The following is a 44,290-nucleotide window of genomic DNA, read 5'->3' as shown; positions in this document are numbered from 1 at the left end:
CCCGTGAGGCTTGACCATATAACACCCAAGCAATTTGCGTCGAAAGGCCAGATTGCGGTGTGTGAAGACGCAATGAACCGAAAGTTCGAGATCTCACAAAACACCGACAGCTGTCACATACCCAATTTGCTGAAGCGAGGCCCGCTGGCCACGACTCAGTACCCGAATTTCTTGACGACCATAGAGCATTGGAACCACCTGATCCCATCCCGAACTCAGCAGTGAAACGATGCATCGCCGATGGTAGTGTGGGGTTTCCCCATGTGAGAGTAGGTCATCGTCAAGATTAAATTCCGAAACCCCATTTGCGAGAGCAGATGGGGTTTTGTTTTGCGCGCTGGAAAAGTGGGTACGCCTAGGCGGATGAGCTGTTGACTATCTTCAAGGGCAGCTGCCGTATCACCGAACCCGTCGAGAGGGAACTCACTTCAGAGTGCCGTTGGGGAATTCAATGCAAAGTGTTTCTGCATTTTTGGTATGGTGCAGCTCATTTCCCAAGGACTGATCTTTCATCGCAGGATGCGGCGTCGACCTTCTTCAACGAGATGCTGTAGAAATGCCTGAACCGATACCGATTAAAGATCACGAAAAAGAAAACCGCCTGGTCAACAAGCGCCTGCTCGCTTGTGCATTGTTGGTGATAGGCATTACGTGTGCCCTGGTGGGGCGTATGTATTTCCTTCAAGTCGTACAGTTCGACTACCACTCCACGATTTCTGAAAACAACCGCGTCCATGTGCTGCCCATCACTCCGACGCGCGGCCTTATCTATGACCGTAATGGCGTGGTGCTGGCTGACAATCGACCCAGCTACAACCTGACCATCACCCGCGAGCGCACTACTGACCTCAAGGGCGAACTCGACGCCATCGTCAACTTGCTGCACCTACCTGTCGAAGACCGTGCGTTGTTCGACAAGGCCCTGAAGCAGGCACGCCACCCATTCGTTCCGGTGACATTATTTTACGAGTTGACCGAAGAGCAAATCGCATTGCTGGCGGTGAATGAGTTCCGCTTGCCAGGAGTAGATGTAGAGCCGCAATTCGTCCGTCACTACCCGCTGGGTGCGCATTTTGCCCACTCCATCGGTTATGTGGGGCGGATCAATGAGAAAGAATCCAAAGCCCTCGACTCGGTGGAGTACCGTGGCACGCAGTCCATCGGCAAAACCGGTATCGAGCGTTTCTACGAGTCCGAACTGCATGGTCATGTCGGCTACGAAGAGGTTGAGACCAATGCCCAGGGCCGCGTACTCCGTGTGCTCAAGCACACCGACCCGATTCCTGGCAAAAATATCGTCCTGAGCCTCGACGTGAAGCTCCAGGAAGCTGCGGAAGAAGCCCTGGGTGATCGCCGTGGCTCAGTGGTTGCCCTCGATCCGCAAACCGGCGAAGTACTGGCCATGGTCAGCAAGCCGAGTTTTGACCCGAACCTGTTTGTCACCGGCATCAGTTTCAAGGAATATGCCGCGCTGCACGACTCTATTGACCGGCCGCTCTTCAACCGTGTGCTCCGGGGGCTCTATGCGCCTGGCTCGACCATCAAGCCGGAAGTGGCCATCGCTGGTCTCGACAGCGGTGTCGTCACCCCACAGACCCGTGTATTCGACCCCGGTTACTACCAGCTCCCCGACTTTGACCACAAATACCGCAATTGGAACCACAGCGGCGACGGCTGGGTAGACATGGACGCTGCCATCATGCGTTCCAACGACACTTACTTTTACGACCTTGCTCACAAGCTCGGCATCGACCGCCTGCACGACTACCTGGCGGAGTTTGGCCTTGGCCAGAAAGTCTCCCTGGACATGTTCGAAGAGTCCGCTGGCTTGATGCCATCCCAGGCTTGGAAGCGCGCCACGCGGCGCCAACCCTGGTTCCCGGGCGAAACCGTGATCCTCGGCATTGGCCAGGGGTATATGCAAGTCACTCCTCTGCAATTGGCCCAGGCCACGGCGTTGATCGCCAACAAGGGTGTGTGGAATCGCCCGCACCTGGCCAAGACGATCAATGGTGAGCCGCCGGTGGACCAGAACCCCATGCCCAACGTCGTCCTCAAGGATCCGCGTGATTGGGAGCAGGTCAACCACGGTATGCAGTTGGTGATGCATGACCCGCGAGGTATCGCCCGGGCCGCCGCACAAGGCGCGCAATACCGCATTGCCGGCAAGAGCGGTACTGCGCAAGTGGTTGCGATCAAGCAAGGTGAGCGTTACAACCGCGAAAAAACCCTGGAGCGCCATCGCGACAACGCGTTGTTCGTTGGCTTCGCTCCGGCCGAACATCCGAAGATAGTGATTTCGGTGATGATCGAAAACGGTGAGGCCGGTGGTCGCGTCGCGGGTCCGGTGGTGCGGCAAATCATGGATGCGTGGCTACTCGACCAGGACGGTCACCTGAAGCCGCAATATGCGACGCCGGCAAAAGCGCCAGGTGACCCCCACGTCTAAATCATGCCTTCCACTCGTCCCATTGCTCTATGCCTTCATGGGCAAGCCAGGGCACATCATGGGCCATCCAGATGTGCGAGGTGGGCCTGACGCCCGGATCATCGTCCAGCGTCGCCACCCGCACGATCACATGGGGCTGATGCCCACGTTCTGCTATCAGATGTGAGCCACAGCGCGAGCAGAAATGCCTGAGCTTGCCCGGCGAAGATTCAAAGGACGCCAACAGTTCCTCCCCCAGTGTCCAGCGAAAATGTTCGCGCGTTACGCCTGCAGTGGCGACAAACGGCGCCGCATGTATTTTGCGGCAGCTTGCGCAGTGGCAGTGGCTGATAGGCATGTCCAACTGGTCCACCTGATAGCGGACACCTTTGCAGAAGCAACTTCCATTCAATGGGTCAGTCATAAACGTATTGCCGGTTCAAGGACGGGGTCATCATGATTGCTTACAACCTGAGGTTGCGCATTATTTGGTGTCGCCTACTGTCAATGGAGGAGGTGACTTATGCACGTATTAGATCGCATTGAGCGAAAAGTTCTGCTGAACGCTTCACGTAAACAGGTCTGGGAAGCGCTCGCCAATGCCGAGCAATTCGGCGATTGGTTTGGTATCGCCCTCAAGGGCAAAGCCTTTGTCGCAGGGGAAACCATAGAGGCGCCGATTACCTACCCAGGTTACGAACACGTGATCTGGAAAGCCAAAATCGAACGCATCCTGCCGCAAACGTTGTTCTCTTTCTGGTGGCACCCCTTCGCGGTAGAAAAGGGCGTCGACTACGACAAGGAAACCCCGACACTGGTGGAATTCACCATTGAGGATCGGGCGCCGGGCATTTTGCTGCGGGTGGTTGAATCCGGTTTCAAGGCGGTGCCGGAGGCTCGTCGGCAAAAGGCCTTCAAGATGAACTCCCGTGGCTGGGACGAGCAGATGGGCAATATCGAAAACTATTTGAGCAAAGCACGTAGGGCGTGAGCCGCATAACGGGCATCATTAACGGATGCCCGTCCTTGTCGTTTCCAGTGTCCACGGGGGGAGTGACCTGGCCTTACGGTTAGAAATCCACCGTCGCGGACAACTTGGCTACGCGAGGATCGCCCTGGCTCAGGAACCCGCCCTGAGCCGATTCCCAGTATTTTTCGTTAGCGACGTTTTCCACAGTAACCCCGAGAGTTACATCACGCTGGTCCAGCGTGAACGTATAGCGCGCGCCTATATCGAAGCGGTTCCAGGCCGGCAGGCTCAAGTTGTTGGCTGCATCCGCGTACTGGCCACCGGTGCGCAGCATGCGCCCGTTGAGGGTCACGCCTTGCAGGGTGGGTACATCCCAGTCCACGCCCGCGTTGAGCTGGAAGGACGGTACACCAATGGCGCGGTTGCCATCGTTGGCACCGTTCTGTGTGTCCTTGAGTTCGGTCTTCATCATGGTCACACCACCCAGCAAACGCAGGCCGCTGACCGGTTCGCCGAAGACATTCAATTCGACGCCTTTATTGATCTGCTGGCCTTCACGAACGTAGCGTGCGGTGGTTGCATCGACGACCTCCGAGTAACCTGCTCCAGGCTGCTCGATACGATAAACCCCTAAGGTAGCGCCATAGGTACCCATGTCCACTTTGACGCCCGCTTCGATCTGCTTGGAGCGAGCGGGCGCGTAGGCCTGCCCGCCGCCAATCACAGTGCGGGTGCCTGCCACGAGCGGGGAAACCGGTCCTTGGGCCAAGCCTTCGATGCGGTTGGCGTACACCGACACGTGTTCCCATGGCTTGAACACAATGCCGTAGACCGGCGTGGTGATCGATTCGTCATAGTTGGCGGTGCGTGTACCGCTCATGTAGTTGTAACCCTGAACCACCATCTGCTGGCGACGTGCGCCGACGGTCACCAATAGGCGGTCATCGAAGAAGCCCAGGGTGTCGGAGACGGCTACGCTGCGCACGAATGTCTTGGCGGTAATGGTCGGGTCGCTGAAATCGGTGCCTGGGGTATTGCGCGGGTTGTTGAGGGTCGGTGGTGCGCCAGTCACAGGCGCGTAGATATTGGTCGCACTCGGTGAGCCGTTGAACACATAGGCGTTACGTGCCTGGGTCCAAATGCCCGCGAGGCCGAAGTTGAGTCGATGGCTGACGGCGCCGGTCTGGAATTTTCCGTTCAGGCCGCTCATTAGACTGGAGTTGTCTTCTTCGTGCGCGATGGTCGAGCGGCTGGATGTGGCATTGCCGAGGTTATCGGTCAGGGTCACCGATGAATATTGGCCCATTTCACGGCTGTGTTTGGCACCGGCTGCCGCATAAGCCGTCCAGTTTTCGTTCAGGTCATACTCGGCGCGCAGCATCCCCAAGGTGTCTTCAAGGTTGGTACTGCTCCAGCTCGGCGCATAGTTCGTGTCTGCTGAAGGCGCATCCGGTACATGGGTGGCGGTACCCAGGAATACCGAATTGCGCCCGCCGTTGATGCGCTGCTTTTGATAGACAAAATCACTCGATACGCGCAAAGCATCGCCGCGGTAATCCAGGCCGAGGGCAAACAGTTTGGAACGCTGGCTTTCATCGTCAATACCGGTATCCCCTTCGCGTTGGGACAGGTTTACCCGTGCACCAAAACGATTGTCTTCGCCGAACCGCTGGCCGATATCCACGTGTTCGCCTACACGGCCATCGCTGCTGATATCCGTGCTGAAGCGACGCAGCGGTACATCATCGGCGCGCTTGGGTTGCAGGTTCACGCCGCCGCCGATCCCCGAGCCGCCCGGTGTCACGCCGTTGATAAACGCGTTGGGCCCCTTGAACACTTCCACACGCTCCAGCGCGTCGGTAGAGATGATCTGACGTGGCAGGATGCCGTACAAGCCATTGTAGGAAATGTCATCGCCGTTCAACGGCAGGCCACGGATCATGAAGGTCTGCGCCTGGTTCGCATACCCCGACGCCTGGCGCACCGACGAGTCATTGAGCAGCACATCGCCGACGGTCTCGGCCTGCTGATCACGAATCAATTTTTCGGTATAGGAGGCCATGCTGAAGGGGACGTCCATGATGTCCTGGTTGCCCAGCACTCCCAATTGACCACCGCGTGCCACCTGACCGCCGCTGTACACGGGGGGAAGGGCACCTGGTCCGGGCCCGTCGGCGTTGATAGTGGTGGCACCCAATTCCAGTGTGCTGCCGTCCTAACGGTTGTTCGCATCCTGCGGGTTGACCGGGGTTGCAGCATGGGCGGCAAGGCTCAGGGAACAGCAAAGGGCGAGCAAGGTCGGACAAAACGGCACAGCGAATGGGCTACGGGTGGGCATGGTCGATCCTGACGGCGAACCGTCAATGTGAGAAGAGGGGGCAACAGGCGTTGCGCTTCCTCACTGCGCGAATACGACTCCGGCGCAGATGATAGTAATTATTATTAACGGCGTGCAACAAATTTGTCAGATTGCAGTCTGCGTGCGCGTTTACCTGCCGCGTTTGCGCAGATGCCGCGTAGAATCAACGCCTGAAAGCTATTCCAGAGGTGCGGTACGGTGGATTTACAGCAGGGTTTTGTCCTGACCCGGCATTGGCGCGACACCCCGGCGGGCACGGAGGTCAGTTTCTGGCTGGCCACAGACCAAGGACCACGGTTTATCCGCCTACCCGTGCAGACCTCGGTGATGTTTATTCCCGAGGTCCATCGCAAGCCGCTGGATTGGTTGCTCAAGGGCGAACGCGATATCGAATTGCGCTCGCTGCAACTCTGCGATTTCCATCACCGCCCGGTCCTGGGCCTTTACACGCGCCAGCACCGCCAGTTGATGGACGTGGAAAAGCGCCTGCGCGCCGCCGGTGTCGATGTCTACGAAGCCGATGTACGCCCGCCCGAGCGCTACATGATGGAGCGTTTCATCACCGCTCCGGTCTGGTTCGGGGGTACAGCGGATGCCGGTGGCGCCCTGTGCGACGCGCAGATGAAGCCCGCGCCCGACTACCGGCCGCCGCTCAAGCTGGTGTCCCTGGACATCGAGACCACCGCCCAGGGCGACCTCTACTCCATCGCCCTCGAAGGCTGCGGCGAACGCCAGGTGTACATGCTCGGCCCGCCGAACAAGACTGACGCGGTGGATTTCAAGCTCGACTACTGCGACACCCGCGTCCAACTGCTCGAGTGCCTCAACCAATGGCTCGCCACCCATGACCCCGATGCAATCATCGGTTGGAATGTGGTGCAGTTCGACCTGCGCGTACTCCACGAACATGCCCAGCGCCTCAACGTGCCGTTGATGCTCGGTCGCGGCGATGAGCCCATGGCCTGGCGCGAACACGGCAGCCGCAACCATTACTTCGCCGCGGCCGCGGGGCGCCTGATTATCGACGGTATCGAAGCCTTGCGTTCGGCCACCTGGAGCTTCGAATCCTTCAGCCTGGAAAACGTCGCGCAAACCCTGCTCGGCGAGGGCAAGGACATCTCCACACCGTATCAACGCATGGACGAAATCAACCGCATGTTCGCCGAGGACAAGCCCGCCCTGGCGCGTTACAACCTCAAGGACTGCGAGCTGGTCACGCGGATTTTCGAGAAGACCGAGCTGCTCAAGTTCCTGCTCGAGCGCGCCAGCGTCACCGGGTTGCCGGCCGACCGCAACGGCGGCTCGGTAGCGGCATTTACCCACCTGTACATGCCGCTGATGCACCGCCAGGGCTTCGTCGCGCCGAACCTGGGCGACAAACCGCCCCAGGCCAGCCCCGGCGGGTTTGTCATGGACTCGCGCCCCGGCCTCTACGAATCGGTGCTGGTGCTCGATTACAAAAGCCTCTACCCGTCGATCATCCGCAGCTTCCTGATCGACCCGGTGGGCCTGATCGAAGGCCTCAAGCACCCCGACGACAGCGACTCCGTCGAAGGCTTTCGCGGTGCACGCTTTTCTCGCACCCGGCACTGCCTGCCGGCCATCGTTGCGCGTGTCTCCGAAGGTCGCGAAGAGGCCAAGCGTGAGCACAACGCGCCGCTGTCCCAGGCGCTGAAAATCATCATGAATGCGTTCTACGGCGTACTCGGTTCCAGCGGTTGCCGCTTTTTCGATACACGCCTGGCTTCGTCGATCACGATGCGCGGCCACCAGATCATGCGCCAGACCCGCGAACTGGTTGAAGCCCAGGGGTATGAGGTGATCTACGGCGACACCGACTCCACCTTCGTGTGGCTCGGCAGCGCGCATTCCCAGGACGACGCCAGCCGTATCGGCCAGGCGCTGGTCAAGCACGTCAACGCCTGGTGGCGTGAGCACCTGCACAGCGCGTTCGGCCTGCAAAGTGCCCTGGAGCTGCAATACGAAACCCACTTCAGCCGCTTCCTGATGCCGACCATTCGCGGCGCGGAGGAGGGCAGCAAGAAGCGCTACGCCGGCCTGGTGGTACATGCCGACGGCAGCGAAGAGATGATCTACAAAGGCCTGGAGACCGTACGCAGCGACTGGTCGCCCCTGGCCCGCCGGTTCCAGCAGGAACTCTACCAGCGCATCTTCCACCGCCAGCCCCATCAGGACTACATACGCGACTACGTGCGCCGCACCTTGAGCGGCGAGTTCGATGAACTGCTGATCTACCGCAAGCGTCTGCGCCGCCAATTGGACGACTACGAGCGCAACGTGCCGCCCCATGTACGCGCGGCGCGCCTGGCCGATGAATACAACGACCGCCTGGGGCGACCGCGCCAGTACCAGCGCGGCGGCTGGATCCGCTACGTGATCAGCGTCAACGGCCCCGAACCGCTGGAAGTACGCCAGGCGCCGATTGATTACGACCACTACGTCACCCGGCAATTGCAACCGGTCGCGGATGCGATACTGCCGTTCGTGAGTGACGATTTCAGCACCCTGGTCGGCGGGCAAATGGGCCTGTTCTAAAATCCTTGATTCACCCTGGTGAGAGCCTGCACTCTTGGCCTCTGATGATCACCAGACGGCGTAGCTCTCCATGACCCTGCTCACCCTGACCGGCACCACGGTCGAACTCCAACCCCTGCAACGCGAACATGCGGCCGCCTTGCTTGCTGCTGCGGCCGATGGCGAGTTGTGGAACCTCAAGGTCACCCACGTACCGGGCCCGGATACCGTCGATAATTACATCGCCACCGCCTTGGCCGGGCGCGAGGCGGGCAGCATGATTCCTTTCACCCTCGTGCGCCGGGACACCGGCCAGGTGGTCGGCAGCACGCGGTTCTGGAAGGTCGACCGGGTCAATCGCAAGCTGGAGATCGGCCATACCTGGCTGGCGCAATCCACGCAAAAAAGCGCCATTAACACCGAAGCCAAGCTTCTGCTGCTGACCTACGCGTTCGAAGTGCTGAACTGCGTGCGCGTGCAATTTACCACCGACGAACTCAATGAAAAGTCCCGTGCTGCGATTCTGCGCCTGGGCGCCGTGCAGGAAGGCATCGTGCGTCACGAACGCATCATGCCCGACGGGCGCAAGCGCAACTCGGTGCGTTTCAGCATCATCGATTCGGAATGGCCGCAGGTGAAGGTCAACTTGCAGGCGAAACTGCAACGATAGGAGGAAAGACTCATGTACACACTCTATGGCATCGACGAATCCGGCTCCTGCATGATCGAAATCGCCCTGCAGCGGTGCGCGGTACCATGGCGACGAGTAGACGCCGCCTCCTGGGCCGACGGCGAGGGCCGCGACGAGCTTGCCCGTATCAACCCGCTCAAACAGGTGCCCACCCTGGTCACCCCCGATGGGCAGGTGCTGACGGAAAGTGCCGCGATCCTGATCCACCTGGGCCTGGCGTTTCCCGATGCGCATCTGCTGGGCGGCGACCGTGACCAGATCATCCGCGGCCTGGTGTACATCGCGGCCAATTGTTATTCGGCGATCGGCATCATCGACTACCCGCAACGCTGGCTGGGCAACGCCGATGAAGCGGTGCAGACGCAATTGACCACCGGCACCCGCCGCTATCTGCACCAGGCCTGGGTGGTGTTTGCCGAACAGTTTGCCGGCCAACTGTTCGCGCCCGACGGCGCACCGAATGCGCTGGGCATCATGGCGGCGGCGGTGTCGCGCTGGGATGAGGCGCGTGAGGCCTTGACTGCCCTGGCGCCAGGTTTTGCCCAGACCCTGGCGCAGGTGGATGCCGACCCGATCGTGGCGCCTGTCTTTGCCCGCCATTGGCCGGGCTGGAAGGTCTCGTAATGTTTGTGCAATCAAAGGAAACAATGCCGCATGTCGCCGCCAAGTCCTTGCGGAGCGGGCGTCCTGGCCTACGCTTTCTGAACGCGGTGTAGGAATCATCCTTGAATTTGACTGTCGCAGACATGAAACTCAAGAACCCTGCATGGAATTCAAAGGAGGTGCGCATGCTCATCCGGTCGCTGACCCTGGCTACCTTGATGGCTTTTACGGGGCCGCTGTTGGCTGCTGATGATATCAACCCGCTTAAGCAGGACCTGGGCAAAGCCCGGCCACTGGTGGTGGTGGAGCTTGATTCCGGCAACGACACACTGGCGACCCTCAAGAAACAACTGGACGAGCCTGCCACCAAGCAGTCCTTTGAAGAGCGCAGCATGGTGTTCTACACCGTGAAGTTCGGCAGCATCGGTGCCGAAGGGGAGAAGTTCGCCAAGGACCCCAAGGACAACAAGAAGCTCACGCCGCCCGAGACCAATGCGCTGATCCGCGCCCTCAAACTGGGCGCCGGCAGCGGCACCAAAGTGATCCTGGTGGGCAAGGATGGCGAGAAGAAAGTCGAGAAGACCGTGCCACCGGATACCCTCGACTTGAAAGAGTTTTTCAGCGCCATCGACCAGATGCCGATGGCCGAGAAAGAAACCGCCGCCGCCCCGGAGCCCGAGCCCGTTGCACCGGCTCCGGCCAAGGGCGCCAAGCCGGCGAAACACGCCGGCAAGCCCGCCGCGCAACAGCTGGATGACTGAACCCCATACTCGGTAGGAGCATGCTCGCTCCTACCGTTATCCGGCAGCCTTGCGCAGCGGAAATGGAAAGTAGAAAAACCGCAGGAACGCCACCCGCTTGATCACTTCCCCGATCAACAACGGCACCACCACCGCCACCACAAAGCCGATGCAGGCCGCGACAAACGCGTGCAGCCCCAGACGCTCCATCAAATCGAATGTCTTGTGCTGGATCTCCCCATGGAAGATCAGCAGGATCAGGGTCGACTGGCCGATGTAGGTCATGACCCGGGTGATCAGGGCCGACGCCATCAGCACCCGCGCCAACGCCCAGCACAGGTACACCCCAATCACCGCCAGCAGGCTGGTCCACAGCCAGTGGTCGTAGCGACGCTGCGCCAGGTCCATGGTGTCGCCCCGGTAGAGGAACACCGCCGCGAACAGCACCCCCGACACCAGCAGGGTCAGCAGGGAGCCCGCATGGGTACGCAGCCAGTCGCGCAGCAGGTAGCCGTAGACGAAACACGCGCTGCTGATCAGGGTGATATCCAGGCTGAAGGGCAAGCCGGGCAGCACCCAGGTTTGCCCGCCGAGAGTCACCGGCAGTTGCCAGAACCACGGCAGCATCCAGATGCCGATCAGCAGCGGCACCAGCATCACTGCACAGCTCACCGCCAGCGGCAGGCGCTGGATCAGCCGCAGTACCGCCCAACTGAACAGGATCGCCACCCAGAAGTGCGGCAAAAACCACAGCGCCTGCCACGGGATGGTGTCCACCGAGGCGTACAGCACGCCGCCGATATCCGGCAGCAGCGGTTGGCCGCGCAGCACATCGCGCACGATCACATACACCAGCATGGTGAAGAAAAACGGCTTGAGCAGGCCGTCGGCCTTACGCACCGCCATCTCGACAAACGGCTGTTCAGGTTTGAAAAACACCCCCGACAGAAAGAAGAACAACGGCAGTACGAACGACGCCAGGATCGGGTACATCAAGTCCGGCGACGTGGCGACAAACCAACTGTGGGCGTACACGATCACCAGGATGCCGATGCCCTTGGCGATATCCATTTGAATCCAGCGATTTTTCACCTGAGTGCTCCCGATCGATCATTCATGCCTTGCGCCACGGTTTGAGCCACAGCCCCATGCCGAGCAGCACCACGGCGCCCGCCAGGGTGCTCAGCCCCAGTTGCAGCCACACGCCCTCAATACCAAACAGCATCAGCGCCGCCAGCCCCATCAGCAGTGCACTGAGCAGCCAGTGCCGGGCCCAGGGCAGGGCGTCGAGCAAGGCCTGGCGCTGCATCAGCAACAGTGCGGTGCAGAGCACGCCGGCCAGTGCGGCCAAGGGGATGCCGGCCAGGCCGAACACAAGGGGCAGGGCAGCCAACAGCAACACGTTGACCAGGCTGCCGAGCAGCTCGCAGCGCAGTGGCTGGCGCGTATCGCCGGCGGCGTAGGCATAGCGCGCGAGCAAGGCGTTCCAGGCGCCGAACACCAACGGCACCGCAAACCAGGCCAGCAGCAGCGGCAATGGCGAATCCGTCGATTGCCTGGGCAGCAGCAATGCCACCAGGCTCGGGGCTGCCGCCACCAGGCCGACGCCGGCGGGCAGGGTCAGCACGCTGGCGGTTTCCAGGCCGCGCTTGAGCAGGGCCAGACGCTCATCGCCCTGGCGGCGGCTCATCATGCCCAACAGCACCTGGTTGAGACTCATCAGCGCAATCAGCGGCAGGTTCATCAGCTTGCGCGCCAGGTTGACCCAGGTCACCGCGCCTTCGCCCAGCAGCGACGCCACCAGCCGCTCGATCAGCGCCAACCCCTGGCTGGCGCCATTGCTCAGCAACAGCGGGCCGATGCGTTGGCCCAGCTCCCGCAGGGGCGCGAAGGACAGTTGCCAGCGCCACGGCCGCCAGCCTTGGCGCCACACCGAGGGCAACAGCGCCAGCGGCATCAACAGGCTGCCGGCCAGGCAGGCCAGGGCCAGCGCGTGCGGTTGGCTGGTAGTGCCCGCGAGGGCGAGGTACGTCACCGGTGGCAGGTTGAACAGCAACGAGCCCAGCCCCGCGAGGACAAAACGTTCGCCGGCCTGCAAGGGAATGCTGAACAGCCCATGCAACATCAAGCCCGGCACACACCACGCGACGATCTGCAGGTTGCTGCTGGCCAAGACTGTGGCGGTGTCGGCCAACCCCGGGCCGAGCATTTGCACCAGCCACGGCGCCAACAGCGTCAGCAGCAGGCTGATGACCAGCGCGATCAGCAGCAACGCCGGGAACAGCACCGCCAGCCACTCCAGGCGTTCGCCATGCTTGCGTTGCAGGTACAAGGGCAGCGCGGCGGCGCTCAGCACACCGCCGGCCAACGACATGCGCAGCGCTTCCGGCAAAAACAGCGCGATCAGGAAGGCATCGCTGCGCTCTCCGGCGCCCCAGGCCGCCACCAGCAACCATTCACGGGCGAATCCCAGGCACAGGCCCACCAGGGTCGCCAGGGTCAGCCAGGCGGCGGAGCCGAGCATCAGGGCCGTGCCCCATCAGGCAGGTGTTTGCGGTAAGCCACGGTCTTCACCTGCGGCAGCCGCGCCGGAAACAACCGCCGCGCCTCCAGCACATTGATGCCCACCATCAGCCAGAACAACGCCACCATCACCACCGCAAAACTGAAGTAGTGGTCGAACAGGCCGCTGACCAGCGCCGACAGAATCCCGCCGGTGGTGCCCAGCCACAGGGCATTGTCCTTGGTCAGGCGGATCGGGCCTTTTTGCGGACGCGCCTCACGCCACCAGCGCACGGTCACCGCCACAAAGAACAGCATGCCGACGATGCCGGTCTTGTAGATGAAGTTCAGCCACAGGTTGGAGATCCCCAACAGGTGGGTGCCCGGTACCGGCGGGTCAACCTTGAAGCCGATCCCGAACGGATAGGACACCACCGCCTGCGGGAACATGCGGTACTCGTCGAACCGCACTTCGGTACTGGCGTTGTCCGAGGAGAAAATCGTCGCCAGGCGTTCCTGCAACGGTGGGTAGGCCATTACCAGTGCCACGGTCAGCGCCGCGCCGATCATCAGCAGGCGCCCGGTGTAAGGCACGCGGCGCGTAGCCATCCACACCAGCACCAACGCCAGGCTGACCATCGCGCCGCGGCTGCTGGCCAGCAGCAACGCGGCCGCGCCCAGGCAGGCGACGCCCAGGCCCAGCGCACGTTTCCAGCCCTGTTCGGTCACGCCGAAGCAGAAGGCCAGGGGCAGCAGCAATGCCATGATTCCGCCGATGGCATTCGGGTGCATCCACGGCGAACCCATGCGCGAAGACATGGCCTCCAGGCCGAATTTCAACATGTCGAAGTTGCCGTAGTTGAACAACGCCAGAATCGGCGCAATGCCGGCCCCGGAGCGCGTGCGCACGAACACCGCAATCGACAGCACCAGCATCGCCAGGCTGCCCAGCAACAGGGCGATCACCAAGGATTCACGCTGCTTGCGGTCCACCAGCAATCTGGCGCAGAGGAACACCGCCGACAGGCTCAGCAACCAGCGCAGCCAGTTGGCCACGCCGCTGCTGTCGGCGTGGACGGTGACTTGGCCGACGATGAACGGGAACACGCTGAACAGCATCAGCCACAGCAGCATCTGGTCGGTGGGGCGGCGGGTCAGGCTGGGCGTATCGGGCAGGCGTGCCAGGAAGTTGTGCCACAGCACCGCGCCCCAGGTCAGGGCCAGGATCGCTTCGCTGACGGTGCTGCGGATCCCCAGGTTGAGGGTCGAGTACGGCATGAACGTGGCGATCAGGGCAAACAGCAACAGGCCCCAGAACGGAAAGCGCAGGATGGTCACCGCCCCGGCCAGGCCGACTACGGCGAGAAACGCCTTGGCCGGCGACAGCAACAGGGCGAGGGCGCCAAACAGCAGGCCGAAGAGGATCGCGACGAGGCTTGCCAGGTTCACTCTCACTGAAGTTCCTCGATCAGTTCGGCCAGGCGCTGGCGATAAGCATGATGGTTGAAACGTTGCGCCCACAGGCGCCGTTGCTCGGCGCAGTCTTCCTCCGGCCGCGCGCCCAGGCTGAGCATCAATTGCACCAGCGCCGGGCCATCGGTGGGCGAAAACCGCGGGGCCGACGGCGGGGTGATTTCATCCAGCGAAGTGCCGCTCGCCACCGCCACCGGCGTCCCGACGCTCAGGGCCTCGATCACCGGCAGGCCAAAGCCTTCGGCATAGGACGGCTGCCACAGGCGTGACGCCTGGCGGTACAGCCCCTGCAACTCGGCGTCCGACACGCCGCTCAGCGCGCGAATCCCCGGCAATGTGCGCTGGGCTTCGGGCAAGTGTTCCAAACTGCCCACCAGCACCAACTCCGGCAGCGAAGGGGATTGGCGCCGCGCCTGCTGCCAGGCGTCCACCAAAAACGGCACGTTCTTGCGCAACTCGCGGGTGCCCACCAGCAGCCAGTAGCGCTCGGGCAATTGATGCCGGCTCAGGTCCGCCACCAGCCCGGCAAAGCCATCGACCTGATTGGGCAGCACACGAATCTTGCCCACCGCCTTGGGAAACAGCCGCGCGGTTTCATCGGCGCTGTATTGCGACGGCGTCCACACGCGGTCGGCGCTGTGCACCGCGTAGGTAATCGACAGGCGATCGCTGGTCTTGTAGATCAGCGCCTTCAAGCGGTTGGCATGGTAGTTGTCCAGGGTGATCTGGAACAGGTCATGCAGCAGTACCACCGTGCGCAAACCCTTCGGCTTGGGCGGTAACGGCAGGCCCATGTTGAAGGTGCTGATGTACAGGTCGATACGCTCCTCGCGCAAGGCGCGCGGCAGAAAACCGGCCTCAAAGCGCAGACGATTCTGCGGCTGGTGCATGGCGGTCTTGGCACAGCCCCACGCCGGGCAGTGGGCCTGCAGGCGCGTTTCATCGCCCAGTGGCGCCACGGTAAACCGTTCAAGCTCAATGCCCGGCAAGGTGTGCAGGGCGCTTTCCAGTGCATACACCTGGCGGCTGATGCCCGATTGCGGCGAGGTGCCGACGGTGCGGTAATCCAGGCCTATACGCATGCGGGCTCCCTCTGGCTCAACGGTACGAGGCTGGCGTACACCTGCTCCAATTGGCTGGCGGCGACGCTCCAGTCATGGGCGCGGCGCACATAGGCGCGGCCGGCCTCACCCATCGGGGCGGCGGCTTCAGGACATTGCAGCAGGCGCACCACGGCATCGGCCAGGTCGTCGGGGCTTTGCCCACCGAGGTAGTCCAGGCCTTCCACCAGGTCCAGCCCCGACACGCCTTGTTCGGTGCTGGCCAGCGGCAGGCCGGCGGCCAGGGCTTCGAGCACCTTGAGCTTGGAGCCGCCGCCGTGGCGCAACGGCGCCAGGAACACCGAACAGCTCGATTGCAGGTCGAGCAGGTTGGGTACGAAGCCTTGCCATTCGATACGCGGGTCTTTCCAGCGCTCGCGCCAGCTGCCGGGCATGCCGAAGCCGCACACGCTCATGCGCGCATCCGCACAGCGAGCCCAGACCTTGGGCAGGATTTCATCCAGGGCCCATTCGATGGCGTCCACGTTCGGCGCGTATTCATAGTTGCCGAGGAACAGCACGCGGCGTGTCGACGGGTCGGGATGGGCGGCGGCGAAGTGATCGCAGTCCACGCCATTGACCACCACCGGTACGGGTTTGCCGGCGATTTTTTCCAGGGTGTGCGCATCGTTTTGAGTGACCGCCACCACCTGCGCGGCCTGGCGCATCACCCGGCGTTCCCAGCGGGCATAGCGCCATTGATCGTAGCGAATGAACGGCAGCGACCAACGCGGCAAGCGGTCGTAGGTAGCCGCGCCCAGGGCCGATTCCACATTGTGTTCGGTCAGCACAAAGGGCTGTGATTTACGCGCCAGCGCATCTTCGTAAGGCTGGAAACTGTAGCTGTGCTCGATCTGCACCACGTCCCACTGCTCACCCAGCAACCAGTTGAAGGTGTCCTGCAACTCGCCCGCCAGCCCATTCACGCTGGCCAGCAGCGGGTAGGGGGCAAACAGCCCCGCCACCAGGGTCTTGAGGCTGCGCAACGGGCGGCGCGGCAGGATGATCAACTGTTCGACAAACGCTTCCAGCACCTGGCGGTCGGCAGGGGACACCGGATGCTTGTCATGCAGCAGCAAGGTGATCCGATGCCCCCGCGCCGCCAGGCTGCGCAGCAGGTGGAACTGGCGGGTCTTGCCGCCGCTGGTGGCGGGCCAGGGCGAGTAGGGCAGGATCCATAAAATGCGCATGGCGGGCCTCACTCCCATAACAGAATTTGCAGGTTCGGCTTGACCCTGACGGTCAGCCCGTGGGTGCCGCTCACTGGGGTTTGCGTACCGCGCAGCGGGTCATACAGGGTGGCGCTGGCCAGGTTGGGCAGGTGTGCGTTGCCGCCCCCGGCCGCCCAGAAGAACCATAGCTTGCGCCCGTCGGCGCGGGTCCAGCCGATGCTGAACAGGCCGTCGGGCAACTGATCGGCGCTGGGCGGATCGCCGGGGGTGAGCGTCGGACCGCTGACGTCGAGGAAATTTTTCAGCGCGGTGTAGACCGGCTTGGGGTTGGCGTCGATGTCGAGCAAGCCGTAAGACTGGTCCCGCACACTGGCGCGCTGGTCCAGATCACTGAGGGTAAACAGGAAGATCCGGTCGTAATCCAGCGCACTCATCAGCGCCAGGCGGCGCACCACGTAATCGGCCTGGGCCTGTGGGGTGATGATGTCCTGGGCGTCTTTGGGACCGGTGTAGGTCGACCAGCCCCATTCGGTGCTCCACAGGGTCTGCACGCCGCCGCTGCGCAGGGCCTGGTTGAGCGTGGTGGTTTTGGCGATAAAGTCCAGGTTGGCCGGGTCGTTGCCTTCGGGCAATTGGGTATAAGGGTGGTACGAGACGACGGTATTGAGGCTGGCCACGCCCAGGGCGCCGAGGGCATCGAACATGCTCTGGCCGTTGGGCATTTCGCTGAAGAATGCCATGCCGGCGGCCACCACCGGTTTGCTCGGGTTCATTGCGCGCAACGCGGCGGCGGTGGTGGTCAGCAGCGCGGCGTAGCCGGCCGGGTCGGCTGCCGGGCGCCAGAAGCCCAGCAGGTTCGGTTCGTTCCACACCTGCCAGGCGTCGACACTGGGATAGCGCTGGGCCAACAGCGCCATGCGGTTGGCGAAAACGTTAGGATCTTTTGGCGGGTACTGGTCCTGATACGGCGCACCCACCGGCGCAGTGGTGGCGAACGGCGCCGACCCGACCAGGTAGAACACTGACTTGAGCTGGTTGTCCTGCAGTTTGCCCACCAACTGATCCAGCGTCGCAACCTGGTACTGCCCTTCGACCGGCTCCAGCTGGTCCCAGTGCAAATCCAGGCGTACCCACTCCAGGCCCAGCGCCTTGAGACGGTCGATCTGCTTCTGATAGCGCTCAGGGGCGAACCACAGGAACTGCGCGTTCACCCCGAGGAAATCCTTCCACACCACGGTTTTGTTGCCCTTGAGCACATGGCTCTCGGCATCGGCCTGGCGCCCCCACAAAAACGCGGTCAGGCCCAGGGCAGCGACTACGACCAGGGTGGCGACGTAGGTGCGTTTACGCGCCATGGTGGCTGCCCTCGATGGCTTGCTCAAACAGTGCCTTGAACTTTTGCGCGGTCAACGGCCATAAGCGCTCGCGGCCGATTTCGCCGGCGCGTTCGGCCCACTCCCGGGCCAGCAGCGGCGTGCGCGCCAGGCGCAGCAGTTGCTCGCTGAGGGCATCCACATCGCCTTCGGGGTAGATGGCACCGTTGCCGCTGGCGACTTCCTCGGCAAACGCGCGAGCGTCGGAGGTAATCGCCCCACGCCCGCAGGCGGCAGCCCAGGACAGCGCGCCACTGGTCCCGCGCTGGCGCCCGAGCAGGCCGAGTTTTTTCGATTCGCGATAGGGCAGCACCATCACATGGTGGGCCTGGATGGTCTGGGCAATCTCGTCGGCCGGCAGGTTCAGCTGCCAGTCGATGGTATCCGCCAAGCCGAGTTCAGCGATCTGCTTGTTCAACTGCTCCAGGTAATTACCACCCGCGCCAAACGCCATTTCGGCGGCGGTGCCACCGGCCAGGGTCAGGCGCACACGCTCACGCAATTCGGGGGCCTGCTTGAATACGCCGGCCAGGGCCTCTAACAGGTCTTCGATGCCTTTACCCCGGTAGATAAACCCGAAGTACAGCAGGCGCAGCGTATCCAGGGGCGGCAGCGGCGCCGATGGAATTGCCAGGTTGGCATGGTTGATCACCGCGACTTTCCCCGCCGGCAGTTGCATGCGTTGGCCCAGGCACTCGGCGCCCAGGCGGGTGAGGGTGATCAAGCGGGTCAAGCCGGCGGCGACCTGGCGCTCTTCACGCAAGGTCAGCGGATCGGCCAGCACCACTGCCGCCTGTGGCATCGGGCTGGGCAAGCGCTCCAGCAGGTTCAACGGGAATGGCAAGCGCTCACGCCGCCAGACGATGCGTTCCGGATCATGCACCGTGGCGGTCAAGGGCAGTGCCGGGTAGGCCTTGCGCAATTCGCGCAGGGCCAGGAACTCCCCCAGCCGTCCACCGCCCAGCTCGGCGTGGACCAGGTCCACGCTGTGCCAGTCGAACCCACCGATGGCCTGTTTGATCGCCTCGCTGTTGCCCGCCACCCCGGCCAACGGCGTCAGCACCGTCACCTCCAGTTGTTCCAGTGCCGTGCGGAAATGGTTCGCGTAGTCGGCGATGCCATTTTTCTCCGGTGGCAACGGGGCGAGCAGGGCGACGCGCATCAGAACGCCCCCCGGTACTTGGCGATGGTTTTCAGCACCTTGGCCGGCACTTCGAATTTGCGCCGGTTGATGATGATGCCGTCGACCTTGCCGAACGCGGTGTTAAGGATCGACAGCGCGTGCTCCACCACCGGCACCGTGCTCTTCTGCGCTTCCACCACCAGCCCGATCAGGTCGGCCCGACGCAGGTTGATAAACGCATCGCGGTTATCCAGCAGCGCCGAGGCGTCCAGCAGCACCACTTCACCTGGCGCCGCCGGTTCGGCGCCGCCCACACGCACGTTGATACCGTTTTCCTGCAGCAACTGACGCAGTTGTTCCACCACGAAGGTCACCCCTTCGCCATGACGTGCCGAGGTCAGCCCCAGGGTCAGGCCCTGCTCGGCGATGCGCTCCAACTGCAGCAACCCGTACAGCCGGTAGATGCTCGCATTGAACGCGTTGGTGCTTTGGGCGGTGCTGGTGTCCAGCTCGGGCAAGGTGGTCCACAGCGGCAGGCCGAACTTGCGTTCCGCCAGGCCGCCATCGTGGATGCGCTGGTCGAGCAGGTAGCACAGGTAGATCACCAGCAGGCCGACGACGACGGCGAACGGGACCGCCAGCACCAGCATCACCAGGGTTTTAGGGAAGATACGGCCGGGGTTCAGGGTGGCCTCTTCGATCACCGCGATGTTGCTGATCTGGCTGTTATCCAGTTCACGGTCGATGCGTGATTTCTCCAGGTTGTCCACATACAACGCGTAGTTGCGTTCGGCGGCGCCCAGCTCTCGGGCGAGGCGTGTCAGTTCCGGTTCGATCTCCAGGGCTTGCTTGCGCTGGGCTTCGAGGTTGGCCAGTTGTTTCTGTTGTTGAGTCAGTTGGGTACGCAGCGCGACGTTGTTGCTCGACTCATCCAGCAGTACTCGCTGCAAGTGGATTTCCAGGGTATTGGGCGCGCGGTTTTCCGAGCTTTGCACGGTGTTGCTTTCACTCGCGACATGGGCCTGCATTGCGCGGATCGACGCATCCAGGGCTTTGACCGGCGGCGCGTTGTCCGTGTAGGTGCGCATCATGTCGGCCTTTTCCAGCAGCTTCTGGTTCAGCAGGCGACGCAAGTCCTGCTGCTGGGGGTTCAGTGCGATCTGGCGCACCGTGGTGACTTCCTTGGGCTGGCTCTTGAGCTGGGTGCGGGTGCTCTGGATGGCGCTGTCGGAGGAGGCGATCAGGCGCGTGGTGTTGAACGTTTCGCCCCGCAGTACGTTGATGCGCTCGGACAAGTCTTCCAGGCGATCGGTGATGCTCGCCGCGCCGATCTGGTTCAGGTGCGTGAGGATCTGTTGCTTGTAGCTCTGGATCTCGGTGGCGCTGGTGGCGACCTGGCCTTCATAGAAGACGTACAGGCTCTTGCGCCCCAGGGCCTGGGTGCGTTCGTTGACATAGGTCTCGACCCAATCCTTGACCACCGCCTGGGCTATCTCCGGGTCGCCCCAGGTAAAGGTGATGTCCATCACCGTGGAGCCGGCCGCGTGGCTCACCTCGAAGTTCTTTTCCAGGCCCGCCGCCAGGCGCTCCACCGGTGTGGTTTTTTCCACCACGCCGACAGTTTCCAGTACCACGCGGATGCCATCGAACACCGCGCCTATACCACTCTTGACGTAGTACTTGGTGCGCTTCCAGAAGCCTTCCGGTGGCGGTGCGTTACTGATCACTTCCAGGTAGTGCTCGGCCACCGCCCGCACAATCGGGCGCCCGGTGAGCAGCCGCTCCTCGTCGACAATCGGGTCGCGCTGGGTGCTGGGCATCACCAGCGCCTGGCGGTTGCTGATCTCGATGGGCAAGGTCGAATCACGCCCCGGCTTGACCAGCAGGCGCGCCGTGGATTCGTACTTGGCCGGCAGCAGGAAAGCCCCCAGCAGAATGATCACCAGCGCCGCAATGGCGGCCAGTTTGAACTCGTGGCGGAAGATGAAGAACAGGCGTAGCAGATCACGAAAAGAACGGATCTCGATCATGGGATGTCGCTCCTTTAATTACTGCCGCCGCTGGTTCGCGTGTAGTTGTAGCCGACCCCGATGGACTTGGTGAACGGGATCAGTTGGTTCATGTAGGTGTCCACGCCCTGGATGCGCTCGCCGACGTTGGACTTGGGCACGAACACCACGTCGCCGCGTTGCAGGCGCACCGGCTTGCGCCCGTTTGCACCGGTCTTGAGGAGCTGGCTGAAGTCCAGGAAGTAAGCACGATAGGCGCCCTGGGCATCTTCGCGCAGCAGCGCAACCATGCTCGCGTTGCCCGCCGGGCTGACCCCGCCGGCGCCGACAATCGCCTGCTCCAGGGTGTTGGCCGTGGCGATCTGCACCGCCGTGGGGTTATTCACCGCACCGCCGACGATCACCGAGTTGCTCGGCGCCTGGTTGATGTTCACCGTCACCCGGGGTTCGCGGTAGGTCGCCGCGAGCTCGTGGGTCAGTTGGGTGGCCAGCTCCGATGGCTGGCGCCCGGCAACCTGGATCGGCCCCAGGAACGGGTAGTTGATCTTGCCGTCGGTCTGCACCGTGTACAGCGTCAGCTCGTAGATGGTGCTGACGTTGAACGCCGACAGCGTCGGCATCTCGCCGGCATCGCGGACGATGCGCAACTGGTCGCCGATACGGATGCGTTCCACTGCCGGTGGCAGCTGGGCCAGTTGGTCGAGGGCGCGCTTGCCGTCCTCGACGGTCTTGCTGTCCGGTGGCTCGATACGCGCCGGGGTATTGCAGGCGGCCAGGGCCAGCATGACCAGGGCGAGCACGCTTCGCTTCATCAAGGGGGACTTCCTGTGGGTCATGCTGCTCACCTCCAATAACCGGGAAACATGCTGATGCGTCGCTTGAGGGCGAGCGGCAGGCGGCGTTCAAGATGGCCCAGGCGGTAACCGAGCAGTTTGAACACGCTGCGCACCAGCACCTCGGGCACGCGGTGCAAGGCGCCGGCTTTGCGCAGCGCCGCGAGTTCGGCCAGCACATAGCGTTTGCCCTCGCCACCCGCGTCGCCAAAGGCCTGCTTGATCCAAGGCTCGCGGCCGTAGAACACGCCAATGTCGAAGTAGCGGTGAAACTCGTCCATGAGTTTGTAATCGTGGGAGTGATGCACCAGCGCGGTGGCGGCGTAGCGCACCTTGTAGCCGTCGAGCAGCATGCGTGCGGCCACAAAGGCGTCTTCGCTGCCGATCACGTCGGCAGGGAAGCCACCGACGGCCTGCAACACACTGCGCCGGTACACCGAAAACGAGTCGGAGCTGAAGCAGGTCTTGATCCCAAGCTCCGGTGCATCGGCCAGGCTTTTGCTGCGGCTGTGTTCCGGGTAGTTGAAGTGCCGCGATTGCGCGCCCAGCAAGCCCGCATCGGGGTGGGGCAATTGCCGTCCGTAGGCGACGCCGTTGAGCGGGTCCTGCTGCAATTCATCGAGCAGGTTGGCAAAGGTCTCGGGCGTTGCCGGGATGGCGTCCTGGGTCATCACGATCAGCGCGTCGCCACCCACCTGTTCGCTGGCCCAGCGGCGGGTGCCGCCGTGGTTGAAGTCACGGGCGTCGATCACCTCGACCCGCGCGCCGAACGCTCGAAAGCGCGCCACGGTGTCATCGCTGGAGGCGCTGTCCACCACCAGCATCTCGTCAGGTTGCAGGGTTTGCATCTTCAGCGCAGGCAGCAGGCGTGCCAGGTGGCTGGAGGCGTTACGGGTGGGGATGATCAATGAAGTACGCATGTCATTTCTTCGCCTCGGCAGGCGCGCGGCCGTAGATGTCGTCGAAGCGCACGATGTCGTCTTCGCCCAGGTACTCGCCGCTCTGCACTTCGATCATCACCAGGTCGATGATGCCGGGGTTGGTCAGCCGGTGTTTGTGCCCGGCGGGAATGTAGGTGGACTCGTTGGCGTTGATCAGGAACTCGCGGTCGCCATTGGTGATCTGTGCCGCGCCGCTGACCACCACCCAGTGTTCGCTGCGGTGGTGGTGCATCTGCAACGACAGCGAGGCCAGGGGCTTGACCACGATGCGCTTGATCTTGAAGCGGCTGCTTTCCTCCAGCACGGTGTAGGTGCCCCACGGCCGGGTCACCGTGCGGTGCAGGCTGTACGCCGGATGGTTCTGGCGCTTGAGCTCGGCGACGATATGGCGCACATCCTGGCTGCGGTGGGCGTCGGCGATCAGCAGCGCGTCGGGGGTATCCACGATGATCAGGTCGCGCACCCCCACGGCGCCCAGCACGCGCTTGGGCGAGTCGATGTAGCAGTTGTGCACGTCATGCAAGATCGCTTCGCCATTGACCTGGTTGCCATGGGCATCGCTGGGGGTGAGCTGGCGCAGGGCTTCCCAGGACCCGATGTCGCTCCAGCCAATATCACAGGGCACCACGGCCACTTGCCGGGACTTTTCCATCAAGGCCACGTCGATGGAAATATCCGGCGCACTGCCGAACGCATCCGCATCCAGTTCACGTTGGCGCGAGGTTGTGTTCTGCAGGCTCTGGCTGTGCTCCAGCGCGGCGCATGCGGCCTCCAGCACGTCGGGTGCATGGGTGGCGAGCTCATCCACCAGGGCGCTGGCCTTGAAGCAGAACATGCCAGCGTTCCACAGGTGCTTGCCGCCGTCCAGGTAGGCCTGGGCGGTGGCCAGGTCGGGTTTCTCGACGAAGCGTTTGACCCGGTAGCCATGGCTCAGCGCCTCGCCTTGCTCGATATAGCCAAAACCGGTTTCCGGGTGGTCGGGCTGGATGCCGAACGTCACCAGGTAGCCGGCTTCGGCCAGGTCGCGGGCCTGGGTCACGGCCTCGGCGAACGCCACTTCATTGAGGATCAGGTGGTCGGCGGGCATTACCAGTAACTGTGCGTCGCCGCCGAAGTGCTCCTGCACATGCAGGGCCGCCACGGCGATGGCCGCCGCCGTGTTGCGCCCGAACGGTTCCAGCAGCAGGTCGAGGGGCAGGCGGGCGTTGTTCACTCCGCGGTAGTCGTCGAGGGTGCGAAACAACAGGTCGCGGTTGGTCACCGTGAGCACGCTTTCCACGCCGGGCAGTTTGGCCGCGCGCAGGAAGGTTTTTTGCAGCAGGCTCTGGCCATCGCGCATGCGCATGAACGGCTTGGGCATGTTCTGCCGCGACACCGGCCACAGTCGAGTGCCCGAACCACCGGAAACGATGCAGGGAATTAATCCGTTGAGGGTCTTCATCAATAGACTTCCTTGGTGGAAAGGACGGCCGGGACCGTCATGAAAACGATGTACAGGTCAAACCACACCGACCACTTGGAGATGTACTCCAGGTCGTACTCGACACGTTTCTGGATCTTGAACAGGGTGTCGGTCTCACCCCGGTAACCGTTGATCTGCGCCCAGCCGGTAATCCCCGGTTTCACGCGGTGGCGCGAGCTGTACTCGCTCACCGCCACTTCGAAGGGAATGCCGGCGGCTTTGGTCGCCGTGGCATGGGGGCGCGGGCCGACCATGGACATGTTGCCCAGCAGCACGTTGAACAACTGGGGCAGCTCGTCGATGCTGGTCTTGCGGATGATGCGCCCCACCCGGGTGATGCGCGGATCGGCGCGGGTGGTCTGGCGTTCGGCGGTGAAGTCGCTCTGGTCGGTGTACATCGAGCGGAACTTGAACACGCGGATTTCGTTGTCGTTGTAGCCAAAGCGGTTCTGGCGAAACAGGATCGGCCCTTTGGAGTCGAGCTTTATCGCAATTGCCGTCGCGACCATTACAGGGGACAGTGTCACCAGCGCCAGGCTGGCCAGCAGCACATCCTCCAGGCGCTTGATCACCGGCGACCAGCCACGCAACGGCAATTGCGAGGTGTTGAACATCAGGATCCCGCCCACATCGGTGATGCGGCTATGGCCGTAGCGCAGGGCGGCCATGTCGGGCACCAGCATCACGTTCACCGACATCTGCCGCAGGCGATTGACCAGCCCGTGGATGCGCTGCTCGGCGGCCCAGGGCAGGCAGATCATCACTTGGTTGACCTGCTCGGCGCGGATGAGTTTTTCCAGCTCACGGGTGTTGCCCAGCAGGGGCAGGTTGCTCAATTCCTTGGGGATCCGCTCGGTGCGATCGTCGATAAAACCGATCAGGCCGGAGCGGATATCACCGTTGCGTTGCAGGTGGTCGGCGACGTGCATGGCGGTGTCGGTAAAGCCCAGGATCACCGTACGTTGCAGGTATTTGCCCTTGCGCATCAGGCTGCGGTACAGGCGCAGCATCAGCAGGCGCTCAAGGCAGAACAACCCGAGGCTGGCGAAGTACCAGGCCACCAGGTTACGCGGGGTCAATTGCGGGAAAAACTGCAGGATCTGGTACATGAACAACAGGATGCAAAACGCCGCCGACCATGCCTTGACCTTGGTTTTCAGGCGCAGCCGGTTGCTGAACAGTTCTTCGGAGTAGATGCCCAGGGCCTGGAACAGAATGATCGTCAGGACCGCGAAAAATACCAGCAGACCGAGGAAGTGCCCGCGCAGTTCAGGGTCCATCGGGTCGATGAACATCACCAGGATCAGCGGGGGCAAAATGGCACTCAGGCCATGTATGAACTTGACGAAAACAACAAAGAACTCAACAAAGCCGGCGCGCGTTAAAAACAGGCTGTCGACGGACGACTTCTCTCGCATAAAACATCCCTCATTGCACGCCAGAGCTATTGTTTGGATGTTTGTTCAATAAAGCAGCGAACTGCTTTAGAGGGCACTTCCAACTACGGCTACTCTGGGTAATACGCAACTATCAATTCAAATGCAGCTATCCATTTGAAGGGAATTTGCGGGGGTAGTGACTACAGGAGTGTTCCCTTAAGCATTTTGTCAATGAATTGACTATGGTGCGGAGGTGGCGGGGTAGACAGGTTTATCAGTATTTTTTTCGGCATTTTATTGACATTCCTTGTCCGGGTACGCGGTGATTGGGTGTGTTTTTGAGTGTAGAAACAAATGCAGGATTTTTCCTGCATAAAGGAAAAACCTTTTTTAAAAGGCGGTAGGAAGGGGGGACAAACAGGGGGTGGCAGGGCGCACGAAGTGCCCTGCCTGCGGGACTTTCGCCAGATCAGAAGTTGCCTTTCAAACTCACCGTAAAATTTCGCGGCTCGCCATAAAAGTTACCCCAGGAGGCTGTACCCACCGTGTTGTAGTAACTTTTATCGAACAGATTGTTGCCGTTGAGTGCGACGGTCCAAGTGTCGTCGATACGGTACGCCACACGGGCACTCCAGGTTGCGTAACCGGCCTGTTCGAGCTTGATGGTCTGCACGCGGTAATTGCTGCTCTGGGCGTTGACGCCGGTGCCCACGCTCCATTTCGACAGGGCGCCGTCGAGCTGGTAGTCGCCCCACATGCGCAGCATGTGTCGAGGTACGTAGGTGTTGGACGTACCGCCCTCCAGGGCGGTATCGATGTTCTTCAGGGACTTGGTCTGGGTGTAGGTGTAGCCGCCGGATACCTGCAGGCGCTCGAGCACTTCACCGCTGATTTCCGCCTCCACGCCCTGGGCGCGCACCTTGCCGCTGTCGGTGTAGCAATAGCCGTCGGCGGAGGTCGGGCACTGGGCGATGTAGTCGGATTCGGCCGCGTTTTTCTCGACGGCGCGGAACAGCGCCAGGGAGCTGTTGAGGCGCCCGTCGAACCATTCGCCCTTGATACCCAGCTCGTAGTTGTCACCGATCTTCGGCTTGAGCGGGGCGCCATCGAGCGTGGCATAGGAACTTTGCGGCTGGAAGATATCCGCGTAGCTGGCGTACACCGACAGGTGCTCATTGAGGTCGTAGATCAGTGCGGCAAACGGCGTCACTTCACCGGTTTCCCGGGTGCGGGCATCCTGCAAGGCCCACTCGCCCCAGGCCAGGTTGTTGGACTGGCGACGGTTCTCGTACCAGCTCACGCGGCTGCCTACGATAAACATCAACGGCTCGGCCAGGCGCAGGCGCAAGGTGGTGTAGGCGCCGTACTGGGTGGCGGTTTCCTTCACCGTGCCGCCGCGATACATGTTCGGCCAGAAGGTGCTGTTGGCCGGCTCCGGGAAATGGTGGTCGGGTTGGTAGATGCCTTGGCGCCTGGGCAGGTTCTGAATCGCGTACACATCGTCCTGGGTACCACGGCTGCCATTGGCACCGAGGATCAGTTCGTGTTCCAGCCCGAAGGCTTCGAACTTGCCGTCCACATAGGCATCGAGGCCGAAGTCCTTGTGGTCGTAGTCCATCAGCGCCGCATAGGAGTTGGCCGTAGGCGTCGGGTTGCCGTAGGCAATGGTGCCTTCGCTGGCGGCGTATTTGGTGTCTTGCAGGTTGCGGCTGTGCACGGCCGCAACCTTGAGTTTCCAGTCATCGTTGAAGTGATGGGTGAGGTCGGCGAAGAAGGTGGTGCGCCGGCTTTGCCAGTCGTTCCAGGATTGGCCCAGGCAGGTGGAGCGGCTGAGGTGGGCGCTTTTGCCGTCGGCGTAGCGCGGCAGGCCGCCCCAGCACGGTGTGGCGTCGACGTCTTCATGGCTGGCGCCGAAGCCCAGGGTGGTGTCGGCGCTGAGATCGACATCCAGGGCGCCATAGAACGCCTGGTCCTGGCGCTTGGAAATGTCCATGTAGGAACCGCGATTCTGTTGGCTGATCGCCGCGCGGCCGCGCACCGTACCGCTGTCATTCAGCGGGCCGCCGGTGTCGACGTCGGCGCGGTAGTTGTCCCAGGTGCCGGCGGACAGCGACAGGCTGGTGGTGGGCTTGGCCTGGGGCCGCTTGCGCACGAAGTTCACCGCGCCGCTGGCGGTGCCGGCGCCCTTGAGCATGCCGGCCGCGCCCTTGAGCACTTCCACGCGGTCGTAGATCGCCATGTTCGCGCTGAAGCTGTCGGCCTGCACGTAGTCCTTGCCCATGTCCAGGGGCACGCCATCGTACTGGTACTGGCCGAGCATCTTGAAACCACGGGAATAAAAATATTTGCCGCCCATGGGCGATTCGTAGGTGGTGATCCCGGGCGTGCGTTCCATCACGTCATCGATGGTGGTGAGGTTCTGGTCATCCATCAATTGGCGGGTCATCACACTCACCGATTGCGGCGTTTCCCGCAGGCTGTGTTCGCCCTTGCCGATCGTCACCGCACCCGTGGTGTAGGCACCGGTGCCATCGGTGGTGGCGCCCAACCGCTCACCGGTGACCGTGGTGGCGCCCAGGTTCAGCGCGCCGCCGTCGGCCACTTGCGGCAACAGCAGCCAGGTACTGTTGCCCTGGCGCTGGGCTTGCAGGCCCTGGCCATGCAGCAACTGGCCGAGCGCCTGCTCGCGGTCCAGGCGACCACTCAGGCCCGGGCTGGTCTTGCCGGCGACGCTGGTGGCGTCATACGACAGGCTGATGCCGGCCTGGCGGGCGAACTGGTCCAGGGCCGTGGCCAGGGAACCGGCGGCGATGTTCCAGTCGCGGGCCTGGGTGTCGCTGGCCGGCGTTTCGGCCCATGCGAACGGCGGCGCGGTTGCGCAGCTCAGGCAGGCGCCGAGCAAGGCGGCGTGCACCGCGTGCTTGAGGGGTGAACGTGGGAAGGGGAACGCTTGCATGACCGCGGGATGCTCCTGAAGGAAGTGAACAGAACCGGCCTGTTGATCGGCCTTTCCTTACAGGTCGAGCGGCAATGAGAATTCACCTCATTTATTTTCGAATGTTAAACGCGGGCGGTGACGGTCACCCAGTAGCGGCTGCGGTAAGTGACATCGAGCTTGAGTGAGTGCGCTACCAGGCCCAGCACCTCATCGGTGTCGTCCAACTGATAAGTGCCTGACACCCGCAACCCGGCCACCGCTTCGCTGCAGCGCAGCAGGCCGTTGCGGTAGCGGCCCAGCTCGGCGAGGAAAGCATCCAGGCGCATGTCCCGGGCGCTGATCACGCCTTCGCTCCAGGCCCAAGGGTCCAGGCCATTGGCGGCGAGAGAACGAATGCCACTGCGGTCGAACAATACCCGTTCGCCGGGGTTGATCACTTGGCGCGCGCCGGCGGCGTGGTTGTCGGCAAATACCGCCACCGTGCCCTGTTGCACGGCGAGCATGGTGCCTTGGGTCTCTTCGCGCACCAGGAAGCGCGTGCCGAGGGCGCGCAGGTAACCGTCGCGGGTCTGTACCCAGAAGGGCCGGTTGTCGGCAACGGGATTGACCAGTATTTCACCCTGGCGCAACTGCACCAGGCGCCGCTCCTGAGTCAATACCGCGTCGAATGCGCTGGCGCTGTTCAGTTGGATGCGGCTGCCGTCGTTCAACGCCACCCAACGCCGTTCGCCGGTGGCGGTGCGGTAGTCGGCCATCAAGGCGGGCAGCGGGGTGTAGTCGCGGCCAAACCAGGTCAGGCCGGCCGCACCGGCCACCAGGCCGAGCAGCTTCAACCCTTCGCGACGGCTGATACGTCGACGCGCCCCGTGCAGGGCGTGGCGGCCGACCTGCGCGGGCAGGTGGCTGAACTCATCATTCATCGTCGCCACCCGTTGCCAGACCTGCTGGTGTTCGGCGCTGGTGTGCAGCCAGCGCTCGAACGCAGCGGTGCTGGCGTCGTCGGCGACGTTGAAGCGCAGCTTGATCATCCACTGGATGGCCTGGTCGACCAGGCGCGGGTCAGAGGTCGGCATAGCGCAACCGATAGCAGGCGTGCAGCGCCTTGGACAGGTCACGCTCCACCGTAGCCTTGGACACCCCGAGGCGCAGGGCGATCTGCGCACAGGTCAGGCCGTCCAGTTGCGCCAGCAGGAACGCTTCACGCACCCGCGGCTTGAGCTGGTCGAGCAGGCGGTCGATGCGTTCGAGGCTGTCGAGAATCAGCAGGCGGGTTTCTTCCGACGGCACGTCGGCATGGGGAAAATGCGCAAGGCTTTCGAGGTAGGCGCGCTCCAGTTCACGGCGCCGGTATTGGTCGATCATCAAGCTGCGGGCGATGCTGCTCAGGTACGCGCGCGGCTGCAGCACGGCCTGCTGCTTACGTGCGTTGAGCAGGCGCACAAAGGTTTCCTGCGCCAGGTCGGCGGCACGTTCACGGCAACCGGTGCGCCGGCTCAACCAGCCGCGCAGCCAGGAGTGATGGGTGTGGTAAAGCTGGCCGATGGCGGCATGGTCCAGTGGGTGATCGCTCGACATGGGCATCCTGGCGCAGCAGTCTTAATTGATAATGTTTCGCATTCTAGACGCTGGTCGTGGCCATTCGCAATTGCCGATGAACAATGTATCCAGCACAATTTTTTGTTCGCCCCGGGCCCACGCACTAATCTGCAGGCTTTTCCCGGTGGACGGCTTGAGCATGATCGACTTTGCGACCCTGGCAGTTTTTTCAGGTGCTGTGCTGTTGTTGCTGTTATCCCCGGGGCCGAACATGGCCTTTGTGATCAGCCATGGCGTCACCCACGGCTGGCGTGGGGGAGTGGCCTCGGCCCTGGGCATCGGTGTGGCTGACGTGTTGCTGACCGCATTGACCGCCAGCGGGGTGACGGCGTTGGTCGCCAGTTGGCCGCCATCCTTTGACGTGATCCGCTATGCGGGTGTGGTCTACCTGCTGTGGCTGGTGTTCAAGACGCTGCAGAAAAAAACTGGGCTGGAGACTGCCCGCCCGCACCGTGTGCCCCTTGGCCGAGTGTTTCTGCAGGCGATGCTGAACAGCCTGCTCAACCCCAAGGCGTTGCTGTTTTTTGTGGTGTTTTTGCCGCAGTTCGTACGGCCGCAGGCCGGCTCCATCGCCGTGCAGTTGATGCTGTTGGGGGGCGTGCTGACTTTGATCGCTGGGGTGTTTCACCTGCTGCTGGGTATTTTCGGCGGGGTGCTGAGCCGCTTCTTCGCCAGGCGCCCAAAAGGCGCGTGGCTACAGAAATGGGGCCTGGCGACGGTGCTGAGCGTGCTGGCGGTGCGCCTGGCGGTGATGTCGCGCCCAGCCTGACCCCATGAGGTGAAGGGATTGTGCGGCGAGCAAGCGGTCTGTGGCCAAACGAGCTTGTTGTGGTGAACGAGCTTGTTGTGGTGAGCGAGCTTGCTCGCGCTGGGGCGCGAAGCGGCCCCAAGCTTTGGAGGGGCTGCTGCGCAGCCCAGCGCGAGCAAGCTCGCTCACCACAGGTACAGGCTCAGCCCAGCCGTGCTGCTGCGCGCGCGACGATTTCACCGCGCACCCTGCGCGATTCGGCGGTGCGTTTGTTGGCTTCTTCCCGCACATGCGCAGGCGCTGTGTCCGGGCGACCCGAATCGAACGGCGGTGCCGGTGCGTATTCGATCTGCAACTGCACCAGTTGCGCCGCCGCTTCGCTGTACAGTTCCGCCGCCAGCACCAGGGCAAAGTCGATACCGGCGGTAATGCCACCGCCGGTGAACAGGTTGCCGTCACGCACCACGCGTTCCTGTACCGGGATGGCGCCGAGCGGGGCGAGCATGTCGTGGTAGGCCCAGTGCGTCGTCGCCTTGCGCCCGCGCAGCAACCCCGCCGCGCCGAGCACCAGCGAGCCGGTGCACACTGAGGTCACGTAGCGTGCGGTCTGCGCCTGGGCCTTGAGGAAGTCCAGGGTCTGCGGGTCTTCCATCAATGGGCCCACGCCGGAACCGCCGGGCACGCAGATCACATCCAGCGTCGGGCAGTCGGCATAGGTCATGGTCGGCGTGAACACCAGGCCCGTGCTGGAGGTGACCGGCGCCAGGTCCTTCCATACCAGGTGCAGTTTCACGTCCGGCAGCGAACCCAATACGTCGTAGGGGCCGGTCAGGTCCAGTTGCTGAATGCCGGGGAACAACAGAAAGCCGATCTGCAAGGTCATGAATGAAGCTCCGAGAAAGGGGTAGACGACCTCACTCTAGCGGCCTAGTCTTTGGCGAATACGCCATTGAGCCCACGAATCACGCCAACCATGCCCAGAATTGTCCACGTACTCGCTTTCGAGAATGCCCAGGTGCTCGACGTCACCGGGCCGTTGCAGGTGTTTGCGTCGGCCAATGACCTGGCGCGCCAGCGTGGCGTGCCGTTGCCTTACGCGGTCACGGTGATCGCCGACCAGGCCGGCCCGGTGATGACCTCCGCCGGCCTGGCGCTGGTGGCCGAGCCGTTGCCTGCGGTCGACCAGCCCTGCGACACCCTGGTGATCGCGGGTGGCTGGGGCGTGTACGGCGCCGCTGAAAAGCCTGCGCTGGTGGATTGGGTGCGCGAAAAAGCCCGGCACACCCGGCGCATGGCCTCGGTGTGCACCGGTGCGTTTTTGCTGGCGGCCAGTGGCTTGCTCGATGGTTGCCGCGTCGCCACCCACTGGACCCGTTGCGAAGAACTGGCGCGCAAGTTTCCGGCGCTGACCGTGGAGCCCAACCCGATCTTTATCCAGCAGGGCGCGGTGTGGACCTCCGCCGGTGTGACCGCCGGTATCGACCTGTGCCTGGCCCTGGTCGAAGAAGACCTGGGCCGCGCCGTGGCCCTGGAAGTGGCGCGGCACCTGGTGGTGTTCCTGAAACGCCCTGGCGGCCAGTCGCAATTCAGTGTGACCCTGTCCCTGCAAAAGGGCGGCAGCCGTTTCACCGAACTGCATGCCTGGATAGCCGAACATCTGACCCTCGACTTGAGTATCCCGACCCTGGCCGCCCAGGCCGGGATGAGCGAGCGCAGCTTCGTGCGCCACTACCGCGCCGAAACCGGCCAGACGCCCGCGCGCGCGGTGGAACTGATCCGCGTCGAAAGCGCGCGCCGGCAACTGGCGGACAGCACCACGTCGATCAAGCGCATCGCCGTGCAGTGTGGTTTCGGCTGCGAAGAAACCTTGCGCCGCAGCTTTATGCGGGCCTTGTCGGTGACGCCCCAGGCCTACCGCGAGCGCTTCTCGCCGGTGGCCTAGGCGAGCAATTCAAACAGGGCGTCGAGGGTGGTCTGCGGTGCTTCCTGGGGAATATTGTGGCCCACGCCCGGCAATACCTGGCGTCGGTAAAAAGCGCTGAAATGCTCCACGTCGTCATCCTCTTGCGATGGTGGGCCCACGCCGTCATCGGCACCGCACAGCGAAATGCTCGGCACCGCAATCGCCGGTTGCCGCGCGAGGGCCTGCTCGATGGCTTCCAGCGCCGGATCGCCAGGCGCATACATGAAACGATGGCGATAGGAGTGAATCACCACCTCGACAAAGTCCGGGTTATCGAATGACGGCGCCGTCTGCCCATACAGCCCCGGCCCTTCGGCCCAGGACGGCGACCACAGCGACCACAACAACTGGCAGAGTTCGCGGCGATTGGCCGTCAGCCCGTCCACACCGCGCTGGGTGTGGAAGTAGAACTGGTACCACAACCGATGTTCCGTCACCGGCGCCCGTGGCTGGCGCGACCTGGCAATATCCTGGATGTTATAGCCATCGCCGGTCACCAGCCCGCGTACCCGTTCGGGCCACAGCGCCGCGACGATACACGCCGCGCGCCCGCCCCAGTCATACCCGGCCAGGGTGGCGCGCGGGATCGACAGCGCATCCATGAAATCCAGCAGATCCTTGCCCAGCGCCGCCTGTTGGCCGGAGCGCATCACCTGCGCGTTGATAAATCGCGTAGGGCCATAACCGCGCAGGTACGGCACCAGCACCCGGTAGCCGCGTTCGGCCAGCACCGGCGCAATCTCGTCATAGCCGCGCGGGTCGTAAGGGAAACCATGCAGCAGGATCACAGGCTCGCCGTCGATGGGACCGTGGGTTTCATACGCCACATCGAGCATGGAGGTGCGCACGTAGAGGAGTGGGGCGGTGATGGTCATGGTGGGCTCCTGTCAGGTGTTGAAACTCTAGTCGAAAGACATGACGGGATGCCCTGCCTGTAAAGGCAGGACGCCTCAGGGCTGCCAGGTCGTCTTCTCGCCACTGAGCTTGCGGTCCAGGAACGTCGCCGCGCTGATCAACGCCAGATGGCTCAACGCCTGGGGCGTATTGCCCAGGTGGCGGGCCTGGCTGTCGAACTCTTCGGCATACAGGCCCAGCGGGTTGGCGTAGCGCAGCAGTTGTTCGAATTCCAGGTGGGCCTTTTCGACTTGCCCGGCGCGGGCCAGGCATTCGACGTACCAGAACGAGCAGGCGGCGAATGCGCCTTCGGTGCCTTGCAGGCCGTCGATCGCGTTGTCGTCGTTGCGGTAGCGGTAGACCATGCCGTCGCGCACCAGGCTTTTCTGGATCGCCTGCAACGTGCTCAGCCAGCGCGGGTCGGTGGCGGCGACAAAACGCACCAGCGGCATCAGCAGCATCGAACCGTCCAGGGCGGTGCTGCCGATGTGCTGCACGAAATGCCCGCGTTCTTCGTTCCAGAAGTTGCTCCAGATATCGGCATAGATCGCCTGGCGGGTCTGGTCCCAACGTGCAAACGGCGCCGGCAACGAGCGCTTGGAGGCCAGGCGGATCGCACGGTCCAGGGCCACCCAGCACATCAGCCGCGAATGCAGGAAGTGATGCTGCTCGCCGCGCATTTCCCAGATGCCCACGTCTTTCTGGTTCCAGATTTCACAAACCTGGTCAGCGACTTCCACCGTGTGTTTCCAGCCCTCGTGGGAGATGGCTTCGCCGTACTTGTTGACCAGGTACACCGCGTCCATCAACTCGCCATAGATATCCAGCTGGACCTGGTCGACCGCGCCATTGCCAACGCGCACCGGCTTGGCGCCGCCGTGGCCGCTGAGGTGTTCCAGCGCGGTTTCGGGCAGCTCCTGGCGGCCGTCGATGCCGTAGAGGATATGGATCTTGGTCGGCTGGCCACAGCAGTCGCTGACCCGGCCCTTGAGCCAGCGCATATAGGCGTTGGCCTCGTCGACAAAACCCAGGCGCATAAACGCGTAGACGGTAAACGAGGCGTCGCGGATCCAGGTGTAGCGGTAGTCCCAGTTGCGTTCGCCCGCAGGCGTTTCCGGCAAGCCGAAGGTGGCGGCGGCGATGATTGCGCCGTGTTTACGCGAGGTCAGCAGCTTGAGGGCCAGGGCCGAGCGGTTGACCATTTCGCGCCAGCGCCCGCGGTAGTTCGACTGCGCGATCCAGCCGCGCCAGAACTTCAAGGTGTGGGCCAGGGCCAGGTCGGTGCAGACACTCGCCACACGCTCATCGTCCTGGCCGCCGAATACGAACTCGGCGCCTTCTTCCTGACCCAGGGTGAAGCGGGCCACGGCGGCGTTATCTTCGATCTGCAACGGATGGCTGCCGCACAGGCGCGTGCCCGGCTGGCCATCGGCGCTGAAACAGACGCTGGCGTTATCCAGGCTTGCCGCGGTGGAGGCGCGCGCGTAGTCATGGCGTACGGCGCAGCGCAGATGGAGGGTGGCCGTGCCGCTGACCACGCGTACGCGGCGAATCAGCAGGGGCAAGTCGTCGATTTCTTCGCTGATGACCAGCAGGTCGGTGATTTCCACCACGGCTTCATCGCTGAGCCAACGGGTTTGCAGCACATTGGTGTCGGGCAGGTAGATCTGTTCGCGGCGAGCGTTGGGCAGGTCCGGGGTGAGTTGGAACGTGCCGGCATCGGGGGTGTCGAGCAGTGAACAGAAGATCGACGGGCTGTCGAACTCCGGCCAGCAGAAGAAATCGATGCTGCCTTTATCGTTCACCAGCGCCGCGCTGCGCATGTCGCCGATGATGCCGTGGGCATCGATGGCGCTTTGTGGTTCGTTTTTCAAATCAACCATTGCCACGAAACTCCGGGTAAAGGCTCATGCCGCCATCAATGAACAGGGTGCTGCCGACCACGTAATCCGAGGCGTCACTGGCCAGCCATACCACGGCGTTGGCCACGTCCTCCACGTCGCCGACCCGGCCATACGGGATCAACTTGAGCAGCTCCTGTTCCGCCGCACCTTCGGTGGCGGCACGGTTGATCGCCGTACGAATCGCCCCCGGCGCAATGCCGTTGATACGGATGCGCTGTTCACTGACCTCCTGGGCGAGGGTGCGCATCAACATCTCAACGCCGCCCTTGGACGCCGCGTAATTCACATGTCCGGCCCAGGGGATCAACTGGTGCACCGAGCTCATGTGGATGATTTTGCCGGCGGCGCGGGATACGCCTTCACGGATGCCCTGGCGCTTGAAGAGGCGCACGGCCGCACGGGCACAGAGGAACTGGCCGGTGAGGTTGACGCCGATCACGGCGTTCCAGTCGTCGAGGGTCATGTCGACCACGGCGGCGTCCTTCTGCATACCGGAGTTGGCCACCAGGATGTCCAGATGGCCGAACGCCTCGAGGGTCTTTGCGAACAGGCGTTCCACATCGGCTTCTTTCGACACGTCGGCGCCGATGGCAATCGCCCGGCCGCCCTCGGCGTTGATCTGCTCAGCCAAGGCCTCGGCGGGCGCAGCCTGGCTGTTGTAATTGAGCACCACCGCAGCACCGGCCTGCGCCAGGGCCCTGGCCGCACCGGCGCCGATACCGGAACTGGCGCCCGTTACCAGTGCCACTTGTTGCTCCAACGAGATATGCATTGCCCACCCGACCTTGAATTCGTGAGTTCAAGTAGCTGACTGGCGGCGCGCAACGGAAGTTCAGCCGTGTGAAATTAGCGACTACAACCATGGTGAAAAATGGAATAACAGAAGAATAAAAAATAACCATAAGATACTAAAAAACCGCTAAAAAGCGTTTGACAGGGTTTTTTGCCCCGTGTCTTATAAGCACACCTCAACCCGTTCCGCTGGTAGTTCGGAAGTCATGCGGATTCACCTATAAGAGATGCCTATGTGTTTATCGGCAGCTATAGGGGAACTACCAGAGCAGGGAGCTACGCCGTTGCCTAAGTTAGTCATCTTCGATTGCGACGGTGTACTTGTCCAAAGCGAAGAGATCACCCTGTCTGTATTGATCGGCATGCTTAATGCTCACGTACAGGACGGAAAGACACTTGATAGTGCGTATTACATTGAGCACTTTCGTGGACGAAAGATTGCCGATTGTCTGCGTGAGGCAGAACAGTTATTGGGTATTTGTTTGACCCCTCAGTTTGAAGAGGACTTTCGAGTTCGAGCGCTGGAAGCATTGACGCTTAATCTGAAAGCTACTGATGGAATAGTTGACGTATTGAACGTGCTGGCGATTCCCTGTTGCGTGGCCTCAAGTGCGCCACGCAATAAGATCGAACAGTGTTTACGCCTTGTGGGGTTGTTGCCTTATTTTCAGGGGCGAATATTCAGTTGTTATGAGTTGGGGCGATGGAAGCCTGATCCCCAGGTGTTTTTAACGGCGTGTGAAACTTATAAAGTTGATCCCAGTGATGCGCTGGTAATTGAAGACAGTGTCACAGGAGTTCAAGCCGCCGTTGCAGCCAAGATAAAAGTCCTGGGTTATGGCCCGATACCTCGACATCGAATATTGGCCGAAGCCGGTGCGTTACCTTTTGCCGATATGCGTGAGTTACCGACCCTCATTGATCACGTTACTCAAGGAGCAAGTGTTGTGGGCACACTGGGTTATATAGAGCGACTTAAACGTAATGATCCACGTTCGGAAGTATGGTGGGATTCGTCGCCCGTGGTGTACGCACCGTATAAACAGCATTTGTTGGACAAGTACCCGGCGGCCGCTGCCCATATCGAACAGTTGATGCCGCAGGATCTCTCCCAGCCCTGGGGCTTCAGCAGTGTGACCACCAACCCCCGGCTGGTGACGGCGGCGATCCTCGACAAGAAAGAGTATTGGTCGTCGCGTTTTAATCTGGCCAGCCTGTCTCCCGGGGAATTGCGCAAGCAGCTCTACAACGAAGTGATTGCAGAAGGCGCCTCGACGCTCAAGCCGCGGTGGGTGCAATCGGCCCAGGCCGATGGTTGGCTATGCGCCCAGGTCGACCCGTCGGACGTGCGGTGCAGCGAACGCATGACCGCGCGAGGCCTGGAGCTGCATCGCCTGGCCGCGAATGTGATGGTCAAAGTGCCGGGCAGCCTGGAGGGTTTCGCGACGATCGAACACCTGGTGGCCCAAGGCGTTTCGGTCAACATCACGTTCTGCTTCACCGTTTCGCAGTTCCAGGCCGGTATCCAGGCGATAGAGCGTGGCATCGCCAGCGCCCGCCGCAACGGTGTCGACACCGGCCGTTGCAAGTATGTGATCACCTTTATGATCGGGCGCTTTTCCTGCCAGCCCGAGTTCGCCTTGCAGGCCGCCGAGCGTGGCCTGGCGCTGGGCCCGGAGGACATGCGCTGGGCCGAGCTGATGATTTACCAGCAGATCCAGGCCCTGGTCGCGGCCTCGAAGGTGCCGGTCAAGACCCTGCTTTCCAGTATCAAGGTCGACGTTGACGAACGTGGTCACAAGCACTGCTGGCACCTGGAAAAGACCGGGCTGACCACCACGTGCTACACGCTGACGCCGGAGGTGGTGGAGTTTCTGATCGAGCGTGAAAGCCACGGTAAACCGGTGGCACCCGCCCGTGAACCCCAGCAGGCGCCGGCTGAAACGTTCGCCCGGCTCATCCGTATTCCGTACTTCTGCGAAGCCTATTTCATCGACAGCATCGAGCCCTACGACTTTGGCAATCATGAGGCGTTTATCAACGCCTGCAACGAAGCCAACAGTGCGCATCGGCGCCTGACCGACTACTGCGTGCGCCTGTGTCCGGTGGCGAAGCCTTTCGTACGCTCGCTCAACGCCATCCTGGCCGCTGAATACGGGGTGCTGGCATGAACAAGATGGTCGGGTTATGGGCGCACCCGCGTTCGCGGTCCACGGTGTTGGAGCGGGTGTTTATCGAGCGGGGGGATTTTGAGGTCTTCCACGAGCCGTTTGCCCATATGGCGTTTTCCGCAGATTCAGTGATTCCTTCGGATGAATGGGACCACAGTTTGCCCACCACGTATCAAGGCATAAAAGAGCAACTGCTCAAGGCCCGGGAAGGTGCCAACGTGTTTCACAAAGACATGTGCTACCACTGCCTGGATGACTTGAAAGTTGACCGGGACTTCCTGGCGCAACAACACAATATTTTTATTATTCGCGAGCCCGCCAGCAGCATTGTTTCCCATCACCGGGTACACCCCGATATGCCCATGGAGGCCATCGGGCATAAAGCCTTGTACGAGATTTTTTGTGTGGTCACCAAACTCATCGGAAAAGTGCCTTATGTGATTAATGCCGATGACCTCGCCGCCGAGCCGGAGCGTGTCATTCGTAAACTGTGTGACTACTTGCAGATTGAGTTTCTGCCCCACGCCATGACATGGAAACGCGAATGTCCACGACAGTGGAAAACCTGGAGAAGTTGGCATGTGGCGGCGGAGAACAGTGAACGCATTGCTCTGTCGGATAAACCTGCTATCGATATGGACGCTTTCGATCGGTCGCCAAAATTAAAAGCCTTTTACGAATACCACCGACCCTTCTACGCACGCATGAATGAATTTTGCCAATAAGGATTGTTGTATGAAAAAGTTGATTGTCACCGGTGCGGCCAACGGGATTGGCCGGGCTACAGTGGAACAGGCTATCCAGGCAGGTTATTTCGTTATCGGTGCGGATAAGGATGCCGAAGGCCTGCGTGCGTTACAGCGCACTTACACGGCGGATGTATTGGAAACCCATATCGCAGACTTTTCGGATAATGCGCTGATCAAGGGTTTTATCCCTGCGCTGTACGAGCGCCACGCAACTATTCATGCATTAATCAATAACGCCGGTATTTACCACGGTAAAAGCGTCTACGCCTATTCCGATGCCGAAGTGGACGAAATCCTGACTGTGAACCTCAAGGCCTTGGTCTATCTCTCCAAAGACTTCGCCGAACGGGAGATGAAACACGAGGCGCCGCGCAGCATCGTCAATATCGCCTCGGTGGCCGGCGAAGTGGGCAGTTGCGATGCCTTGTACGGCGCCACCAAGGCGGCGGTGATCGGCCTGACCAAAGCCAATGCCTGGAATTTTGCGCCGTTCGTGCGGGTTAATGCAGTGTCGCCGGCGCTGATCCATGACACCGCCATCTACGACACCATCCCTGAATACCGCCGCGCCGAATACGCGCGCCAGGAAATCCTCAAGGATCCGATCCTGCCCGGCGGCGTCGCCGAGGTCATTTTGCTGGTGATCAGCGATGCCATGCGGCATGTCACCGGCAAGGTCATTCCGGTAGACAACGGAGCCTACCCGCGATGAGCCCGTCAGCCCCCAAGAAGAAACTGCTGCTGGTGGGCGCAGGCAACCTGTGCCTGCAGATCCTGAAGATTCTCGGGCCGAGAAATGCCTTTGAATTCGTGGTGCTGGGGCGCAATGAGGATACGACCGTGCGGCTATGCAACCTGGTGGCCCTGTCGTGTGCGCAGTTGGGGCAAGACATCACGATCAAGCCGGTGATCGCCGACCTCACCGATATCGAGCGGGTGACGCGGGTGCTGCGTGCAGAGGCCCCGGACCTGTTGGTCAACTGTGCGTCGTTGCAATCGTGGCGGGTGATCACCGGGTTGCCCCGGCTCTCCTTCGAGCAACTCGACCAGGCGCAGTTCGGCCCCTGGCTGCCCATGCACCTCACGCTGATGCATCACTTGATGCAGGCGGTAAAAGCTTCCGGTATCGCGGCCAGGACGGTCAACGCGGCCTTTCCCGATGCGGTCAACCCGATCCTGGCCAGGGTCGGGCTGGCGCCGGATATTGGCGTGGGCAATGTGGCCAACCTGATCCCGGCGCTGCGATTTTCCATCGCGCGGCTGCTGGAGTGTGCACCTGCCGATGTGCAGGTGTGCCTGTATGCCCAGCACTATTTCAGCCACTACGTGCCGCGCGGCGGCTTGCCCCCGCGTGCCAGCTACCGCTTGTTGTATGAGGTGCGCGACCGCCCGGCCGCGGCCCACCTGCCGGCCGAAGCGATTTTTTCCACGGTTAAATCCGAGTTCCGCCGCCTGGGCGGTATCGATGGGCAGTTCCTCACGGCGTGCTCGGCCGTCACCGTGATCGAAGGGCTGTTTTCGCCCACGCCGGTGCTGGTGCACGCGCCCGGCCCGCTGGGGTTGCCGGGCGGCTATCCGGTGTGGCTGCAGGAGGGGCAGATCAAGGTGCAGTTCAGCGCCGACTGCCCCCAGGACGAAGCGGTGCGCATCAATACCATCTGCCAGAGCCAGGATGGCATCGATGAGATTCATTGCGATGGCTCGGTCACCTATAACCCGCAATGCATGGCCGTGATGCAGGCGATGCTGGGGTATTCGAAGAAAACCATGTCCATCGAACAGTCCGCCGAGTTTGCCCACGAGCTGTCGAGCAAATACCTGTCTTTCAAACATTCAACCTGGTAGGTGTGTGATGAATCAAATGTCGCGGCACAAGCACAGCGAAGTCGCCAGTTACGCCACGCAATACTCGAAAAAATTCGTCGAGCGCTGGGATGACTTGATCGATTGGGACAAAAGAAAGGCGGGGGAGAACGGGTTCTTCGAAAACCTGTTGAAGCAGCACGGCGTGAAGTCGGTGATCGACGTCTCCACGGGCAGTGGTTTTCATGCGGTACAGCTTAAACAGGCGGGGTTCGATGTCGTCGCCACGGACGGCAGCAGCACGATGTTGACCAAGGCCCGGGAGAACTTTCGGCAACGCGGGTTGGCGATCGAATCGCACTACCGGGATTGGCAGGCCCTTGATCCTGCTGAACTGGGGCGCTTCGATGCCGTGGTGTGCCTGGGCAGTTCGTTGTGCCATGTGTTTGCAGCCCATGAACGGCTGGAGGTGCTGGAGAGATTCAGGGCATTGCTCAATCCGGGCGGCTTGCTGATTGTGGATCAACGTAACTTCTTTGCCATTCGCGCAGGCAAGTTCAAATCCAGCGGTAATTACTATTACTGCGGCACGCAGGCATCCGTCGGCCTGGGGCAGGTGGATGAGCACGTGTGTGAGTTCATCTACTCCTTCGATGACGCCGAGCAGTACCGGTTGCAGGTCTATCCGCTGTTGCCGGGCGAGTTGAAGGGGGAGGTGCTCAAGTCCGGATTTTGCGCCCATGAGAGTTACGGGGATTTCCAGCGTGACTACGACATGATGAATTGTGATTTTGTCATCCACACGGCACGCGCCGTTTAAGGAGTACCTGATGAGCACACTGGTACAGAGTAGCGCGCGCCCGTTGGACAGCGTCGTGCTGGCGGTGGTGTTGACCGGGTTCGTGGCCAGTACCTACGGGTTTGGCGTCTACCTGTTCGCCAACCTGGTGGTGGACATGCGCCGCGATATCGGCTTCGACTACACCACGGTGGGCCTGATCACCGGCGGTGCGCAGATCGGCTTCCTGCTGTTTTCATCGGTCACCAGTTATATCAGCCGTTTTTTCGAAGGCTGGAAAATCAGCCTGGTGTCGACGCTGATGACCTCCCTGGCGCTGTTGGGGCTGAGTGTCAGCAACAGTATCTGGCTGTCCGGGGCGCTGTTGATTTTGCTCGGCGGCTGCTCGGCCTCGGTGTACATCCCGTTGGCAGAGATTGTCACCAAGGGCTTCAGCCCGGGTAATCGCTCGCGGGTCATGGGGCTGATTTCCAGCGGCACCAGCTACGGCGTGTTCATCAATGGCTTGCTGGTGTCGTTCCTTACCCTGCAGGGCGGCTGGCGCTCGATCTGGCTCACCGCGGGCCTGATCTCGGTGGCCCTGTGCGTGGTGGCCTGGTTTCTGCTGCGCAACATGGTGGCGGACAAGGACGCCGGTTTTTCCGGGCCGCGTTCGACGGCGTTCGAGAGTCATGCACCTTGGTTGAGTCGCTCACTGTACCTGACCTGGGCCATTGCGTTTTTGAATGGGATGGCGCTGTTGCCGTTCCAGACTTACCTGGCTCCGTTCCTGCGGGACGAGTTGGGGGTGTCGGTGCAGGACGCCGGGTTTGTCTGGACCACCATTGGCGCGGTGGGCATGGCCTCGGGCTTTCTGGTGGGGTGGATCGCCGACAAGGTGGGCGTCAGGGCGTCGCTGGCCATGTGCTTTTTGAGTGCGGGGCTGGCCGCCACCCTGGTGTTCAGTTTCAACAGCCTCCCGCTGTTCTACCTGGCGGCATTTTTGTTTGCCCTGGCGTTCTACCCCATCTTCGGGCTTGTCCCCAGCTACATCGGGCAAATCGTGCCGGTCAGCCGACTGACCCAGGCATTCGGCATTGCCAATGTGCTGATCGGCCTGGGGGGCGTGTGCGGTAACTTCCTGGGCGGTTTTTCCAAGGACCTGACCGGCTCGTTCGCGACCGTCTACTGGGTGGTTGCGCTGTTGCTGTTCGTGCAATGCGTGATGGTGTTCCTACTGGGTAAACCGCCTGTTTCGGTGACGGAGGGTGAGCGGCCATGAGTTATTTTCCGGAACGTCCAGACCAGAACCTGCATGCGTTTGCGTTCAGCCATCTCGGCGCCGAACGCTCGCGTATGGGGCAAAAGCCCTTGGTCATCTGGATGACGGGCATCTCGGCGGCCGGCAAGTCGACGATTGCCGATGCGCTGGACAGCGCCTTACAGGCACAGGGGCGCTTGACCTGCATCATTGACGGCGACTCGGTGCGCGGCGGCCTGTGCCGCGACCTGGGTTTTACCGACAGCGACCGCGATGAGAATATCCGGCGGGTCGCGGAGGTCGCGCGCTTGATGCTGGACGCAGGGCTGGTGGTGATCGTGGCGCTGATCTCACCGTCGGCGGCCAGCCGGCATTACGCGCGCGCCATTGTCGGCAATGAGCATTTTGTCGAGGTGCATGTGGATGCGCCGCTGGAAACGGCGGAGCAACGTGACCCTAAGGGCTTGTACAAAAAAGCCCGCCTGGGGTTGATCCAACACTTCACCGGGATTGATTCGAACTACGACGTGCCGATCTTTCCGGAAGTGCATGTGGACACCCAGGCGCTGTCTGTCGAACAGTCTGTCGCGACTATTCTCGATTGGATGGCCCGCAACGACGAGCACACATAGCCGCTGGTCTTTGCGCCGCACCTTCGGAAAACAAGGTAATCTGCGCCATCGCTGGCATACCGCGTTTTTTCAGGAGCAGGCATGACGCATTTCACCGGCACTGCAAAATCCATCCGTCTGATCGGCGGGGCCCAGGTATTGGACTTCATCAATACCACCAACGGCCGCCGCCCTGGGTCGCCGCTCAAGGTCATGGAAGAGCGGCTTACCAGTTTTCAGTTTTTCTTTGAATGGGCGCTGCACGCCTCGTTGATCTCCGCCCACGAGTTCGCTGAATACAAGGCCATGGTGTTTGAGTCGCCTATTTCCTACCAGCCGGATCTGGATGCCATCATTGCGTTCCGCGAATGCCTGTATGCCGTGTTTTA

36 protein-coding genes, 1 rRNA gene and 2 pseudogenes (1 of these 39 running past the window's edge) are annotated in these 44,290 nt (G+C 62.0%); 18 read left to right on the top strand and 21 right to left on the bottom strand.

What is annotated here, in order from left to right:
• Positions 1 to 170 precede the first annotated feature (170 nt).
• Both rrf and mrdA read left to right on the top strand, forming a co-directional pair.
• Positions 171 to 286: ribosomal RNA gene (gene rrf / locus BM416_RS24785) — 5S ribosomal RNA — on the top strand.
• Between the two features lie 270 nt (positions 287 to 556).
• Positions 557 to 2,449 carry a penicillin-binding protein 2 gene (gene mrdA / locus BM416_RS24780; RefSeq protein WP_092489799.1) on the top strand — a complete coding sequence of 631 codons (1,893 nt, stop codon included), beginning with the start codon at positions 557 to 559 and terminating at the stop codon, positions 2,447 to 2,449.
• 1 nt (position 2,450) lies between these two features.
• On the opposite strand, the gene BM416_RS24775 is transcribed toward mrdA, so the two are convergent.
• Positions 2,451 to 2,852 (bottom strand): GFA family protein, encoded by a 402-nt coding sequence (locus BM416_RS24775; protein WP_092489798.1) that lies wholly within the window; start codon positions 2,850 to 2,852, stop codon positions 2,451 to 2,453.
• Positions 2,853 to 2,951: 99 nt separating this feature from the next.
• Between BM416_RS24775 and BM416_RS24770 the strand changes: the two genes are divergently transcribed.
• Positions 2,952 to 3,419 carry an SRPBCC family protein gene (locus BM416_RS24770; protein WP_092489797.1) on the top strand — a complete coding sequence of 156 codons (468 nt, stop codon included), beginning with the start codon at positions 2,952 to 2,954 and terminating at the stop codon, positions 3,417 to 3,419.
• A gap of 79 nt (positions 3,420 to 3,498) precedes the next feature.
• On the opposite strand, the pseudogene BM416_RS24765 reads toward BM416_RS24770, so the two are convergent.
• Positions 3,499 to 5,736: pseudogene (locus BM416_RS24765) on the bottom strand (TonB-dependent receptor).
• A 219-nt stretch (positions 5,737 to 5,955) separates the two neighbouring features.
• On the opposite strand from BM416_RS24765, the gene BM416_RS24760 reads away from it, so the two are divergent.
• The 4 genes from BM416_RS24760 to BM416_RS24745 all read left to right on the top strand — a co-directional run bounded on the left by BM416_RS24760 (position 5,956) and on the right by BM416_RS24745 (position 10,347).
• On the top strand, positions 5,956 to 8,313 hold the full coding sequence (locus BM416_RS24760; RefSeq protein WP_092489796.1) for a DNA polymerase II: 2,358 nt from the start codon (positions 5,956 to 5,958) through the stop codon (positions 8,311 to 8,313).
• A 70-nt stretch (positions 8,314 to 8,383) separates the two neighbouring features.
• On the top strand, positions 8,384 to 8,962 hold the full coding sequence (locus tag BM416_RS24755; protein ID WP_092489795.1) for a GNAT family N-acetyltransferase: 579 nt from the start codon (positions 8,384 to 8,386) through the stop codon (positions 8,960 to 8,962).
• A gap of 12 nt (positions 8,963 to 8,974) precedes the next feature.
• Positions 8,975 to 9,607 carry a glutathione S-transferase N-terminal domain-containing protein gene (locus BM416_RS24750; protein ID WP_092489794.1) on the top strand — a complete coding sequence of 211 codons (633 nt, stop codon included), beginning with the start codon at positions 8,975 to 8,977 and terminating at the stop codon, positions 9,605 to 9,607.
• 164 nt (positions 9,608 to 9,771) lie between these two features.
• A complete protein-coding gene (locus tag BM416_RS24745; protein ID WP_065926894.1) occupies positions 9,772 to 10,347 on the top strand; it encodes a DUF4174 domain-containing protein in 576 nt (191 codons plus the stop codon).
• A gap of 36 nt (positions 10,348 to 10,383) precedes the next feature.
• Here the strand turns inward: BM416_RS24745 and BM416_RS24740 are convergent, their stop codons facing one another.
• The 15 genes from BM416_RS24740 to BM416_RS24670 form a co-directional block, all read right to left on the bottom strand.
• Positions 10,384 to 11,418: an acyltransferase family protein gene (locus BM416_RS24740; protein ID WP_092489793.1), complete on the bottom strand. Its 1,035-nt coding sequence runs from the start codon at positions 11,416 to 11,418 to the stop codon at positions 10,384 to 10,386.
• 22 nt (positions 11,419 to 11,440) lie between these two features.
• Positions 11,441 to 12,850 carry a lipid II flippase MurJ gene (locus BM416_RS24735; protein WP_092489792.1) on the bottom strand — a complete coding sequence of 470 codons (1,410 nt, stop codon included), beginning with the start codon at positions 12,848 to 12,850 and terminating at the stop codon, positions 11,441 to 11,443.
• Positions 12,850 to 14,277, bottom strand: a complete 1,428-nt coding sequence (locus BM416_RS24730; RefSeq protein ID WP_092489791.1) for an O-antigen ligase family protein — start codon at positions 14,275 to 14,277, stop codon at positions 12,850 to 12,852. Before BM416_RS24730 ends, BM416_RS24735 begins: the two co-directional genes overlap by 1 nt.
• Positions 14,278 to 14,279: 2 nt before the next feature.
• On the bottom strand, positions 14,280 to 15,383 hold the full coding sequence (locus BM416_RS24725; protein WP_092489790.1) for a glycosyltransferase family 4 protein: 1,104 nt from the start codon (positions 15,381 to 15,383) through the stop codon (positions 14,280 to 14,282).
• Complete coding sequence (locus BM416_RS24720; RefSeq protein WP_092489789.1) at positions 15,374 to 16,591, bottom strand: glycosyltransferase family 4 protein; 1,218 nt, start codon at positions 16,589 to 16,591, stop codon at positions 15,374 to 15,376. The genes BM416_RS24725 and BM416_RS24720 overlap by 10 nt, the downstream gene beginning before the upstream one ends.
• Before the next feature lie 8 nt (positions 16,592 to 16,599).
• A complete protein-coding gene (locus BM416_RS24715) occupies positions 16,600 to 17,928 on the bottom strand; it encodes a GH39 family glycosyl hydrolase (RefSeq protein ID WP_092489788.1) in 1,329 nt (442 codons plus the stop codon).
• A complete protein-coding gene (locus BM416_RS24710) occupies positions 17,918 to 19,108 on the bottom strand; it encodes a glycosyltransferase (RefSeq protein WP_092489787.1) in 1,191 nt (396 codons plus the stop codon). The genes BM416_RS24715 and BM416_RS24710 overlap by 11 nt, the downstream gene beginning before the upstream one ends.
• Positions 19,108 to 21,099, bottom strand: coding sequence for a GumC family protein (locus BM416_RS24705; RefSeq protein WP_092489786.1), 1,992 nt, complete (start codon positions 21,097 to 21,099; stop codon positions 19,108 to 19,110). Before BM416_RS24705 ends, BM416_RS24710 begins: the two co-directional genes overlap by 1 nt.
• Before the next feature lie 14 nt (positions 21,100 to 21,113).
• On the bottom strand, positions 21,114 to 21,890 hold the full coding sequence (locus BM416_RS24700; RefSeq protein ID WP_092489785.1) for a polysaccharide biosynthesis/export family protein: 777 nt from the start codon (positions 21,888 to 21,890) through the stop codon (positions 21,114 to 21,116).
• A 29-nt stretch (positions 21,891 to 21,919) separates the two neighbouring features.
• Positions 21,920 to 22,831: a glycosyltransferase family 2 protein gene (locus BM416_RS24695; protein WP_092489784.1), complete on the bottom strand. Its 912-nt coding sequence runs from the start codon at positions 22,829 to 22,831 to the stop codon at positions 21,920 to 21,922.
• Between the two features lies 1 nt (position 22,832).
• Complete coding sequence (locus tag BM416_RS24690; protein WP_092489783.1) at positions 22,833 to 24,293, bottom strand: mannose-1-phosphate guanylyltransferase/mannose-6-phosphate isomerase; 1,461 nt, start codon at positions 24,291 to 24,293, stop codon at positions 22,833 to 22,835.
• Positions 24,293 to 25,732, bottom strand: coding sequence for an undecaprenyl-phosphate glucose phosphotransferase (locus BM416_RS24685; RefSeq protein ID WP_092489782.1), 1,440 nt, complete (start codon positions 25,730 to 25,732; stop codon positions 24,293 to 24,295). Before BM416_RS24685 ends, BM416_RS24690 begins: the two co-directional genes overlap by 1 nt.
• 430 nt (positions 25,733 to 26,162) lie before the next feature.
• Complete coding sequence (locus BM416_RS24680; protein ID WP_092489781.1) at positions 26,163 to 28,649, bottom strand: TonB-dependent siderophore receptor; 2,487 nt, start codon at positions 28,647 to 28,649, stop codon at positions 26,163 to 26,165.
• Between the two features lie 104 nt (positions 28,650 to 28,753).
• Positions 28,754 to 29,704 carry a FecR domain-containing protein gene (locus BM416_RS24675; RefSeq protein ID WP_092489780.1) on the bottom strand — a complete coding sequence of 317 codons (951 nt, stop codon included), beginning with the start codon at positions 29,702 to 29,704 and terminating at the stop codon, positions 28,754 to 28,756.
• Positions 29,691 to 30,206 (bottom strand): sigma-70 family RNA polymerase sigma factor, encoded by a 516-nt coding sequence (locus tag BM416_RS24670; protein ID WP_092489779.1) that lies wholly within the window; start codon positions 30,204 to 30,206, stop codon positions 29,691 to 29,693. The genes BM416_RS24675 and BM416_RS24670 overlap by 14 nt, the downstream gene beginning before the upstream one ends.
• Before the next feature lie 160 nt (positions 30,207 to 30,366).
• On the opposite strand from BM416_RS24670, the gene BM416_RS24665 reads away from it, so the two are divergent.
• On the top strand, positions 30,367 to 30,996 hold the full coding sequence (locus BM416_RS24665; RefSeq protein ID WP_092489803.1) for a LysE family translocator: 630 nt from the start codon (positions 30,367 to 30,369) through the stop codon (positions 30,994 to 30,996).
• Positions 30,997 to 31,177: 181 nt separating this feature from the next.
• Here the strand turns inward: BM416_RS24665 and inhA are convergent, their stop codons facing one another.
• Entirely contained in the window at positions 31,178 to 31,858 is a 681-nt protein-coding gene (inhA, locus tag BM416_RS24660; RefSeq protein WP_092489778.1) for an isonitrile hydratase, read from the bottom strand.
• Between the two features lie 90 nt (positions 31,859 to 31,948).
• Here inhA and BM416_RS24655 point away from each other — a divergent pair, with 90 nt between their 5' ends.
• A complete protein-coding gene (locus BM416_RS24655; protein WP_065939402.1) occupies positions 31,949 to 32,917 on the top strand; it encodes a GlxA family transcriptional regulator in 969 nt (322 codons plus the stop codon).
• Here the strand turns inward: BM416_RS24655 and BM416_RS24650 are convergent.
• From BM416_RS24650 to BM416_RS24640, 3 genes are all read right to left on the bottom strand, one after another.
• On the bottom strand, positions 32,914 to 33,813 hold the full coding sequence (locus BM416_RS24650) for an alpha/beta fold hydrolase (protein WP_092489777.1): 900 nt from the start codon (positions 33,811 to 33,813) through the stop codon (positions 32,914 to 32,916). The two genes, BM416_RS24655 and BM416_RS24650, sit on opposite strands and share 4 nt — an antisense overlap.
• Positions 33,814 to 33,888: 75 nt before the next feature.
• The gene (locus BM416_RS24645) at positions 33,889 to 35,715 is read right to left on the bottom strand and encodes a glycoside hydrolase family 15 protein (RefSeq protein ID WP_092489776.1); all 1,827 of its coding nucleotides are present in this window, start codon (positions 35,713 to 35,715) and stop codon (positions 33,889 to 33,891) included.
• Positions 35,708 to 36,508, bottom strand: a complete 801-nt coding sequence (locus BM416_RS24640) for a glucose 1-dehydrogenase (RefSeq protein WP_092489775.1) — start codon at positions 36,506 to 36,508, stop codon at positions 35,708 to 35,710. The genes BM416_RS24645 and BM416_RS24640 overlap by 8 nt, the downstream gene beginning before the upstream one ends.
• A 247-nt stretch (positions 36,509 to 36,755) precedes the next feature.
• On the opposite strand from BM416_RS24640, the pseudogene BM416_RS24635 reads away from it, so the two are divergent.
• From BM416_RS24635 to BM416_RS24595, 9 genes and pseudogenes are all read left to right on the top strand, one after another.
• A pseudogene (locus BM416_RS24635) lies at positions 36,756 to 37,352 on the top strand (HAD family hydrolase); the annotation flags it as partial.
• 123 nt (positions 37,353 to 37,475) lie between these two features.
• Positions 37,476 to 38,699, top strand: coding sequence for a transaldolase family protein (locus BM416_RS24630; protein ID WP_092489802.1), 1,224 nt, complete (start codon positions 37,476 to 37,478; stop codon positions 38,697 to 38,699).
• Positions 38,696 to 39,424, top strand: coding sequence for a sulfotransferase-like domain-containing protein (locus BM416_RS24625; RefSeq protein WP_092489774.1), 729 nt, complete (start codon positions 38,696 to 38,698; stop codon positions 39,422 to 39,424). The genes BM416_RS24630 and BM416_RS24625 overlap by 4 nt, the downstream gene beginning before the upstream one ends.
• A gap of 10 nt (positions 39,425 to 39,434) precedes the next feature.
• Positions 39,435 to 40,160, top strand: coding sequence for an SDR family NAD(P)-dependent oxidoreductase (locus tag BM416_RS24620; protein WP_092489773.1), 726 nt, complete (start codon positions 39,435 to 39,437; stop codon positions 40,158 to 40,160).
• Positions 40,157 to 41,293, top strand: a complete 1,137-nt coding sequence (locus BM416_RS24615; protein ID WP_092489772.1) for a Rossmann-fold NAD(P)-binding domain-containing protein — start codon at positions 40,157 to 40,159, stop codon at positions 41,291 to 41,293. The genes BM416_RS24620 and BM416_RS24615 overlap by 4 nt, the downstream gene beginning before the upstream one ends.
• Before the next feature lie 7 nt (positions 41,294 to 41,300).
• On the top strand, positions 41,301 to 42,071 hold the full coding sequence (locus BM416_RS24610; RefSeq protein ID WP_092489771.1) for a class I SAM-dependent methyltransferase: 771 nt from the start codon (positions 41,301 to 41,303) through the stop codon (positions 42,069 to 42,071).
• A gap of 10 nt (positions 42,072 to 42,081) precedes the next feature.
• Positions 42,082 to 43,311: an MFS transporter gene (locus tag BM416_RS24605; protein ID WP_092489770.1), complete on the top strand. Its 1,230-nt coding sequence runs from the start codon at positions 42,082 to 42,084 to the stop codon at positions 43,309 to 43,311.
• The gene (gene cysC, locus BM416_RS24600) at positions 43,308 to 43,922 is read left to right on the top strand and encodes an adenylyl-sulfate kinase (protein WP_092489769.1); all 615 of its coding nucleotides are present in this window, start codon (positions 43,308 to 43,310) and stop codon (positions 43,920 to 43,922) included. The genes BM416_RS24605 and cysC overlap by 4 nt, the downstream gene beginning before the upstream one ends.
• Before the next feature lie 81 nt (positions 43,923 to 44,003).
• A protein-coding gene (locus tag BM416_RS24595; RefSeq protein ID WP_092489768.1) for a CGNR zinc finger domain-containing protein crosses the window boundary here: on the top strand, positions 44,004 to 44,290 show its beginning. It continues 349 nt past the right edge of the window; only the first 287 of its 636 coding nucleotides appear in the window; the start codon lies at positions 44,004 to 44,006; the stop codon falls past the right edge of the window.

Origin of the sequence: Pseudomonas sp. NFACC42-2 (assembly GCF_900116055.1) — a bacterium.
Classification (GTDB): domain Bacteria; phylum Pseudomonadota; class Gammaproteobacteria; order Pseudomonadales; family Pseudomonadaceae; genus Aquipseudomonas; species Aquipseudomonas marginalis.
Note: the sequence above shows the minus strand (reverse complement) of the source record. Positions and strands in the feature narration are given on the sequence as shown.

Excerpts from the sequence above, each read along its gene's own strand:
- BM416_RS24645 (WP_092489776.1), bottom strand. The coding sequence starts at position 35,715 with ATGGTTGATTTGAAAAACGAACCACAAAGCGCCATCGATGCCCACGGC.
- BM416_RS24675 (WP_092489780.1), bottom strand. The coding sequence starts at position 29,704 with ATGCCGACCTCTGACCCGCGCCTGGTCGACCAGGCCATCCAGTGGATG.
- BM416_RS24685 (WP_092489782.1), bottom strand. The coding sequence starts at position 25,732 with ATGCGAGAGAAGTCGTCCGTCGACAGCCTGTTTTTAACGCGCGCCGGC.
- BM416_RS24710 (WP_092489787.1), bottom strand. The coding sequence starts at position 19,108 with ATGCGCGTCGCCCTGCTCGCCCCGTTGCCACCGGAGAAAAATGGCATC.
- BM416_RS24770 (WP_092489797.1), top strand. The coding sequence starts at position 2,952 with ATGCACGTATTAGATCGCATTGAGCGAAAAGTTCTGCTGAACGCTTCA.
- BM416_RS24715 (WP_092489788.1), bottom strand. The coding sequence starts at position 17,928 with ATGGCGCGTAAACGCACCTACGTCGCCACCCTGGTCGTAGTCGCTGCC.
- BM416_RS24655 (WP_065939402.1), top strand. The coding sequence starts at position 31,949 with ATGCCCAGAATTGTCCACGTACTCGCTTTCGAGAATGCCCAGGTGCTC.
- BM416_RS24670 (WP_092489779.1), bottom strand. The coding sequence starts at position 30,206 with ATGTCGAGCGATCACCCACTGGACCATGCCGCCATCGGCCAGCTTTAC.
- mrdA (WP_092489799.1), top strand. The coding sequence starts at position 557 with ATGCCTGAACCGATACCGATTAAAGATCACGAAAAAGAAAACCGCCTG.
- BM416_RS24625 (WP_092489774.1), top strand. The coding sequence starts at position 38,696 with ATGAACAAGATGGTCGGGTTATGGGCGCACCCGCGTTCGCGGTCCACG.
- BM416_RS24620 (WP_092489773.1), top strand. The coding sequence starts at position 39,435 with ATGAAAAAGTTGATTGTCACCGGTGCGGCCAACGGGATTGGCCGGGCT.
- BM416_RS24605 (WP_092489770.1), top strand. The coding sequence starts at position 42,082 with ATGAGCACACTGGTACAGAGTAGCGCGCGCCCGTTGGACAGCGTCGTG.
- BM416_RS24665 (WP_092489803.1), top strand. The coding sequence starts at position 30,367 with ATGATCGACTTTGCGACCCTGGCAGTTTTTTCAGGTGCTGTGCTGTTG.
- BM416_RS24615 (WP_092489772.1), top strand. The coding sequence starts at position 40,157 with ATGAGCCCGTCAGCCCCCAAGAAGAAACTGCTGCTGGTGGGCGCAGGC.
- BM416_RS24705 (WP_092489786.1), bottom strand. The coding sequence starts at position 21,099 with ATGATCGAGATCCGTTCTTTTCGTGATCTGCTACGCCTGTTCTTCATC.
- BM416_RS24700 (WP_092489785.1), bottom strand. The coding sequence starts at position 21,890 with ATGAAGCGAAGCGTGCTCGCCCTGGTCATGCTGGCCCTGGCCGCCTGC.
- inhA (WP_092489778.1), bottom strand. The coding sequence starts at position 31,858 with ATGACCTTGCAGATCGGCTTTCTGTTGTTCCCCGGCATTCAGCAACTG.
- BM416_RS24640 (WP_092489775.1), bottom strand. The coding sequence starts at position 36,508 with ATGCATATCTCGTTGGAGCAACAAGTGGCACTGGTAACGGGCGCCAGT.
- BM416_RS24695 (WP_092489784.1), bottom strand. The coding sequence starts at position 22,831 with ATGCGTACTTCATTGATCATCCCCACCCGTAACGCCTCCAGCCACCTG.
- BM416_RS24735 (WP_092489792.1), bottom strand. The coding sequence starts at position 12,850 with ATGCTCGGCTCCGCCGCCTGGCTGACCCTGGCGACCCTGGTGGGCCTG.
- BM416_RS24750 (WP_092489794.1), top strand. The coding sequence starts at position 8,975 with ATGTACACACTCTATGGCATCGACGAATCCGGCTCCTGCATGATCGAA.
- BM416_RS24680 (WP_092489781.1), bottom strand. The coding sequence starts at position 28,649 with ATGCAAGCGTTCCCCTTCCCACGTTCACCCCTCAAGCACGCGGTGCAC.
- BM416_RS24720 (WP_092489789.1), bottom strand. The coding sequence starts at position 16,591 with ATGCGCATTTTATGGATCCTGCCCTACTCGCCCTGGCCCGCCACCAGC.
- BM416_RS24725 (WP_092489790.1), bottom strand. The coding sequence starts at position 15,383 with ATGCGTATAGGCCTGGATTACCGCACCGTCGGCACCTCGCCGCAATCG.
- BM416_RS24690 (WP_092489783.1), bottom strand. The coding sequence starts at position 24,293 with ATGAAGACCCTCAACGGATTAATTCCCTGCATCGTTTCCGGTGGTTCG.
- BM416_RS24755 (WP_092489795.1), top strand. The coding sequence starts at position 8,384 with ATGACCCTGCTCACCCTGACCGGCACCACGGTCGAACTCCAACCCCTG.
- cysC (WP_092489769.1), top strand. The coding sequence starts at position 43,308 with ATGAGTTATTTTCCGGAACGTCCAGACCAGAACCTGCATGCGTTTGCG.
- BM416_RS24650 (WP_092489777.1), bottom strand. The coding sequence starts at position 33,813 with ATGACCATCACCGCCCCACTCCTCTACGTGCGCACCTCCATGCTCGAT.
- BM416_RS24610 (WP_092489771.1), top strand. The coding sequence starts at position 41,301 with ATGAATCAAATGTCGCGGCACAAGCACAGCGAAGTCGCCAGTTACGCC.
- BM416_RS24745 (WP_065926894.1), top strand. The coding sequence starts at position 9,772 with ATGCTCATCCGGTCGCTGACCCTGGCTACCTTGATGGCTTTTACGGGG.
- BM416_RS24775 (WP_092489798.1), bottom strand. The coding sequence starts at position 2,852 with ATGACTGACCCATTGAATGGAAGTTGCTTCTGCAAAGGTGTCCGCTAT.